At 62.9% G+C, this 56859-nt stretch carries 49 protein-coding genes and 2 pseudogenes; 27 read left to right on the top strand and 24 right to left on the bottom strand.

Annotation, left to right across the window (positions count from 1 at the left end):
* Positions 1-116 precede the first annotated feature (116 nt).
* Together CKW24_RS21695 and CKW24_RS21690 are read right to left on the bottom strand one after the other, a co-directional pair.
* Positions 117-851, bottom strand: coding sequence for a helix-turn-helix transcriptional regulator (locus CKW24_RS21695; protein ID WP_095170217.1), 735 nt, complete (start codon positions 849-851; stop codon positions 117-119).
* A 306-nt stretch (positions 852-1157) separates the two neighbouring features.
* Positions 1158-2087: a LysR family transcriptional regulator gene (locus CKW24_RS21690; RefSeq protein ID WP_095170216.1), complete on the bottom strand. Its 930-nt coding sequence runs from the start codon at positions 2085-2087 to the stop codon at positions 1158-1160.
* 116 nt (positions 2088-2203) lie between these two features.
* On the opposite strand from CKW24_RS21690, the gene CKW24_RS21685 reads away from it, so the two are divergent.
* The gene (locus tag CKW24_RS21685) at positions 2204-3217 is read left to right on the top strand and encodes a zinc-binding alcohol dehydrogenase family protein (protein WP_095170215.1); all 1014 of its coding nucleotides are present in this window, start codon (positions 2204-2206) and stop codon (positions 3215-3217) included.
* 146 nt (positions 3218-3363) lie between these two features.
* Positions 3364-3534 (top strand): hypothetical protein, encoded by a 171-nt coding sequence (locus tag CKW24_RS28270; protein ID WP_174244562.1) that lies wholly within the window; start codon positions 3364-3366, stop codon positions 3532-3534.
* Position 3535: 1 nt separating this feature from the next.
* Here CKW24_RS28270 and CKW24_RS21680 read toward each other — a convergent pair whose 3' ends face one another.
* The gene (locus CKW24_RS21680) at positions 3536-4729 is read right to left on the bottom strand and encodes a Bcr/CflA family multidrug efflux MFS transporter (protein WP_095170214.1); all 1194 of its coding nucleotides are present in this window, start codon (positions 4727-4729) and stop codon (positions 3536-3538) included.
* A gap of 90 nt (positions 4730-4819) precedes the next feature.
* Positions 4820-5020 (bottom strand): heavy-metal-associated domain-containing protein, encoded by a 201-nt coding sequence (locus CKW24_RS21675; protein WP_095170213.1) that lies wholly within the window; start codon positions 5018-5020, stop codon positions 4820-4822.
* A gap of 146 nt (positions 5021-5166) precedes the next feature.
* On the opposite strand from CKW24_RS21675, the gene CKW24_RS21670 reads away from it, so the two are divergent.
* From CKW24_RS21670 to cueR, 3 genes are all read left to right on the top strand, one after another.
* A complete protein-coding gene (locus CKW24_RS21670) occupies positions 5167-5544 on the top strand; it encodes a hypothetical protein (RefSeq protein ID WP_095170212.1) in 378 nt (125 codons plus the stop codon).
* 108 nt (positions 5545-5652) lie between these two features.
* The gene (locus tag CKW24_RS21665; RefSeq protein WP_095170211.1) at positions 5653-8049 is read left to right on the top strand and encodes a heavy metal translocating P-type ATPase; all 2397 of its coding nucleotides are present in this window, start codon (positions 5653-5655) and stop codon (positions 8047-8049) included.
* Positions 8046-8459, top strand: coding sequence for a Cu(I)-responsive transcriptional regulator (gene cueR / locus CKW24_RS21660; RefSeq protein WP_095170210.1), 414 nt, complete (start codon positions 8046-8048; stop codon positions 8457-8459). Before CKW24_RS21665 ends, cueR begins: the two co-directional genes overlap by 4 nt.
* Before the next feature lie 54 nt (positions 8460-8513).
* Here the strand turns inward: cueR and CKW24_RS21655 are convergent, their stop codons facing one another.
* Positions 8514-9407: a PA4780 family RIO1-like protein kinase gene (locus CKW24_RS21655; RefSeq protein ID WP_095170209.1), complete on the bottom strand. Its 894-nt coding sequence runs from the start codon at positions 9405-9407 to the stop codon at positions 8514-8516.
* Between the two features lie 346 nt (positions 9408-9753).
* Here CKW24_RS21655 and CKW24_RS28735 point away from each other — a divergent pair.
* Positions 9754-10842 (top strand): annotated as a pseudogene (locus CKW24_RS28735) (cache domain-containing protein); the annotation flags it as partial.
* Between the two features lie 90 nt (positions 10843-10932).
* On the top strand, positions 10933-11700 hold the full coding sequence (locus CKW24_RS28730; protein WP_371917605.1) for a methyl-accepting chemotaxis protein: 768 nt from the start codon (positions 10933-10935) through the stop codon (positions 11698-11700).
* Positions 11701-11718: 18 nt separating this feature from the next.
* Here CKW24_RS28730 and CKW24_RS21645 read toward each other — a convergent pair whose 3' ends face one another.
* Entirely contained in the window at positions 11719-12996 is a 1278-nt protein-coding gene (locus CKW24_RS21645) for an acetyl-CoA C-acetyltransferase (RefSeq protein ID WP_095170207.1), read from the bottom strand.
* Between the two features lie 118 nt (positions 12997-13114).
* On the opposite strand from CKW24_RS21645, the gene CKW24_RS21640 reads away from it, so the two are divergent.
* Both CKW24_RS21640 and CKW24_RS21635 read left to right on the top strand, forming a co-directional pair.
* Complete coding sequence (locus CKW24_RS21640) at positions 13115-14467, top strand: 3-oxoacyl-ACP reductase (protein WP_095170206.1); 1353 nt, start codon at positions 13115-13117, stop codon at positions 14465-14467.
* A 2-nt stretch (positions 14468-14469) separates the two neighbouring features.
* Entirely contained in the window at positions 14470-15324 is an 855-nt protein-coding gene (locus CKW24_RS21635) for a MaoC/PaaZ C-terminal domain-containing protein (RefSeq protein WP_095170205.1), read from the top strand.
* Positions 15325-15328: 4 nt separating this feature from the next.
* Here the strand turns inward: CKW24_RS21635 and CKW24_RS21630 are convergent, their stop codons facing one another.
* From CKW24_RS21630 to CKW24_RS21620, 3 genes are all read right to left on the bottom strand, one after another.
* Complete coding sequence (locus CKW24_RS21630; RefSeq protein WP_095170204.1) at positions 15329-15778, bottom strand: DMT family transporter; 450 nt, start codon at positions 15776-15778, stop codon at positions 15329-15331.
* A gap of 101 nt (positions 15779-15879) precedes the next feature.
* Positions 15880-16299, bottom strand: coding sequence for a response regulator (locus CKW24_RS21625; protein WP_095170203.1), 420 nt, complete (start codon positions 16297-16299; stop codon positions 15880-15882).
* 52 nt (positions 16300-16351) lie between these two features.
* A complete protein-coding gene (locus tag CKW24_RS21620; protein WP_095170202.1) occupies positions 16352-16573 on the bottom strand; it encodes a Flp family type IVb pilin in 222 nt (73 codons plus the stop codon).
* 328 nt (positions 16574-16901) lie between these two features.
* Here CKW24_RS21620 and cpaB point away from each other — a divergent pair, with 328 nt between their 5' ends.
* From cpaB to CKW24_RS21580, 8 genes are read left to right on the top strand one after another with little or no spacing between them, the layout of a single operon-like run.
* Complete coding sequence (gene cpaB / locus CKW24_RS21615) at positions 16902-17861, top strand: Flp pilus assembly protein CpaB (RefSeq protein WP_095170201.1); 960 nt, start codon at positions 16902-16904, stop codon at positions 17859-17861.
* Positions 17862-17881: 20 nt separating this feature from the next.
* On the top strand, positions 17882-19105 hold the full coding sequence (locus tag CKW24_RS21610; RefSeq protein ID WP_095170200.1) for a type II and III secretion system protein family protein: 1224 nt from the start codon (positions 17882-17884) through the stop codon (positions 19103-19105).
* Positions 19102-20298 (top strand): pilus assembly protein, encoded by a 1197-nt coding sequence (locus CKW24_RS21605; RefSeq protein WP_095170199.1) that lies wholly within the window; start codon positions 19102-19104, stop codon positions 20296-20298. The genes CKW24_RS21610 and CKW24_RS21605 overlap by 4 nt, the downstream gene beginning before the upstream one ends.
* Positions 20295-21569: a CpaF family protein gene (locus CKW24_RS21600; protein WP_095170198.1), complete on the top strand. Its 1275-nt coding sequence runs from the start codon at positions 20295-20297 to the stop codon at positions 21567-21569. The genes CKW24_RS21605 and CKW24_RS21600 overlap by 4 nt, the downstream gene beginning before the upstream one ends.
* 18 nt (positions 21570-21587) lie before the next feature.
* Complete coding sequence (locus CKW24_RS21595) at positions 21588-22472, top strand: type II secretion system F family protein (RefSeq protein ID WP_095170197.1); 885 nt, start codon at positions 21588-21590, stop codon at positions 22470-22472.
* A 1-nt stretch (position 22473) separates the two neighbouring features.
* Entirely contained in the window at positions 22474-23358 is an 885-nt protein-coding gene (locus tag CKW24_RS21590; protein WP_095170196.1) for a type II secretion system F family protein, read from the top strand.
* Between the two features lie 10 nt (positions 23359-23368).
* Positions 23369-24088: a lipopolysaccharide assembly protein LapB gene (locus CKW24_RS21585; RefSeq protein ID WP_095170195.1), complete on the top strand. Its 720-nt coding sequence runs from the start codon at positions 23369-23371 to the stop codon at positions 24086-24088.
* A gap of 18 nt (positions 24089-24106) precedes the next feature.
* Positions 24107-24376, top strand: a complete 270-nt coding sequence (locus tag CKW24_RS21580; protein WP_095170194.1) for a DUF3613 domain-containing protein — start codon at positions 24107-24109, stop codon at positions 24374-24376.
* Between the two features lie 18 nt (positions 24377-24394).
* On the opposite strand, the gene CKW24_RS21575 is transcribed toward CKW24_RS21580, so the two are convergent.
* Positions 24395-25186 carry a response regulator transcription factor gene (locus CKW24_RS21575; protein ID WP_095170193.1) on the bottom strand — a complete coding sequence of 264 codons (792 nt, stop codon included), beginning with the start codon at positions 25184-25186 and terminating at the stop codon, positions 24395-24397.
* Positions 25187-25311: 125 nt separating this feature from the next.
* Entirely contained in the window at positions 25312-25782 is a 471-nt protein-coding gene (locus CKW24_RS21570) for a prepilin peptidase (RefSeq protein ID WP_095170235.1), read from the bottom strand.
* A gap of 75 nt (positions 25783-25857) precedes the next feature.
* On the opposite strand from CKW24_RS21570, the gene CKW24_RS21565 reads away from it, so the two are divergent.
* Entirely contained in the window at positions 25858-26304 is a 447-nt protein-coding gene (locus tag CKW24_RS21565) for a TadE/TadG family type IV pilus assembly protein (RefSeq protein ID WP_095170192.1), read from the top strand.
* A complete protein-coding gene (locus CKW24_RS21560; RefSeq protein ID WP_371917603.1) occupies positions 26301-29045 on the top strand; it encodes an ATP-binding protein in 2745 nt (914 codons plus the stop codon). Before CKW24_RS21565 ends, CKW24_RS21560 begins: the two co-directional genes overlap by 4 nt.
* Here the strand turns inward: CKW24_RS21560 and CKW24_RS21555 are convergent.
* The 6 genes from CKW24_RS21555 to pbpC form a co-directional block, all read right to left on the bottom strand.
* A complete protein-coding gene (locus CKW24_RS21555) occupies positions 29042-30994 on the bottom strand; it encodes a pilus assembly protein TadG-related protein (RefSeq protein WP_095170191.1) in 1953 nt (650 codons plus the stop codon). The two genes, CKW24_RS21560 and CKW24_RS21555, sit on opposite strands and share 4 nt — an antisense overlap.
* Before the next feature lie 104 nt (positions 30995-31098).
* Positions 31099-31656 carry a DUF4136 domain-containing protein gene (locus tag CKW24_RS21550; protein ID WP_095170190.1) on the bottom strand — a complete coding sequence of 186 codons (558 nt, stop codon included), beginning with the start codon at positions 31654-31656 and terminating at the stop codon, positions 31099-31101.
* A gap of 40 nt (positions 31657-31696) precedes the next feature.
* A complete protein-coding gene (locus tag CKW24_RS21545; RefSeq protein ID WP_095170189.1) occupies positions 31697-32317 on the bottom strand; it encodes a DUF4136 domain-containing protein in 621 nt (206 codons plus the stop codon).
* Positions 32318-32340: 23 nt separating this feature from the next.
* Positions 32341-33090 (bottom strand): methyltransferase, encoded by a 750-nt coding sequence (locus CKW24_RS21540; RefSeq protein WP_095170188.1) that lies wholly within the window; start codon positions 33088-33090, stop codon positions 32341-32343.
* Positions 33090-33392 carry a MazG-like family protein gene (locus tag CKW24_RS21535; RefSeq protein WP_095170187.1) on the bottom strand — a complete coding sequence of 101 codons (303 nt, stop codon included), beginning with the start codon at positions 33390-33392 and terminating at the stop codon, positions 33090-33092. The genes CKW24_RS21540 and CKW24_RS21535 overlap by 1 nt, the downstream gene beginning before the upstream one ends.
* Positions 33393-33641: 249 nt before the next feature.
* Positions 33642-35978 carry a peptidoglycan glycosyltransferase PbpC gene (pbpC, locus tag CKW24_RS21530; RefSeq protein ID WP_095170233.1) on the bottom strand — a complete coding sequence of 779 codons (2337 nt, stop codon included), beginning with the start codon at positions 35976-35978 and terminating at the stop codon, positions 33642-33644.
* Positions 35979-36104: 126 nt separating this feature from the next.
* Here pbpC and CKW24_RS21525 point away from each other — a divergent pair, with 126 nt between their 5' ends.
* Complete coding sequence (locus CKW24_RS21525; protein ID WP_095170186.1) at positions 36105-36398, top strand: hypothetical protein; 294 nt, start codon at positions 36105-36107, stop codon at positions 36396-36398.
* A 34-nt stretch (positions 36399-36432) separates the two neighbouring features.
* Here the strand turns inward: CKW24_RS21525 and CKW24_RS21520 are convergent, their stop codons facing one another.
* Entirely contained in the window at positions 36433-41334 is a 4902-nt protein-coding gene (locus CKW24_RS21520; protein WP_095170185.1) for an alpha-2-macroglobulin, read from the bottom strand.
* A 178-nt stretch (positions 41335-41512) separates the two neighbouring features.
* On the opposite strand from CKW24_RS21520, the gene CKW24_RS21515 reads away from it, so the two are divergent.
* Positions 41513-42862 carry an MATE family efflux transporter gene (locus tag CKW24_RS21515; protein WP_095170184.1) on the top strand — a complete coding sequence of 450 codons (1350 nt, stop codon included), beginning with the start codon at positions 41513-41515 and terminating at the stop codon, positions 42860-42862.
* Between the two features lie 27 nt (positions 42863-42889).
* On the opposite strand, the gene CKW24_RS21510 is transcribed toward CKW24_RS21515, so the two are convergent.
* The 6 genes from CKW24_RS21510 to CKW24_RS21485 all read right to left on the bottom strand — a co-directional run bounded on the left by CKW24_RS21510 (position 42890) and on the right by CKW24_RS21485 (position 49882).
* A complete protein-coding gene (locus tag CKW24_RS21510; protein WP_095170183.1) occupies positions 42890-43675 on the bottom strand; it encodes a DUF4123 domain-containing protein in 786 nt (261 codons plus the stop codon).
* Positions 43672-45219: a type VI secretion system Vgr family protein gene (locus CKW24_RS21505; RefSeq protein ID WP_095170182.1), complete on the bottom strand. Its 1548-nt coding sequence runs from the start codon at positions 45217-45219 to the stop codon at positions 43672-43674. The genes CKW24_RS21510 and CKW24_RS21505 overlap by 4 nt, the downstream gene beginning before the upstream one ends.
* A 233-nt stretch (positions 45220-45452) precedes the next feature.
* Positions 45453-47366 carry an arginine decarboxylase gene (speA, locus tag CKW24_RS21500; protein WP_095170181.1) on the bottom strand — a complete coding sequence of 638 codons (1914 nt, stop codon included), beginning with the start codon at positions 47364-47366 and terminating at the stop codon, positions 45453-45455.
* 222 nt (positions 47367-47588) lie between these two features.
* Positions 47589-47960, bottom strand: coding sequence for a translation initiation factor Sui1 (locus CKW24_RS21495; RefSeq protein WP_095170180.1), 372 nt, complete (start codon positions 47958-47960; stop codon positions 47589-47591).
* Positions 47961-48253: 293 nt separating this feature from the next.
* Entirely contained in the window at positions 48254-48811 is a 558-nt protein-coding gene (locus CKW24_RS21490; protein ID WP_095170179.1) for an NUDIX hydrolase, read from the bottom strand.
* A gap of 3 nt (positions 48812-48814) precedes the next feature.
* Positions 48815-49882: a DUF2333 family protein gene (locus CKW24_RS21485; RefSeq protein WP_095170178.1), complete on the bottom strand. Its 1068-nt coding sequence runs from the start codon at positions 49880-49882 to the stop codon at positions 48815-48817.
* Positions 49883-50167: 285 nt separating this feature from the next.
* Here CKW24_RS21485 and CKW24_RS21480 point away from each other — a divergent pair, with 285 nt between their 5' ends.
* From CKW24_RS21480 to CKW24_RS28720, 6 genes and pseudogenes are all read left to right on the top strand, one after another.
* A complete protein-coding gene (locus CKW24_RS21480) occupies positions 50168-51838 on the top strand; it encodes a PleD family two-component system response regulator (protein WP_095170177.1) in 1671 nt (556 codons plus the stop codon).
* A 1465-nt stretch (positions 51839-53303) separates the two neighbouring features.
* On the top strand, positions 53304-53852 hold the full coding sequence (locus CKW24_RS28725; protein WP_371917604.1) for a methyl-accepting chemotaxis protein: 549 nt from the start codon (positions 53304-53306) through the stop codon (positions 53850-53852).
* Between the two features lie 206 nt (positions 53853-54058).
* The gene (gene aroQ / locus CKW24_RS21470; RefSeq protein WP_095170175.1) at positions 54059-54511 is read left to right on the top strand and encodes a type II 3-dehydroquinate dehydratase; all 453 of its coding nucleotides are present in this window, start codon (positions 54059-54061) and stop codon (positions 54509-54511) included.
* 48 nt (positions 54512-54559) lie between these two features.
* Positions 54560-55021 carry an acetyl-CoA carboxylase biotin carboxyl carrier protein gene (gene accB / locus CKW24_RS21465; RefSeq protein WP_095170174.1) on the top strand — a complete coding sequence of 154 codons (462 nt, stop codon included), beginning with the start codon at positions 54560-54562 and terminating at the stop codon, positions 55019-55021.
* A 17-nt stretch (positions 55022-55038) separates the two neighbouring features.
* The gene (gene accC, locus CKW24_RS21460; RefSeq protein ID WP_095170173.1) at positions 55039-56397 is read left to right on the top strand and encodes an acetyl-CoA carboxylase biotin carboxylase subunit; all 1359 of its coding nucleotides are present in this window, start codon (positions 55039-55041) and stop codon (positions 56395-56397) included.
* A gap of 359 nt (positions 56398-56756) precedes the next feature.
* Positions 56757-56859: pseudogene (locus CKW24_RS28720) on the top strand (helix-turn-helix domain-containing protein); the annotation flags it as partial.

The following is a 56859-nucleotide window of genomic DNA, read 5'->3' as shown; positions in this document are numbered from 1 at the left end:
ATAATCCGCGGATCGAGTGTGCGCGAACGCCGGGGTGGAAGATTGCTGGATACGACCTGGCAACAGCCCTGAGCGACGTCTGAACCGGCGGCTGCAGACGTCGATCGCAACGGCGATTAAAGGGCCATTTCCAGCTCAGGCACTTTGCCGAACAGTTCCAGCTCCCGGACACCGGTCGGGGACACCTGCAAGGCCCGTGAATCGCCGGACACACTCAGCCAGCCGGACTGGATGAACAACTGCAACAACGCGGCCCCCAATGTGCCCCCCAGGTGCGGTCGACGCTCGCTCCAGTCGGGGCAGGCACAGGCCACTTGCGAGTTGCTATGGGCCAATGCCTGGACGAATACCCCATGGCTGGCCAGTTGAATGGCGCCCTTGTGGGTCACCATGATGCGTTTGTCCAATTGCTCGATCCATCCCGCATCCAGCAGGCGCTGAAACAGATCAGCCGCCAGGGTACCGCCCAAGTGCTCCTCGCAGAGGCGGGCCCGCAGCAGCGACGACGGGGCTGCCTGGATCTTGGCCAGCGCGCTGGTACGCTTGAATACCTGGGCAATGTTGCCCGGCGAACTGGCGAGGGTGGCACTGGCCAATGCCTCGACCGCCGCCCCGACTTCGGGCGCGGCCAGTCGGTAGAACCGCTTGCGTCCACGCTCCTCGATCTTCAACAGTCCACCGCTGAACAAACGCCCGAGATGGGCGTTGGCCGAGGACGGCGACAAACCGGCCAGCAATGCCAGTTCCTCCGATTGCCGGGCAATCCCATCCATCAAGGCCCACATCATCGCGCTACGCTTCGGGTCAGCCAGTAGTGTGGCGATCTGACTGATGCAAGGTGCATGTTCCATGTATTCACTCCCTGTTGAATCATTTGTCTACTGCTCGGGGGACATCTTGATCAGTAATAGAATGCCGGCCAAGGCGTGATAACCGCCAAAAACCGGGCTAAAAAATCAGTTAACGCGACAAACTTCTTCGAAATCCTCAAGCCATCCCAGTGATTTTCTGCTGCGCAAACCGGGGGATCGAGCAAGGCTGCCTGGGTTCGCGACCCCAGGCGGGCGCTAGTATAAGCGTGATGAACGACGGTTCCTGCCCCGGGGAAACCGCCAAAGCTGATAGCTGCTGAGTGAAATTTCGCTATGTGAGTGCGATTAATGGCTCACGACAAATCTTGTCGAAAATTGACCACTCAAATGCTCACACCGACGCTTGAGCATTTCCCTTAGCAGGTTCACCGGCTTACTCAATTGGGCGCGATGAGCGCACAACAAATTCAGCGGTGCACGTTCTCCCTGCAGCTCCGGTAGCAACACCGTCAAGCGTCCGGCCAGCACATCGGCGGCCACGTCCAGCCAGGACTTGTAGGCAATCCCGGCCCCCGCCACCGCCCACAGGCGCACCACATCGGCGTCATCACTGAAACGATCGCCGCTGACCGTCAGGCTCACGTCCCGTTTGCCATCGTGAAAGCTCCAGTGGTCGTGTACCCGGCTGCCCAGCATGTACAGCAGGCAATTATGCTGGGCCAGTTGCTCCAACTGGCGCGGTACGCCGCACCTCGCCAGGTATTGCGGGGCGGCACACAACACCCGGCGATTGTCCGGGGCAATGGGCAGCGCCACCAGGCTGGAGTCTTCCGGCTCGCCATAACGCAGGGCGATGTCCACTGGCTGGCGGAACAGGTCGGCGATCCGGTCGCCCAGCAGCAGGCGTACCGTGAGCAGAGGATGCTCACGCTGGAACTCGTCCAGCCACGGCAACAACAGATTGCGTCCAAAGTCCGAGGGGGCCGACAGTTGCAGGACCCCGCTGACCTGGTCCTGGCCGCGCGCCAGCAAACGCCGCCCTTCATCCAACTGGCCCAACGCCGCACGGGCATACACCAGGAACCCTTCGCCTTCTGCCGTCAGGCGCAGGCTGCGGGTGGAGCGCGCCAACAGCCGCGCACCCAGTTGCTGCTCGATCCGCTTCAACGCCGCGCTGGCCACCGCCGGCGACATGTCCATACCCCGCGCCGCCGCCGACAGGCTGCCCAGGTCAGCCGCCCGTACAAACAGCAGCAAGTCATCGAAACGCAGCATCGGCGCCCTCGCATTATCAAAAAACTATTGAAAGAGACTGTGCTTTTAGCTGGTTTTATCTTGCAGATAAATAGCCAATCATCTGCTGCATCCCAAGACCACCGAGCCCACCGCCCATGAAAGCCATTGCCTACTACCACAGCCTGCCCATCAGCGACCCGAACGCCCTGCAGGACATCGAGCTGCCGGCACCCGTCGCCGGTCCCCGTGACTTGCTGGTGGAAGTCAAAGCCATTTCCGTCAACCCAGTGGACACCAAGGTCCGCCAGAACGTCGCACCTGAAGGTGGCGCCGCCAAAGTCCTGGGCTGGGATGTAGCCGGCGTGGTCAAGGCAGTCGGCACTGACGTGAGCCTGTTCAAGCCCGGTGACAAGGTCTACTACGCCGGCTCCATTGCCCGCGCCGGGGGCAACAGCGAGTTGCACGTGGTCGACGAACGGATTGTCGGGCACATGCCCAAGTCCCTGGGTTTTGCCGAAGCTGCGGCGCTGCCGCTGACGGCGATTACCGCCTGGGAACTGCTGTTCGAACGCCTGCAGGTGCGCGAGGGCAACACGGCCGAAGGACAAAGCCTGCTGATCGTCGGGGCTGCCGGTGGCGTGGGTTCGATCCTTACCCAACTCGCCAGCCGACTCACGGCCCTGAAGGTGATTGGCACCGCCTCACGCCCACAAACCCACGCCTGGGTAGAAAGCCTGGGCGCTGACCTGGTCATCGATCACCGCCTGCCGCTGAGCGAGGAACTCAAGCGCGTCGGCCAGCCCCAGGTCACGCATGTGGCGAGCCTGACCCAGACTGACCAGCACTTCGCCCAACTGGTGGAGGCCCTGGCTCCCCAAGGCAAGCTCGCGCTGATCGACGACCCCAAGGCGCTGGACATCACCCAGCTCAAGCGCAAGAGCCTGTCGCTGCACTGGGAGTTCATGTACACCCGGTCGCTGTTCGAGACCGCCGACATGCTGGAGCAGCATAAGCTGCTCAACCGGGTCGCCGCGTTGATCGACGACGGCACCTTGCAGACCACCGTCGGCGAGCACTTCGGCACCATCAATGCGACCAACCTGCGCCGGGGCCATGAGTTGCTGGAGAGCGGCACGGCCAAGGGCAAGATTGTCCTCGAAGGTTTCTGAATGTGAAGGACTGGGCCCCGCGCGCGCGAGAATTTGCGCGCGCGGCGCCGTCAGTCAGAGAGTTGATCCGTGTCACAATTTTGCGTGAGTTCGAGACTACAATCGACAGCTCACGCAATGCTCTCTTTTACGCACGGAGGTCAGCAATGAAGATCCTGATAAAAGAACTGGCAAAATCCCGCTGGCAAGTACGCCTGGACAATCAGACCGTGAACTTCCGCTCCGAAGCCGAAGCCCGGGCTTTTACCTCGACCCTCGAGGCCCGCTTGCACGCCCCCCATTACCTCCCTGAACCCCAGCAACGAGCGGCCGGCTGACTCAAGCCTGGGCCTGCGCCGCCCGGACGACTTGCAGGCGACGGGTGAGCATCGCGACGCTCACCACCAGTATCCCGCACAGGCTGATGACCATCGCCATCGGCATGGCCGTGCCGTCGTGCAACACCCCCACCAACGCCGCTGCCCCGGCGGCGACACTGAACTGCAGGCAGCCGAGCATGGCCGAGGCACTGCCGGCGCGCGCGCCCTGCCCGTTCATGGCGCAGGCCGCGGCGTTGGGAATGATGCAGCCAAGGCTGGCAATACAAATGAACAGCGGAATCAGCAAGGGCCAGAGCTGCTCGGTGTGCAGCGTGCTGACCGCCAGCAGGGTCAGGCCCGCCGCCAGATAGACCCACACCGCGCGCGCCAGCAGGAACGCCGGCCCACGCTTGGACAGTAAGCGTGCATTGAGTTGCGCCACCAGGATGAAACCCGCCGCGTTGAGGCCGAACAGCCAGCCGAAATGCTCCGGCGGTACGCCGTACAGCTTGATGAACACGAAGGGTGAGCCGGCGATGTAGGCAAACATCCCGGCGATCGCAACGCCCCCGGTCAGTGCGTGCCCAAGGAAGACCTTGTCTGCGAGCAACCGACCGTACTGGCGCAGCGCGCCGGACAATGGCTGGCGTGGTTGGTTGGCCGGCAGACTTTCCGGCAGGCCCATTGCCACCGCCAGGGCTGACAGGGCACTGAACGCGGTCAAGGCGATGAAGATCGACTGCCAGCCATGCAGGTTGACCAGCAGCCCCCCGAGCATCGGCGCGAGGATCGGGGCCAGGCCCATCACCAGCATCAATTGCGAAAAGACTTTCGCCGAGCCCACCGCATCACACTTGTCACTGACCACCGCACGGGAAATCACCATCCCGGCGCAACCGCCGAGGGCCTGCACGAAACGTGCGGCGATCAACCAATCCAGGCTCGGCGCGAAGGCACACGCCAGCGAAGCCAGGGTGAACAGGGTCACGCCCACCAGCAGCGGAATACGTCGGCCGAAACGATCGGCCACCGGCCCATAGGCCAACTGTCCCAGCGACAAGCCGAGGAAGTACGCGGCCAGGGTCATCTGCACGTGTTTTTCGTCGGTGCCGAACGCGGCGGCCATGGCCGGAAAGGCGGGCAGGTAGAAATCGATGGCCAGCGGCCCAAAAGCGCTCAAGGCGCCAAGAATCAGAATGGTACGGAAATTCATCAGGCGTCCAGCTCACATCAGTCGGCAGCCCGACAGTCTAGCCGCGCTTGGACGCCTTGAACATTCCGATAGGTCGCTAACTAATATTTTTCATCCTGCCAGTTTGACCGCGTACCCTTCCTCGCTGATCGCACTGATCACCTGCTCGGCCGACAAGCCGCTTTCCACACCCACTTCCTTCGCCGCCAGGTCGACCCGCACACTGGCCGCCGGATCCTTGGCCTGCAGGGCCTGGGTAATCGTGCGGACACAGTGACCGCACGACATACCTTGAACGTTGAATACTTGCATGGGGCATCTCCTTTGATGGGGTTGGCAGCAGTCTTGAGCTTGCCACCGTGGCAAGGTCAAGTTCCGCGATGAACGGCCGGGCTGGCATTGCACCGCATGGTCGGTCAAGCTTGGCCATCCATGACATACAAGCAGGAGACTCAGCCATGCGCTGGCACGCTTTCAGCCTACTGGGCATGCTCAGTCTTTGCGCCGCCGCCTCGCCGGCCAGTGCGCAAGACTACGGGGTACTGATCATTTCGCGCGAGCGCCTGGAAGTCGCGACCTCGTGCGAAATCGGTGTGTACATCCAGGACCAGCTGTCCGCGCGGCTGTTCCAGGAGCAAAGCACCTCGTTCAACCTGCCGCCCGGGACCTTCTCCCTGCGCCTGAAACTGCTGCCTGGCCAAGTGCCCGGCTGCAACCCCGGGATGCTCGCGCCCGGTTCGCAGAACATCACCCTGCGCGCCGGAGATATCCACAAGTACCGCGTCGCCATGAACGCCCAGGGCATGTACCTGAAGCCGGCGACATTGGGTTATTGACTCCCGCTACCCGCCGACCTGTGGGGTGTGGCGTTTTGCACATGGCGCTTGACCTTGCCAGCATGGCAAGGTTGAACCTGTAGGTCATTTCTACAGGGAGTAAGACCGATGTCCGATTCCACCACCTTCGATCTGCCGATTGCCGGCATGACCTGCGCCAGTTGCGCCGGGCGTGTCGAGCGGGCGCTCAGTAAAGTCGTGGGCGCCACCTCTGTCAGCGTCAACCTGGCGACCGAACAGGCGCGTGTCCAGGCCCCGCGCGACAGCTTGCCGGCCTTGATGCAGGCCGTGCAGCAAGCCGGCTACAGCGTTCCCGCCCAGAGCCTGGAACTGAGCATCGGCGGCATGACGTGCGCCTCGTGTGTCGGTCGCGTCGAGCGCGCGTTGAACAAGGTGGCCGGGGTCAAGAGCGTCAGCGTCAACCTGGCCAGCGAGCGGGCACACCTGGAGTTGCTCGGCCAGATCGACCCGCAGGTGCTGATCAATGCGGTGACCAAGGCCGGTTACAGCGCCAGCGTCTGGCAAGCCGAGCAACGCTCCAATGACGACCAGCAACAACGCCTGCAGCGTGAACGCTGGAGCGTCCTGCTGGCCGTGCTCCTGGCGTTGCCACTGGTGCTGCCGATGCTGGTGCAACCCTTCGGCCTGCACTGGATGCTCCCGGCCTGGGTGCAGTTCATCCTGGCCACTCCGGTGCAGTTCATCTTCGGTGCGCGTTTTTATGTCGCCGCCTGGAAAGCCGTGCGCGCCGGTGCCGGCAACATGGACTTGCTGGTCGCCCTGGGCACCAGCGCCGGGTATGGCTTGAGCATCTACCTGTGGGCGACCGCCAGCGCGGGCACCGAACCGCACCTGTACTTCGAGGCCTCAGCCGTAGTGATCGCCCTGGTCCTGCTCGGCAAGTACCTGGAAAGCCGCGCCAAACGCCAGACCGCCAGCGCCATTCGGGCCCTTGAAGCCTTGCGTCCGGAGCGGGCAATTCAGGTGATCGACGGCCGCGAGCAGGACGTTGCCATCAGTGCCTTGCGCCTCGGTGACCTGGTGCTGGTCAAGCCCGGCGAACGGTTCCCGGTGGACGGTGAGGTGGTCGAGGGCCAGAGCCACGCCGACGAAGCCCTGATCAGCGGTGAAAGCCTGCCGGTGCCCAAGCAGCCCGGCGACAGCGTCACCGGCGGCGCCATCAACGGCGAAGGCCGCCTGCTGGTACGGACCCTGGCCCTCGGGGCGGAAACCGTGCTGGCGCGGATCATCCGCCTGGTCGAAGACGCCCAAGCTGGCAAGGCGCCCATTCAAAAGCTGGTGGACAAGGTCAGCCAGGTGTTCGTGCCGGTGGTGCTGCTGCTGGCCCTGGCCACCCTGATCGGTTGGTGGTTGTACGGTGCACCTCTGGAAACCGCAGTCATCAACGCAGTGGCCGTGCTGGTGATCGCCTGTCCTTGTGCACTGGGCCTGGCCACACCTACCGCGATCATGGCCGGTACCGGCGTCGCTGCCCGCCACGGCATTCTGATCAAGGACGCCGAAGCCCTGGAGCGCGCCCACGAAGTCAGTGTGGTGGTATTCGACAAGACCGGCACGCTGACCTCCGGCACCCCGCGCATCGCCCACTTCAGCGCCGTCGACGGCAACGAAGCGACGCTGTTGCAACAAGCCGGCGCCCTGCAGCGCGGCAGTGAACACCCGCTGGCCAAGGCCGTGCTGGACGCCTGCGCCGAACGTGAGCTGGCCGTGGCCGACGTCACTGCCAGCCAGTCCCTGACCGGTCGCGGCATTGCCGGCACTCTGGACGGCCGGCAATTGGCCTTGGGCAATCGCCGCATGCTCGAGGAAAGCGGCTTGAACGCCGGGGCCCTGGCAGACTCGGCCACGGCCTGGGAAGCAGAAGGCCGGACCCTGTCCTGGCTGATCGAACAAAGCCCCGAGTTGCGGGTACTGGGCCTGTTCGCCTTTGGCGACACCCTCAAGCCCGGCGCCCTGCAAGCCATTGAGGAACTGAACAGCCAGCACATCGGCAGCCACCTGCTGACGGGCGACAACCGGGGTAGCGCCAAGGTGGTCGCCCAAGCCCTGGGCATCAGCAACGTGCACGCCGAAGTGCTCCCCGCGGAAAAAGCCTCGACCGTCACCGAACTGAAGAAAACCGGGGTGGTGGCGATGGTCGGCGACGGCATCAACGACGCTCCGGCACTGGCGGCGGCAGACATCGGCATAGCCATGGGCGGCGGCACCGACGTGGCCATGCACGCGGCCGGCATCACCCTGATGCGCGGCGACCCTCGGCTGGTGCCGGCAGCGCTGGAGATCAGCCGCAAGACCTATGCGAAGATCCGCCAGAACCTGTTCTGGGCCTTCGTCTATAACCTGATCGGGATCCCGCTGGCCGCATTCGGCTTGCTCAACCCGGTCATGGCCGGTGCGGCGATGGCCCTGTCCAGCGTCAGCGTGGTCAGCAACGCCCTGCTGCTCAAGACCTGGAAGCCGAAAAAACTGGAGGATCTGGAATGAACATTGGCCAAGCCGCCCGGCAAAGTGGCCTGAGCGCCAAGATGATTCGTTACTACGAGTCGATCGGCCTGCTCAAGCCGGCGCACCGCACCGACAGTGGCTACCGTCTGTATGGCGAGCAGGACCTGCACAGCCTGGCCTTCATCAAGCGCTCCCGTGACCTGGGCTTCTCGCTGGAGGAAGTCGGCAAGCTGTTGGCCCTGTGGCAGGATCGCCAACGGGCCAGCGCCGACGTCAAGGCCCTGGCCCGCCAGCACATCGACGAACTGAACCAGAAAATCCTTGAGCTGGGCCAGTTGCGCGACACCCTGCAGGACCTGGTGGAGCACTGCCAGGGCGATCACCGCCCGGACTGTCCGATCCTCAAGGAACTGGCGTCGGGCTGCTGCGCCAAACCCGCTCATAGCTGACCCTGTAGGCACCCACAAAAAACCCGGCCGAGGCCGGGTTTTTGCTGCACGCGGTTACTGCATCCAGGGCGGAGGCGGCTCTTCGGCTTTGCTCGGTGGCGCGTCGTCTGCGGCGCGGATCGCCTGGCGGCGCTCCTCGTCCAGGCGGGCGGCCTCGATCTCACGCATGATGCCGCCGACGTCCGCCAGCTCTTCCGGCTCGTCGAACTCGCCGGTCAGGATACTGGCCGGGTGCAAGGTCCCGGCTTCGTACAGGGCCCACATCTCCTTGGCGTAGCGGGTGCGCTTGAGCTCCGGGGCAAAGCGCCCGAAGTACGAGGCCATGTTGCCCACATCCCGCTCGAGCATGCTGAAGGCGTGGTTGTTGCCCGCCGCATCCACCGCTTGCGGCAGGTCGATGATCACCGGACCGTCCGGCGTCAGCAGCACGTTGAACTCCGACAGGTCACCGTGCACCAGACCGGTACACAACATCAGCACGATCTGGGAAATCAGGAAGGCGTGATATTCACGCGCCTGATCGGCATCCAGTACCACGTCGTTCAGGCGCGGAGCGGCATCGCCGAACTCGTCGGCCACCAGCTCCATCAGCAGCACGCCTTCCAGGAAGTCGAACGGCTTGGGCACCCGTACCCCGGCACCGGCCAGGCGGAACAACGCCGCCACTTCGGCGTTCTGCCAGGCATCCTCGGTTTCTTTTTTACCGAACTTGGAGCCCTTGGCCATGGCCCGGGCCTGTCGGCTGTTGCGCACCTTGCGGCCTTCCTGGTATTCGGCGGCCTGGCGGAAACTGCGTTTATTCGCCTCCTTGTAAACCTTGGCGCAACGTAATTCGTTGCCGCAGCGCACCACATAAACAGCTGCTTCTTTACCACTCATGAGTGGGCGCAGCACCTCGTCGACCAGACCGTCCTCGATCAGGGGTTCAATGCGTTTTGGAGTCTTCATCAGCTTTTATTGTGGGTCCTTTATTACCAAACACGCGAAAGTCATTCGTTATACGGCAATCCACTCACGGCGGGGAGGGGTTGCCGACCTATGAACCCTGTGGATGCACTCAATGTGCCAGATTTATCCACTCAATCCTGAGGACCGGGGCAGATCATAGCCCAGACTCTGACTCAGGTTAGCAGCCGGATTAGCAGGCATTTGCGACAGAGTGCGCAATCCAAAAGCCAGCACCATGTAGGTTTTTTTCCAATAAAACCTCAATTTCCCCCTCCAGCGGCCGAAGTCATCCATGACAAAAGGATTTGTCTGACAATCGGCCAATAAGAACAATTCTGGAGCGCGGATGAACATCAAACAAAAACTGACCTGGGCATTTGCAATCGTTGCCTGCTTGCCCGTGGTCCTGGTTGCCACACTGGTGGTGATGAACCTGCGCAGTGATGCCAAGGACAGCTTTGTCGACAGCAGCGGTCGCGAGATCCGCCAGGTCAGCAACGCCATGCAAATGTTCTTCGACGGCATCAGCCAGAACGTCGACTACCTGGCCTCGCTGCCGCTGATCAAGAACACCGACGCCAGCCTCAAGACCTACATGGCCGCCAACGCGGCGGACATCCCGCAGGGCGAGATGGACAAGCAAGTGTTCGCCCTCCTGCAGAACCTGGGCAACAGTCACCCGGCCTACGCCTATGCCATCGTCGGTACCAGCGCCGGCGGCTACGTGTCCTGGCCCGATGACGCCCAACTGACCAACTACGACCCGCGCCAGCGTCCCTGGTACAAGGCCGCCCAGGCCAACCCGGGCAAACCGCTGCGCACCGCGGCCTATTACTGGACCGATAACAACACCACCTACGTCAGCACCGTGCGCACCCTCGATAACCAGTTGGGGCCTAACGGTGGCGTGGTCAGTATCGACGTGACGCTGACCCAGCTCACCGAACTGGTCAAACAGATCAAGCTCGGCGAAACCGGCTACCTGATGCTGATGGAAAACAACGGCACCGTGCTGGTCGACCCGCAACGGCCCGAACACAACTTCAAGCCGTTGAACTCCCTGGGCGAGGGTTACGCGCAGCTGGCCAAGGCCGGCAAGGGCCTGGTGGAAGTCGAACTGAACGGCGAGCGCTACATGGCCAACGTCTGGCCGTCGGAGCAACTGGGCTGGACGTTCATCGGCCTGATCAAGCAAGCCGACGTCATGAGCGAGGCCACCCAGTTGACCTGGCTGATCGCAATCATCGCCGCAGTCCTGGCGGCGATCTTCGCCGTGGTCGGGGCCAGTTTCGCCAGCCTGATCGTACGGCCGATCCGCAGTGTCGCCAGTGGCCTGGAAGGCATCGCGCAAGGCGAAGGCGACCTGACCCAGAACCTGCAGGTCCGTGGCAGCGACGAAACCGCGCAACTGGCCAGTTGGTTCAACCAGTTCCTGGCAGCGATTCGCAGCCTGATCCAGCACATCGGCGGCGCCGCGACCAAGATCCTCGCCAACTCCCACAACGCCACCCAAGTGTCCGGCGAGATGGCCGAAGCCGCCGGGCGCCAGCGCGAAGCGGTGGACATGGTGTCCACGGCGTTCCATGAAATGGTCGCCACCGCCAACGAAGTCGCCCGCTCGTGCAGCCAGGCCGCCGATTCCGCGGACAACGGTCAACGCCAGGCCCACGAAGGCCAGCAACAGATCGACGCCGCCGTGAGCAGCGTCGACCGTTTGAGCCAGGAAATCGAGCAGTCGGCGTTATCGATGCAACAGCTGGAACGCGACAGCAATGACATCCAGTCGATTCTCGGCACCATTCGCTCCATCGCCGAGCAGACCAACCTGCTGGCCCTGAACGCGGCCATCGAAGCGGCACGCGCCGGTGAACAGGGTCGCGGCTTTGCCGTGGTGGCCGACGAAGTCCGCGCCCTGGCCAAACGCACCGCCGACTCCACGGCGGAAATCGACGGCTTGTTGGGCAACCTGGCCAAACGCACCAGCCAGGTGACCCAGCAAATGCACGCCAGCCTGCAAGTCTCGCAGCAGTCGGTGAGCCGCATTGGCGAGGCACGCAACAGCTTCGGGCAGATCCGCGAATCGGTGGACGTGATCCGCGACATGAACACCCAGATCGCCACCGCCGCCGAGGAACAACACCAGGTCGCCGAAGACATCAACCGGCACATCAGCCAGATCCATGGCGATGCGCAACTGGTGGCGGAACTGGCGAACTCGGCACGCCTGGACTCCCAGAGCCTGGCCGGGTTGTCCAATGAGCTGGATGGCTTGGTGCGACGGTTCCGCACCTGATCAAAGGGCTGGGGGTGCCTAACGCTCGATAATTGCCGTCACTCCCTGCCCCCCGGCGGCGCAGATCGAGATCAGTCCGCGCCCCTGCCCCGCCACGTCCAGCAACTTGGCCAGGTTGGCGACGATGCGCCCACCCGTCGCGGCAAACGGGTGGCCGGCGGCCAGGGAGCTGCCTTTGACGTTGAGGCGGCTGCGGTCGATCGAGCCCAATGCCCCGTCGAGTCCCAGGCGGCTCTTGCAGTAGTCCTCGTTTTCCCAGGCCTTCAAGGTGCACAGCACTTGCGCGGCGAAGGCTTCGTGGATTTCGTAGTAGTCGAAGTCCTGCAGAGTCAGGCCGTTGCGCGCCAGCAGACGCGGTACGGCGTACACAGGGGCCATCAACAGCCCCTCTGCGCCGTTGACGAAGTCCACCGCCGCCGCTTCGCCATCGCGCAAATACGCCAGGACTGGCAGGCCACGCTCTTGCGCCCAGGCTTCACTGCCCAGCAGCACCAGGGAGGCGCCATCGGTCAGTGGCGTCGAGTTACCCGCCGTGAGTGTGCCCTTGCCAGTCTTGTCGAAAGCCGGTTTGAGCGCCGCCAGTTTTTCCAGGGTCAGGTCCGCACGCAGGTTGTTGTCACGGGTCAGGCCGAGGAAAGGTGTCATCAGGTCGTTGTGCCAACCTTCGGCATAGGCGGCGGCCATTTTCTGATGACTTTCCAGCGCCAGTTGATCCTGTTCGGCCCGGGGAATATTCCAGGTTTGCGCCATCAACTCGCAGTGCTGGCCCATGGACAAGCCGGTGCGCGGTTCACCGTTGCGCGGCAGCTCGGGCAGCAAATGCCGGGGACGCAACTGCAGGAAGGTCTTGAGTTTATCGGCAGTGGTCTTGGCGCGATTGGCTTGCAGCAGAATCTTGCGCAAGCCTTCGTTGACCCCGATCGGCGCGTCCGACGTAGTGTCGACGCCGCCGGCAATACCGCAATCGATCTGCCCCAGGGCTATCTTGTTCGCCACCAGCAACGCCGCTTCCAGCCCCGTGCCGCAGGCCTGCTGAATGTCGTAGGCCGGGGTGGTCGGCGACAGCCGTGAGCCGAGTACGCACTCGCGGGTCAGGTTGAAGTCCCGGGAATGCTTGAGCACCGCCCCCGCCGCCACTTCGCCCAGGCGCAGGCCGTGCAGGTTGTAGCGCTCGATCAGACCCTCGAGCGCGGCCGTCAGCATCGCCTGGTTGCTGGCGGTGGCGTAGGGGCCATTGGAGCGGGCGAAGGGGATGCGATTTGCGCCTATGATCGCGACGCGGCGCAGCTGAGTCATGAAAAGCTCCTATTCTGTGAAAGCCATGACCCACAAGCGTAGGCCTTATCTCGCGGATCGAACGACTGATGACGATTCGTGGTCCACACTTTGAACCCCAACCGCTGGAGCGCGTTCCATGTCAGACCGCTATATCGACTTCGCCAACTCGTCCCTCGGCCACCGCGTGGTCGGCGCCCTTGGCCTGCCGTCGCCGGTCCGCCTGGAACGCTGGGAAGCCGGTCGGCTGCGGCCGGTGGACGGCGCACTGCTGATCGGCGGCGGCCCGCTGGCCAGTAAGGTCCAGGCCTTCGCCAACAAACTGACTGAGCAGATCTACAGCTACGGCGCCGAACCGCTGGTGGCCCAGGCATGGATTCCCGGGCATGGGCCCAAGCTCAAGGCCGTGCTGTTCGATGCCAGCGACCTGCTGCAAACCGGCCAGCTCAAGCAGTTGCGCGAGTTCTTCCAGCCACTGCTGAAAAACCTCGACCACAGCGCCCACGTGGTGATCCTCGGGCGTGCGCCGGAAAGCCTCAGCGACCCCTTCGCCGCCAGTGCGCAACGGGCCCTGGAAGGTTTCAGCCGCTCCCTCGCCAAAGAGTTGCGCAGCGGCGGCACCTTGCAATTGCTCTATGTCGGCAGCGGTGCCGAAGAACAACTCGAAGGCGCGTTGCGGTTTTTCCTCTCGCCAAAAAGTGCCTACGTCAGCGGCCAGGTAGTGCGGCTCAACGCCTGCGCCAGCCAAGTCCAGGACTGGACCCGGCCACTGGCGGGACGCCGGGCCCTGGTCACCGGTGCCGCACGCGGCATCGGCGCGGCGATTGCCGAAACCCTGGCCCGCGATGGCGCCGAGGTCGTGCTGCTCGACGTGCCCCCAGCCAAGAGCGATCTCGAAGCCCTCGCCGCCCGCCTGGGAGGCAACAGCATCACCCTGGACATCTGTGCCGAAGATGCCGCTGCACGCCTGATCGAACAGTTGCCCCAGGGCATCGACATCGTGGTGCACAACGCAGGCATCACCCGCGACAAGACCCTGGCCAACATGACCCCGGAATTCTGGGATGCGGTGCTGGCCGTCAACCTCAATGCCCCGCAAGTGCTGACCCAGGCCCTGCTCGACAGCGGCACTTTGCAGGACCACGGCCGGGTGATCCTGCTGGCCTCGATCAGTGGCATCGCCGGTAACCGTGGCCAAACCAACTACGCCGCCAGTAAAGCCGGGCTGATCGGCCTGGCCCAGGCATGGGCGCCGCTGCTCGGCGAGCGCGGGATCAGCATCAATGCCGTGGCGCCGGGGTTCATCGAAACCCAGATGACCGCACACATTCCCTTCGCCCTGCGCGAAGCCGGGCGGCGCATGAGTTCCCTGGGCCAGGGTGGCCTGCCCCAGGACGTCGCCGAAGCCGTGGCCTGGCTGGCCCAGCCCGGCAGTGGCGCGGTCAGCGGGCAAGCGCTGCGGGTTTGTGGCCAAAGTGTCCTGGGAGCCTGAGCATGACGACGAACTGGCAGGTTGTAGCGGGCGCACCGAAGTTGGCCGAGCTGTATTGGCGGGCCGCGACGCGACGCAAGATCACCGGCAGCGTCCTGCCCGATGACGGTCTGCGCGCCTGGCTCAACGTCGACCCCCAGGCAGTGGCGGCCTACCGCAAGGTCTGTGGATTTACCGAGAACGGCTTGCTGCCGCCGACCTATCCCCATGTGCTGGCGTTCGGTCTGCAATTGCAGTTGCTCACCGCCCAGGTCTTCCCCTTCCCGCTATTGGGACTGGTCCACCTGGCCAACCGCATTCGCCTGCTGCGACCGCTGGGCGGGCTCAGTCGAGTCCGGGCCAGCGTCCACGTGCAGAACCTGCAACCCCACGCCAAGGGCGCGACGTTCGACCTGATCACCCGCCTGGACGATGCCCTGGGACCGCTGTGGGAAGCCGAAAGCCGGATGCTGTGCAAAGGCGTGAAGCTTGCGGGCGAGTTGCCGGAACCGATCGCGCAGGACACCCAGGATATCGACGAGGTCAGCCGCTGGTGGGCACCGGCCGAAATTGGCCGGCAGTACGCCAAGGTCTCGGGAGACTACAACCCGATTCACCTGAGCGCACTGAGTGCCCGGCTCTTCGGCTTTCCCCAGGCGATCGCCCACGGGCTGTGGATCAAGGCGCGCACCCTGGCGGCGCTCAGTGGGCATCTGCCCAGCTCGAACCTGGAGATCGCGGTGCAGTTCAACAAACCGGTGCGCCTGCCCAGCGAGGTGATCCTGCTGGCCAGCGCGGCGGGCTCAAGTGGCGACTTGCAACTGAACGGCCACGGCGCGCTGCAGCATATGCACGGCCATTGGCAGCCGCTGGCCTGAGCGCTCAACCGCGTCGAATCAGGAACACCCCCGCCAGAATCAACACCAGCCCGGCAATCTTGCCGGCGCTGATGGGGGCCTCGCGAAACCCCGCCCAACCAAAATGATCCAGCGCCAGCGCCATGCCCAGTTGCCCGGCCAGGACCAGCGCCATGAACAGCATCGCGCCGATGCGCGGCCCGGCAAACGCGGCAGTGGTAATGAAGAACGCACCCAGCAAACCACCGCTCCAATGCCACCAGGTCAGGCTCTTGAGCGCTGCCAGGGTCGGGGTTTCACGCTGGATCAGCACCAGCATCAACAGCGCCATGGTGCCGACAAAAAACGAAATCAACGCGGCAGACAGCACACTGGAAACCTGCTTGGCCAACTGGCCGTTGATCCCGGCTTGCAGCGGCAGGAAGGCGCCTGCCACTAACGGCAGACAAAGTAACCACCAGACGGGGGCCGGCATGTAGATCTCCAAGGACTCGAATAGGTGCGCAGTATAGCGCCCCAAACAGCTGGCTTGAGTGTGTCTGGCAGTTAAGGGGCTGTCGCACTCTGGCGGCGGATTCAGCTAATGCGTGCTGTGCCGGCAGGAGCCGCTTGTGGGAACAGATTGTCCAGGGTATCCAGCAGGCGTTGGTGATAGATCGGTTTGCGGAACAGATCCAGCACTTGCAAGCGCAACAGGTCGCTGACATCGGCCATGTCGGCATGACCCGAGATGACGATCACCGGCAAGTGCTGACGGGCAGTGTGTTCGCGCAGGCGACGGATCAGCGACAGGCCGCTTTCGTCGGGCATGCGCAAGTCGGTGATGACCAGCGCGATATCGGGATGGCGAGTGAGCTGCTGCAAGGCAAGTTTGACCGTGGTTGCGGTAAAACAACAAAAGCCCTCGAGCTCCAGCAGTTCGGCAAGCTCCAAAAGCGCGTCCTGTTCATCGTCCACCAGAAGCAACTGTTGACGCAGGGAAGAAGACGCACTCATGGGTGATACCTGTTGACTGTATCAATAACTAAAAGAGGCTACTCCCGCTGTCTCAGCCACCGGCTGGAGGTGGTGTTGCTGCTGCAGGAAGCGAGTCGACCAACCCATCCTCCACCGCTTTAAACGTTGCCGTGATCGAACCGCTGATTCCCGGTACAAACACAATCACCACCAACGCCACCATCGCCACAATCAGCGCGTACTCAATCGCTGAAGCCCCCTCGGTTCTACGAAAAAAACGACGCGTTTTAACGATCAGTTTCTGAAGGAACATAAGACTTCTCCTTGGCGCTCGGGGCGCTGATGTAGCAGGGCTGCAACATGATTGCTCTCTGCCAGCAGAGCATTGTCAACAAGCTCCACCCCAACAAGTGTAAGAAGCAACTAATCAGAAAGTATTAACACTAACTTTGTTGGAAAAAAAGGCCGTATTTACAGGCACTTCCTCATTTTATGGGCTATTTAGTTATGCGTAATGGCATTTTGGATTAGCTGCACTACCTTCAAATAGCCAAATCGTTGAATGTTCATAGCTGCCTGATTGCGAAGTGATCTCGTTGACCTGAACGAGCCGGTATTGCAGCAGGAAAGGGAGAGCCGTCATGAACAGTCGTATCACTATGGGCCTGGCTGGGCTTCTCTTGGTCGCAGCCATCATCGTCGGATATTGGGGGCTGGTCTTGAGTCGCCAATCTGTCCCTGCTGCACCCGCGGCCAGTCCTGCCGTAGCTCTCGCCACACCCAGCGTCATGGAAAAAACCGTCGCCCAGGCCCAAGAGCAGACTCGCCACCCCGTAGTGGTGTTGGTGCGCGATGTGCCGCCTTTCACTGCGCTGACTGCCGCCGACCTCGCACTGGAACAATTGCGCAGCGCTCCCGCTGGCAGCTTGAACAGCCTCGACCAGGCCATTGGCCGAACCCCATGGCGCCCCTTGAGTGCGGGCACCTGGTTGAACCAGGAAAGCTTCGAGACCGGCGGCCCGCTGGCGCGCATGATCCACCCCGATGAACGTGCACTGGCCGTCGCCGTGGACGAAGTAGTCGGCGCTGCCGGGCAACTGCTACCTGGCGACTATGTCGACGTCCTGCTGTACCTGCGCCAGGACCAGAGCAACGCGCAACAGACAGCGCAGATCGTAATACCGGCGATGCGCGTACTGGGTGTCGGCGAACAGTTCGGCCTGACCAATGACGGCAAGCCTGCCACCCCCGTCGCCGGCCCCGAGGAGAAGCTCAAGCAAGATCAACGTCGGCTTGGCGCACGCACAATTGTGCTGGCGGTCCCTGAACAATTACTGAGCCGCCTGATGCTGGCGACGCAGGCCGGCACCCTGCGCCTGGCCGTACGCAGCAACGAAGAACAGCGCTTGGCCAAGTATTGGGCCGGCGAAACCGATTCGGCCGCCAACCTGCAGACCAGCAACCGCCAGCTATTCCAGTTCAACCAACTGGCACTGGGCGAAGCCCCGGTAAACCTCCCTGCCGGCAATAAACAAACGCCGATGCCTCGGCGCGCGATCGAGGTCATCCGTGGCAACCAGGTGACCCAACAAAACCCCTGATCGAGCAAGGATGCATCTTTATGCAAAGTCGTTCCGTGCTGCTCTCCCACCGCTTGATCTGTGCCCTGCTCCTGGTGGGCATGCCGGTCGATGTCGCCCTGGCAACGTCGGGCAATTGCAGTGCACTGGACCAACTGCCCGCAGTGTTGGAAGTGGGGGAAGGATTGCAACAGGTCCTGCAATCCCCCGTGGCGATTACTCGCCTGGCCATCGGTGATCCGAAAATTGCCGACGTTCACCCCAGCGGCAGCAATGCCTTCCTGCTCACCGGGATGGCCCCTGGCGCCACCAGCCTGATGGTCTGGACCGCCTGTTCGACTGCGCCGCGCCAAAGCATGGTGTTCGTCCAGGGCAAGGCCACGGCGGCCATGACCCGCGCCGCCGCGCAGCCTACCGAAGACCCGCTGCTGCCCAGCCAGGTACAGACCGACATTCGTTTTGTGGAAGTCAGCCGCACCAAGCTCAAGGAGGCTTCCGCCTCGATCTTCGGCACCCGTGGCAACTTCCTGTTCGGCTCCCCCAGAACCCTGCCCACCATCGATGGCGTGGTCCAGGGACGCTTGCCGGTGAACAACGACCAGTTCAACTTCTCCTGGATCGGCGGCAAGACCATGGTGATGATCAATGCCCTGGAAGGCAGCGGGTTTGCCTACACCTTGGCCCGCCCCAGCCTGGTGGCGCTGAGTGGCCAGAGCGCGAGTTTCCTGGCTGGCGGCGAAGTACCGATTCCGGTCCCCAGCTCCGGCAGCGACAACGTGTCCATCGAGTACAAGGAGTTCGGGATCCGCCTGACCCTCACACCGACCATCGTCGGGCGCAATCGGATTTCCCTCAAGGTGGCACCGGAAGTCAGCGAGCTGGATTTCAGCAATGCCGTGAACATCGCCGGCACCCTGGTTCCAGCGCTGACCATCCGGCGTACCGACACCAGCATCTCCCTGGCCGACGGTGAAAGCTTCGTCATCAGCGGCCTGATCAGCACCCGCAACAGTTCCCAGGTCAACAAGTTTCCCGGGCTGGGGGACATCCCGATCCTCGGCGCGTTCTTTCGCGACTCGACCATCAACCGCGAGGAGCGCGAGCTGCTGATGATCGTCACCCCGCACCTGGTTCAACCGCTGGCTGCCGATGCCCAACTGCCGTCCCTGCCGGGTGAAAAGCTGCGCAACTACGACCCGAACTTCTACCGCATGTTCTTCCTGGAAAACGGCAATTTCGACAAGCGCAGCGGGTTATCGCAATGAGCCAGAGCCAAAGCCTGAGCCAGACCTTTGTTGCCATCACGCGCAACAGCACCGACCTTGAGTGGCTGCAAGGAGCACTGGCGCCCCTGGGCCAGGTAGTCAGCGCTGGCGTCGGCAGCCTTGACGAGTTGCTGGCACTGGTCGACGTGACCTTCGCCAGCCTGGTGTTTGTCGGCCTGGACCGCGAACACGTGGTGGCCCAGAGCGCCCTGATCGAAGGCGCCCTGGAAGCCAAGCCGATGCTGGCGATCGTCGCCCTGGGCGACGGCATGGACAATCAACTGGTGCTCAACGCGATGCGCGCCGGAGCACGGGATTTTGTCGCCTACGGCTCACGCTCCAGCGAAGTCGCCGGGCTGGTTCGGCGCTTGAGCAAGCGACTGCCGCCGGTGGTGCCAAACACCCAACTGGGAGGGTTGAGCGTGTTGTTCGGCACCCAAAGCGACGCCGACGGTGCGCTGTTATCCAGTCACCTGGCGCTGGTCGTGCAAAAGAGTGGCCAGCAGACCCTGCTGCTGGACCTGGGCTTACCCCGCGGCGACAGCCTGGCCTTGCTCGGTCTGGAAAGCTCGTTCCACTTCGGTGACGCGCTACGCCACCTGCGGCGTATCGATGCAACCTTGATCGACAGCGCCTTTACCTGCACACCCAGCGGCATGCGCATCCTCGCCTACGCCAGCAACGACGAACCGCTGGAGCACACCAGCGCCGCCGAGCTGTACATGTTGCTCAGCGCCTTGCGCCAACACTTCCAGCACATCGTGGTGAACCTCACCGGTCAGCCCGACAGCGAAGCGGTGCGCACCTTCGTCAGCCACTGCGACAAGTTGCTGTGGTACACCGACCAAAGCGTGCTCGACTGTCGACGCAACCTGGCCGTGCTCAACCTGTGGCGAGAAAAAGGCATGAAGCTCGAACATGCCCAACTGCTGGTGGATCGCTACCTGCGCAACGTTGCCCCCGACTCGCAAACCCTGGGTAAAAGCTTTGGCCTGGAAGTCATGGCCACGCTGGCCTTCAGCCCAGAGGTACGCCTCAACGCAAAAAACCAAGGGGTAACCCTGTTCGAACTGGCTCCCCGCGAAGGCCTGACCCAAGCCCTGCGCAGCCTGGGAGAACGGCTCGCCCGGCGCTCCGAACACCCGGACAAACCCAAGGCCAGTTGGCTGAACCGTCTGCGAGGCAGCAAATGAGCAGCGAAAAACTGTTTGGCGCCACGGCCCGGCCAACGGTCGGCAACAGTGACCACGAAGGCCTGAAACTGGCCCTGCACCGCTACATCATCGACGCCATCGAGGAGTCCGGGAAAAACCTCCTGGAAGGCTCGCGCCAACTGCTGGCGCAGTTTGTCATCGACAAGGTCGCCGACTACATCGCCCGCCTGCACCTGGCCGTTTCCCGCTATGAAATGGAGCGCCTGGCCGAAGAAATCGTCGATGAGCTGACCGGTTTCGGCCCCCTCGAAGTGCTGCTGCGCGACCCCGCCGTGACCGAGATCCTGGTCAACGGCCCGCACCGGGTGTTCATCGAGCGCGATGGGGTGCTGCACCAGAGTGACCTGCGCTTCATCGATGCACACCATGTCGAACGGGTCATGCAACGCATTCTCGCACCCTTGGGCCGGCGCCTGGACGAGTCCTCGCCGATGGTCGATGCGCGCATGCCCGACGGCAGCCGGGTCAATGCGATCATCCCGCCGATTGCCCTGGACGGCCCCTGCCTGTCGATTCGCAAATTCCGCAAGGACATGCTCAAGAGCAGCGACCTGATGGCCATGCAAACCATCGACCAGGCTATCTTCGAATTCATCCAGGAAGCCGTCGGCCGCCGCTGCAACATCCTCATCAGTGGTGGTACCGGCACCGGCAAGACCACCTTGCTGAACATCCTCAGCCAGTTGATCAACCCCCACGAACGCCTGGTCACCATTGAAGACGTCGCCGAACTGCAACTGGGCCATCCCCATGTGGTACGCCTGGAAACCCGCCCGCCGAATGCCGAGGGCCATGGTGAGGTCAAGGCCAGCGACTTGATCCGCAACGCCCTGCGGATGCGCCCGGACCGCATCATCCTCGGGGAAATTCGCGGCGTCGAAGTGCTCGACGTGCTAACCGCGATGAATACCGGCCACGACGGTTCGATGAGCACCGTGCACGCCAACAACGCCCAGGACGCTTTGTTGCGCCTGGAGACCCTGGTGGGCCTGACCGGCCGCCAGATCGCCGAGCGGACGCTGCGCCAGATGATCTGCGCCGCGCTCGATGTGGTGATCCAGTTGACGCGCATGCCCGACGGTCGACGCTGCGTCAGCGAGGTGGTGGAAGTGGTGGGCATTCGCGATGACATCTACGTCACCAACACCCTGTTCCGCCTCGACCGCCGCACCGGCTTCGGCTTCCTGCGCGAGGCGCTCAATCCCGCTGGCGACAAGCTGCGCCGGGAAGCAGGTCTGACACTCAACTGACCCGGCGAGGCCACCACAATGCTTGCACCGCTATTGCTGAGCCTGATTTGCCTGCTGTTGCTCGGGTTGTCGATCCGCCTGTTCTTTCAGGGTGTGCGCCAAACCGGCATTGAGCGTGTGATGAACCGCCTGGCCCAAGGGCAGCCTCAGCTTGAGTTGCAAAAGACCCGCTGGAGCGGCCTGGAGCGCGCGTTCCTGCGGGCAGGCCTGGGGCGCCCGACCGAGCGCCTGGGCCTGTGGCTGATGCTCTGGAGCCTGTCGATGCTGATCGGTTTCGCCGTGGCTGGCTGGTCGGGCCTGCTGGCATTGTTGCTGCTGCCGCCGCTGGTGCTACGACTGTACATCGCCTGGCGCTATCAACGCCGTTTGCGACGGATGATCGAGCAACTGCCGCAACTGCTTGACCATACCGTGCGCAGCCTCAAGTCCGGAAGAACCCTGGCGGACGCGGTAATGGGCAGTATCGAAGCCAGCGCCGACCCACTGAAAAACGCCTTGGGCCGCGTGCAGCGCAACGTGCAACTCGGGGTAAATCTACCCGATGCCGTCCACGACTTTGCCGAACTCTACGACCAGGACGTACTCCGCATGTTCGCCCTGGGGCTGAAGGTCAACCATCGTTATGGCGGCAATGCCAGTGAACTGTTGGAGAACCTGATCAAGCTGATTCGCGAGCGCGAACAGGGGGCACGGCAACTGCGTGCGATGACTGGCGAAACTCGCTTGACCGCCTGGGTCCTGGGGCTGCTGCCGATTGGCCTGGCATGCTACTTCCTGATTACCAACCCCAACTACATGCTCGGTATGTGGCACGACCCCAGCGGCCAGCACATGTTGATCAGCGCGGTACTGCTGCAGATTTGCGGCTCCCTGGCGCTGTGGCGCATGTTGCGGAGTATTTGAGATGGTGATCCTGATCAGCGCCTTTTTGTTGCTTGCCGCCGCACTCCTGGCGCTGGGCAGCGTACTGGCGCAACGACGGCGCGAGCGTCAGGTAGCGCAACGCCTGCAAGGCCAGATGGTGCGCGACAACCGTCTGAGCAGTTACCTGCGCGTACTGGGCGACAACAGGCTCAGCCAGCGCTCGGTAAGCACCGACAACGAGACCCTGGCCTTGCTCGCCCGCCTGGGTTGGCGTCGCGCCAGTGACCGCTCGTTGTTTGCCGCGATCCAGGTAGGCACGCCCTTGCTGGTGCTGGGGCTGGCGGCATTTTTGCGCGAGGTTTTTTTCCCCGCCGCCAGTCATCCCTGGTTAGTGCCGCTGTTGCTGATGGGGGTTGGCTACCTGCTGCCAAAACGGGTATTGGCTTTCGCGGCCAAACGCCGGCAACGGATCATTGCCAAAGAAATCTCTACCTTCATCCCCTTGCTGCGCATCCTCTTCGAGTCAGGCATGGCCGTGGAACAGGCCCTTCGGGTGTTGAGCACGCAAGCGCAAAAACTGCTGCCGGAACTGACCAGCGAACTGCGCCTGGTCCTGGCCCGGGTCGACTCGGGCCTGGAACTGGGGCAGGAGTTGAACCAGAGTGCAAACGTGTTGGCCGTGGATGAATTCAACGACACCTGCGTGATCCTCCAGCAACTGATCCAGCAAGGTGGCGGGGCAATGAAATCGCTGCTGGCGCTCAAGCAACTGCTCGATGATCGACGCCTGACCCACCAGCAGGAATACATCTCGAAAATGTCCGCGAAAATGTCGGTGGTGATGATGCTGTTTCTGTTTCCGGCCTTGCTGATCGTTCTGGGTGGCCCAGGGTTCACCGCCATTGCCCGCGCGTTCGGCTCTTAGGGAGAAGCTGATGAGAATATTGATGCTTGCAACAAGTCTGTTGATGCTCACGGGTTGCGCTACGGGGGGACCAACCCCCTGGTCGGCGCTGACGGCATCGGGCAGTTGCGCCCGGCTCAATTCCGAGCAGGAACTGGCGGTGAACCTGGCCGACGACATGGCCAGCGACGGCAAGCTGCACGCCAGCCTGGCCAACCTGGAAAAGCTCCCCGACAACCTCAACGAAGTGCGTTTGCGCAAAGCCCGGGCCTATCGCCTGCTGGGGCGCAGCGAAGCCGAGCCGCTGTATCGCAGCCTGGTCGGCAGCTGTGTGTCGGCTGAAGCGGAACACGGCCTGGGCCAGTTGTATGCGGCTCGCGGTGATAACGGCCAGGCCCAGGCGCACCTGCAACGAGCTGTGCGCCTGGCGCCTACCAACGAGAAAATCCGCAATGATCTGGGGGTGGTCTACCTCAACCAGTTACGCCTGGACGAGGCCCGTTTCGAATTTCTCACCGCCATTGAACTGAAGCAGAGTGACCCCTTGCCGGCGGTCAATCTGGTGACGCTGCTGATCTATCAGGACAACTGGAAGCAAGCCGCCGAAGTGCTCAGCAGTGCCGGCCTGAGCCCGGAACAATTCACCGACGCCCGGGCCCACGCGGAACGACTCAAGGCACCGGCCACCGTCAGGGCGACAGCCAGCGACCGGGTGGCTGCGGCCGACACCACAGCGATCAGCCTCAAATAACCCGCAGGAGAACCGCAGATGAAACGAGCGACTATTGGCTGCCTGGTCCTGCTGGGCCTGCCCCTGAACGCCGGGGCGATTGAATCGGGACCAGCTTCGGCACAACAACAGGAAACCGAAGGCTGGCTGGTGCTGCAAAGCAGCAACCAGGCTGCCTCCGCCACACCCCAGACCGCCACCGCCACCGAGCGCGAATTGGCTCTGCAGCGTTGGCTGAAGAAGTACAGCTATAGCATTCCGGATTTCTACGATCAGGACAGTGCCGGCGAGATGTCGTCCGGCAACTGAACGGCGGACCGCCCTCGACTAATGCGCGGTCACTTGCTGGCGCATTCCCGAATTGCTCGGCGACAACGCCAACGCCAACTGCGTGCGGTTATGCATGTGGGTCAAGCGCAGGACCTGGGACACATACAGCTTCACCGTGTTCTCGGTGATGCCCAGCTCACAGGCGATCTGATAGTTGGTCTGGCCCTTGCCGACCAGGCGCGCGACGTCCAGTTGACGGGGTGAAAGCTGGTTGAACAGGGCCGGGATCTGAGCTTGCCCTGCGGCACTTGCGGCGTCGGCTGCGAGGCTATGCGAGGCGTCGGCCGACGGTGCCCGGCGGGCTTTGTCGATGTCCTGGTAGAGGTCGTTGATGGTTTCGGAAAGGTGCTGCAGCTTCTGGTTCAAATGCCCCAGCTGCAACTCCTTCTGCCGCTCCTGCAGGGCTGCCTCCTGGCGCTGCAGACCCTCCAGCAGTTCATTGAGGTTGATCGGTTTCTGGTAGTAGTCCGCAATCCCGGCCCGCAGCGCCTTGATCACATCCTGCTTGTCGGCTCGCCCAGTGAGCATGATCGCTTCGAACGCTCGGTGCTTGCCCGCCACACGCTGGAGCGCATGCACCAACTCGATGCCATCGAGGTCTGGCATGCGCAAGTCACAGAGCACCAGGCCGATATCGGTGTCCTGGCAAAAGAGCTCGATGGCCTGTTGGCCGGACTCACAGGGAATGCAGGAGTAACCGCTGTTTTCGAGGAATTCGCAGAGCTCTTCAACAATCAACGGTTCATCGTCGACCACTAATACTTTTACTGCCGATGGGGACTTGTTCACGCGCCACTCCATGCTCAGGCCGAAGGTTGATGATTGCTGTACCTACAGCCGGGAACTGTACAACTTGTGATCTGAAAATAGACGTACTTCCTGACTATGTACATAGCGATATAGCTGCACGGAGCCTATTGAATCCAGGCCATCGTCAGAAACATGCCGAGGAAAACGAACGGGGCAAAAGGTGGGTTTTTTGACAGCTCAGGTGCAAGAAACACAACACGCTTCCTAAGTCCTTGAGCCATAAGTGGCCAGACCGTTGGCGCAAATAACAGCCAGAGGGCACTCAGGACCCCGGCACCGATAAAACTGCCCAGCAAATGGACCGGCTCGGTGGCCAAGCCGATCGTCGCCATCATCTTCACGTCGCCGGCTCCCATCCGTCCCAGCGCATAACCGGGCAAAGTGAACGCCACTGCCAGAAGGAAAGCCCAGCCCCCCTGCTCGGCCGGTGCACCCAGCCAGGTGGTGCCGCTCCAGAGCAAATAGGCCAATGCCGCAGCCCCCGCTCCCAAGGTCAGGCGATTGGCAATGTGGCGTTGCTGGACATCCTGGACCGCGCACAGCGCCAGCCAGATCATCAGGACAAGACTGTGCATCAGGGAATAATCGTCCATGTTGGCGGAATGATTCTATGCTCAAGGCACGTCGTAGTAGTCAGGGTAGACGCACTCATGAAAACAGACCTGCCACACACACAAAAAGGCGCTGTCGCCATTGAGTTCGCCTTGGTGTTCGTGATTTTTTTTGCGGTGTTCTACGCCATCGTAAGTTACAGCGTGCCGCTGTTGCTGATGCAGTCCTTCAATGAAGCCACGGCCGAGGCGGTGCGGCGCAGCGTCGCCCTGGACCCCAATACCAGCGACTACCCAACCGCGGTGGTCAATCTCGCCAACTCCGTCCTGCAGCAACAACTGTCCTGGGTGCCCAAGGCCTTCAACCTCACCTACGGCACTGGCGGCGATGCCAAGGCGGTCTACAGCGCCGGCCAATTGACCGCCAGCGTGAGCTACCCCACCAGCAAGCTCAACCAGGTGATTCCGTTTTTGGTGTTGCCGGGATTGGGCACGGTTCCCAGCCTGCCAACCAGCCTGAGTGCGCAGTCGAGCATTCAATTTTGAGTCCTGCCGGCAAGCTGTTCGGGCGACTGTTGCAGCGTTCCCCTACCCTGCCACTCGACACCCTTGCGCGCCCGGTGGTGCCCAGCGTGGGGCTGCAATTGCACCTGGACTCGCAAGGCCGGGTGCTACAGATCAGCGGCCCCATGCGCCATTTGCTCGCCCATCGATTATCGGGCAGCACCGCCCTGCACCTGAGCGACTACCTCCTGCCCGGCAGCCGGCTGGCCGTCGAAGGCCCGCCCAGCGAATGGCACGGACACAGCCTGGACCTGGACTTCACAGGTCTTGGTGCAACCACCCTGCACCTGCGCGGCTGGGCACAACCGGCTGAGGATGGCTGGCTCCTGCAATTGCTCGATATCGGTGATTTGCTGCAAGAGCGGCAACAGGCCCAGGCCCGGGACACCTGCCAGGCGCTGGCCGCACGCTGCAGTGAACACCTGCGCCTGTGCAGCCTGTCGCGCTTGCCACAGGTTCTGCGTGAGCAATTGCAGGACCTGGCCCAGCAGTGGCGAATCCCCTGTGTGGCGATTGTCCTGCTCGATGAGGCGCAACAGGACTGGCGGATCCACAGCCATTACCACGCCCACGATGCTCCCCGGCTCTGGCACACCGATCAGTCGCTGGGCAGCGCCCTGGACAGCCTGGACGGCAGTCGTCCCCACGCGCTGCATGGCGCTGCGGGTGTCAGTCTTGCGCCGCGTCTGCGGGACATTTTTGCCGATGCCGAAGGCTTGCTGGTGCCGTATCGCGACGCCCACGGGATCGGCGCCTGGCTGCTCTGTGGTTTTTATCCGGCAGTGCAGCCTGCGCCAGCCCTCGGTGAGCGTGACTGGTTGCTGCTGCTCGCCGCCCTGGCCGCGCCGCTACTGGGGCGCTTGCGTGAGCAGCAACAACAGCAGCAACTGCAACGCCTCGATGCCCTGCAAGGGCTGCTCGGCAGCGGCTGGTGGGAACTGCACGAGGGGGTGCAACTGGCCCCGCAACTGGCCCGCAACCTGCACCTGGAACACGCGCGATTGTCCCTCGGCGAATGGCTGGCGGTGTTCCATCCGGTCGACCGCGCCGAGCTGCAGAGCCGCCTGCAGGACCTGCTGCAGGGCGACCGCCCGCTGCTACTCAGTGTGCGCCTGCAAGCTCGCGACGAGTTCCAGGCGCCGATCTGGTATCGCCTGCAAGGCCAGCTGTTGCAGTTGGGCGAGCAACGTCGGCCAGTGGGTTTCATGCTCGACATCAGCGACATCAAGAACCAGCAGCAACAGGCCGCCGCCGCCCATGCCCGGCTGGACAATCTGATCGCCAGTTCGCCCGCGGTGATCTACGTACAGCGGTATGAGGAAGGTGCACTGCAACCATGCTTTTTCAGTGACAGCCTGCTGCCGCTGCTCGGCTGGCAACTGAGCGAACTGACGGAAACCAGCCTGATCGAGCGGATTCACCCTGACGATCGCGACCTGTATTTCGCCCGCACGCGCCAGCTGTTGCGCGAAGGCAATGTGCGTGCACGCTACCGCATGCGTGACCGGGCCGGCGATTACCACTGGCTGTTGGATGAGGCCCGGTTGCTGCGCAATGACCTGGGTTTGCCAGTCGAGGCGGTCGGCCTGTGGCTGGACGATACCGAAGCCACCCTGGCCACCGAGCAGGTCCGCCAGAGCGAGGAGCGCTACCGGATCCTGGTGGAGGATTCGCCGGCGATGATCTGCCGTTATCGTCCCGACTTGACGCTGACCTTCGCCAACCGTCCGCTGGCCAAGTACCTGGAATGCCCGCCGGAGCAATTGCCGGGGGTCGACCTGGGCAGTTGGTTGTCAGCCGAGCAGCGCGTTGCCTTCCTGCTGCGCATCCAGCAACTGACGCCGGAGTTCCCGGTCAGCACCGCAGAAATCAGCCTGCAACTGCCCGGTCGCGAACACGCCTGGTGGGTGTGGTCGGACCGCGGCGTGTTCGATGAACAGGGGCAACTGCTGGAAGTCCAGGCGGTGGGCCGCGACAACACTGAAGTGCGGCGCTCCCAGCAACAGCTGATGCAAAGCGCCAAAATGGCCACCCTCGGGGAAATGGCCACGGGCCTGGCTCATGAAATCAACCAGCCACTCAACGTCATGCGCATGGCCATCGTCAATGTGCTCAAGCGCTTGAGCAACGGCGAGGTACCGGTCGACTACCTGCAAGACAAGCTCAGCCGGATCGACACCCAGGTCCAGCGCGCGGCGCGGGTGGTCGATCACATGCGGGTGTTTGGCCGGCGTTCGGAGATCGAGCAGCAACCGTTCAATCCGGCGCAGGCAGTGGAAGGCACCTTGGCCCTGCTGGCCGAAGGCATGCGCGGCAAAGGCGTGGAGTTGCGCATCCCCTCCCTCGACTTCGAGGTACAGGTCCGCGGCCATGTCGATCAACTGGAGCAAGTGTTGATCAACCTGCTGGTCAATGCCCGCGATGCCCTGTTGAGCAAGCGTGAAGTGCAGCGCGAATTCGAACCCTGGATCAGCCTGCGCGCCGAAGCCGATGCGCGCGTGGTGCGCCTGTGGGTCGAAGACAACGGCGGCGGCATCGACCCGCGCCTGCTGGAGCGCATCTTCGAACCGTTCTTCACCACCAAGCCGGTGGGTGTCGGCACCGGCCTGGGGTTGTCGGTGAGCTATGGCATCGTGCAGAACATGGGCGGCCAGTTGAGCGTGCGCAATGCCGAGCAGGGTGCATGTTTCTGCATTGAGTTGCCGATTGCCGGGGCGCGTTAGATTGCCAATTGCGCTCCACCGCCTGAATGACAACTGAGGTTGGCACCAATCTCCGCGTTCCCCAGGCTGACCCCCAGGGCCTTGAGCAAGGTGTTGACGAGCGGGTCCAGCAACGGCCCGATGAATCCCCGTACGGCGTTGACCAGTATGCCGCTGATTTGATTCAACAACCCCGCCACCTGCGCCAGTGCATTGCCGGTGATATTGCCGCTGGGCGGAACATAGGAGGTCACCTGCAGACCGCTCAACGTGTTGCCCAGACTCGTAAGGATGTTGATCGAGTCTATCGCTTGATACTGCGCAGGCAGGCCGATATTGGGGGGCAACGGATAGACCAGGCTTTGCGTGCGCTGGCCGATAGTGGTTTGCGCCTTGAGCCCCAGTCCTCCGCCCTTACCCAGCGTGACCGGGCCACAGCCCAGAATTCCAGCGCAGGTTCTGATGCCGATATCAATCAGTCGCACAGGTTCAACGGCGATGGCTGCGGATGAGGCAAAGGCCTGGACCGGGTCAATCTTGCCGATGCCCAGGTTCGCGATGGAGGTGGTTGCCTGGACCGTCACGCTCTTGCTGGCCTCGCTGGCGCAGTTGTAATCGGCAAGGTAACTTTCGGCACTGCCGGCTTCCAGACTGATATCCAGCCTGGAAGCAATCGACAGGACGGTGTTATCGCAAGGCGCTATGACCAGGCATAAAAGCGAATTCACCACGCCCACCAGATTAAGATGCAACAGGTTGTTCACGACCCCCGAAACCGGCGTCAACAGGTCGGGAAGCGCCGATACCAACTGGGAAATGGTCTTGAGTATCGGCAACTCGATGGAAACCAGGGCCCTGACCTGGGCCGTCCGGACAAAAATCTGATCCTTGCCGGTGGCCAGGCCAGCCTTGGCCAGCGCCGGATTGCCGATCGTCGACAGCTGTGGCGGCTCGATCACCTTGAGCTTCACCCCCACTTTGCCGATCAACGGAATGCTCACCTCAGTCGAGACCGCAGCGGCACTTTTACTATTGGCCAGTTGGGCGACCGCCTGGACCAGCTGAAAAACCTGCACATTGGAATCCAGACCCGTCGTGGAAGCCCCCGTCTGCACGTTCAACACCTCCCCCAGCTTGAGTGTCTGCGCCGCGCTGGAAATGTTGCTGATGGACTGCAGCGCCTGCACGGCAACCTGGGCCGTTGCGCCGCCTTTGCTCAGGACCTTGATCGCCGCGTTGATCAATTGCGTAGGCGACACCGCCGTACTGAGCAGCGTTTCGTAGTCACCGGCGTTCAGGAGCAAATCCACCGCCAGCTGATCCAGGTAGCTGAGAAGCTTGATCTCGGTTTTGACCAACCCGTCCCAACCGCCGGCGGTCAGCTTCAGATTGCCACCCAGCATGCCGCCGATCAGCGCATCGAGCAGGTCCGACTTGGTGCTGTCGATGGTGCCCAGGATGGTGCGGATAGTCAGCATCGCCAGGGGTGAGGGTGACGCGGCAACGGCGGTGGCGGCCAGCCCGGTGCGCAATGGCAGCGGTCCCTTGGAAAACAATGCCGCCACCCCGGAAGCGATGCTCCTGGGCACGGAATTATGGGCGACGACTCGAATGGCGTCTGACTTGCTGGGATCGACGCTGAACCGCCGCAGGTTATCGCTACCGGTGGCGAGGGTGCCGCATTCAATCGCAAGAGTTTGCTCTGCGTTGACACTGAACCCGTTGCGCGCTGCACTTTGCGTCGCGTAGGTCAGTGCTGTATTGGCCGCCTGACAATGCCCACCGCGGGTCACTGCTTCCAGCGCGGCGGTGTCGACCACCCGCTGCAACTTGCGCTGCTCCAGATACAGCCGACCACTGTCGACCACCAACAGCGCAAACAATAGCGCCAGGCCCAGGGTCATCGCCGCAACCAGGCCGATGGCCCCACGCTGGCGACTTCGACCGCGAAAGCATGAACGAGGAGACATCGAGCACTCCTTGCTACCTCCAGTAGTGCTCGCAGTGTAGTCAACGCACGCGCGCAGCGCTGGCAAGTTGCCAGTGCCGCTGCCAGATAGTCCGTCAGGCGTGCTTATCTTGGCGGATAGTTACTCAGGATCCGCGTCACGGTCTCACGAATCGCATTGCTGCGATCGCTGGGATTGGGAGAGCTGCTGAGCATCTGTTCGTCACTGCCGCGCCATACCAACTTGCCGTCCTTGCCGTCCAGCAGGTCGATCTGGATGGTCGCGACCTTGTAGCTGACATTGCGGGTTTCGTTGTACATCGGTGCGCCCCAGTAACCGTTCCAGGGGTTGCCCCAGGCGCCGCCGTAGTTGGTGGTGACCTGTTGCTGGCGCTCTTCGATGATCAGGTAGGTCTGCACATTAAGGTCACCCTTGCTGCTCCCGGCTGCCGGGCGCAAGCCGCGCTGGTCGAGCTGATCGGCCACCGACTGGCGAATACGTTGCTCGGTGAGGTCGCTCTGGATCCGTGGATCATCCGGGCGATATTGCAGGGCGGGCTCCTTCCAGGTCCAACTGTGGTAGGCGGCGAAGTCGCGGCTGGCGTCAAAGTCGTGATTGATCTGGTTGGACTGGCAAGCACTGAGCAACACAGCACATGCCACGAATGCGAGACGGCGGAACATGGTTTTTCTCCGGTGCAGGCCCGCACACGAATGCGAGTCATTAAGAAGGAGGATACGCCGCTACGGCCTTTTGAACAGCTTCTCTTAATGCATCACCGCGTTCGCGTTGCGTTCCATCGACGCTGGTTTCAGCACTGGCACTCCACACCGGTTGGCCGGTGCCCGCGTCGTACAGATCGACCCGCACCACCAGCACCTGGATCTGGTAGGTGCGCACAACGGGCACCGTGTTGTACATGCCGACGCCACTGCCATAACCGTTGCCATAACGGTTGTAACCACCGTAGGCGCCATAGCCGTAATCGTCCTGCACTTGCTGCAAGCGGGTTTCCTGGTGCAGGTCGGCACTCACCAGCAGGTCTGCCGTGCGCTGGTCATGCAAGGGGCGCAGGCCTCGCTGGTCGAGGGCGTTGCTCACGGTTTCGGCGATCTGAGCCGAGTCCGCCCAGGCCGAGCCATTGGGCATCTGGCCGTCGAGCCAGGCCCAACTGCGGTAGCGACTGAAGTCTCGCGGAGCCGCAGGGTAGGCGCTGCGATCAAACGTCTGGGCCGCTTGCGGTGGCGCCGGTGGCAAGGGCCTGGAGCTGGCGACATACGGGTTGCTGCCCTGGCAGGCGCCAAGCCCCAGGCACACGGCAATCAATCCAAGGCGGCGTTTCATGATGCCCTCCACGGGTATTGGGGTCAGGCCGGGCGGCAGATCCAGTGCAGGTAACGTCCCAGCCCGGCAAATGTCGGGTGCCGACGGTGCGCCAGTTCCATCTCCAGCAAGTCGAGCAGTTCGGCACGGGCCTGGAATTCCACGGGCATGTAGTCATGGAAAACCCGCACCCCACTCTGGGTTTCGACCGTCCACAGGCCCTGCAGTTGCGTCGCCAGTTCACGCGGATCCAGGGGCATCTGTGGGGTCAGGCTCTGCTTTTCGCCCGCCATGTCGTTCTTGCGCATTTTGCGGAAGTGACCCTTGAGCAGATTGCGGTAAATCAGCGCGTCGCGGTTGTAGAACGCCAGCGACAACCAACCGCCCTGCGCGGTCAGTTGATGCAGCACCGGCAGAATCGCATGGGGTTCTGCCAGCCACTCCAGCACCGCGTGGCACAGCACCAGGTCATAGGGCTCGGTGAGTTGGCCGAGCAGTTCCTGCCAGGGCGCCTGGATGAAGGTCGCAGTTTGTCCGGCCTCGGCGAAACGCTGGCGCGCCCCTTCGAGCATCGGTGCGGCCGGCTCGGCCAGGGTCACCTGGTGGCCGCGCTCGGCCAGCCACAGCGACATGTGGCCCAGGCCCGCGCCGATGTCCAGCACCCGCAGCGGGCGGTCCGGCAAGGTTTCCGCCAGGTCCGCCTGCAACACCGCGAGGCGGATCGCGCCTTTGGCACCGCCGTAGATTTTTTCCGCGAAACGGGTCGCCAACTGATCGAAATGACGGTCGCTCATCAGCTGAACCGCCGTTCGCTGTCGGCCAGCTTGCTGCGCACCACCTGCTCCATATCCAACCCCAGCTCGCTGCACAGCAGCAGCAGATAAAGCACGATGTCCCCCACTTCCTGCCCGGCGTGGGCCAGGGTGTCGGGTGGCAACTGGCGCGACTGGTCTTCGCTCAGCCACTGGAATATTTCCACCAGCTCGGCCATTTCCACACTGGCGGCCATGGCGAGGTTTTTCGGGCTGTGAAATTGCCGCCAGTCATTGCGGTCGCGGATGCTGTGCAGGCGTTCGGTCAGTTCAACAAGGTTCATCGGGCTCTCCTGAAGGCGTATAGCTTCGGGCGGATGACCACAGGAAGCAAGCTGTCGCTACGCGACAGATTGCGAGCAGTCGCAGCACTGCCGACTCGCCCCTGTGGGAGCTTGCAAATTTTGTATACACCGTCCAAACCCGTAGCAGCTGCCAAGATCTGTGGTGTGGCGCAGATCGTCATCGCGGGCAAGCCCGCTCCCACAGGCTCCGCCGTATTCAGCACAGCTCCGTCTGCTCACGCTGGCGCTCTAATCGACGACATTGAACTCGACCCGCGCCGTCTGCCCGCCCTCATCCAGCACGCTCAATTCAACCCGTCCAAGCTGTTCGAAAGTCGCGTTGATGCTGTCCTGGTTTGCGCTGTCACCCAGCGGTGCGCCGTTGACAAACCACCAACGCCGACCGCTGCCCCCCAATGCCGACAACTTCAGGCGCAGCAACTCCTGGCTGGCGGCCGGGCGCCGTAGTTGATCACCCTCGCGCACGCCGACGATCGACAACGGTGAGGATGCCGCCAGCAGCGGACCCGGGCAATCCGGATCGTTGGCCGGCAAGCGCGCTTCGCGCCGTTCGACCCGCGGCAACCAAGGCTCCAGCGGTGCCGGCCACAAGGCGATATCCCGGGCCACCGCCCCCGGACACTTGGCGTCGACTCGCAGCCCACGCTCGTTAACCCAGATTTTTTCCACCAGGCCCACGCCCAGGGGCTGGTCCATGGCTTGCAAGGTCGGCGGCGTGGTGCCGTCCAGGGTCCAGGCGAAGCGCTGGCGGCGGCAGTTGGGGTCGGTACGGCTCATGGGCTGTCCCAGGGGCCAGCAGATCGCAGCCACCCCGACGTTCAAGGGCACCGGCTGCACCGGGGCGCTGATGCCACGCTGACTGTCACGGTTGATCAGCACATCGTGTACCTGCAGCATCAGCGGTGCCGCCGAGGCCAGGCCAAACTGCCCGGGCACCGGGGTGCCGTCCGGGCGGCCGATCCAGATGCCGATCAGGTAACGCGGGCCGACGCCAATCGCCCAGGCATCACGAAAGCCATAGCTGGTGCCGGTTTTCCAGGCCAGCACCGGGCGCTGCACCAACTCGGCTCGCGGGTCACGGTCGGGGCGCGCCTGCCCACTGAGAATGCGCCGCACGATCCACGCCGAACCCGGCGACAGCAGCGGCCGTTCGCGCAGTTCGTCGTCGGGCTGCAGGCGGATAGTGGCGCTCTTGCCGCCACGGGCAAAGGCGCTGTAGCCGCTGACCAAGTCCTCCAGCCGGCTCCCGGCACCGCCGAGGATCAGCGACAGATTGGGCTCGGCCAGCGGCGGCAAGGCCAATGGCATGCCGCCGATGCGCATTTCGGCGGCAAAGCGTTTCGGGCCGTAGGCTTCGAGCAACTGCACCGCCGGCAGGTTCAGGGAAGTCGACAGCGCACTGCTGGCCGGCACCGGGCCGCTGAAGCCCATGGAGAAGTTGCCCGGGCGGTAATCGCCATAACGCCGGGGCACGTCCTGCAGCAGCGACTCGGAATGGATCAGCCCGGCGTCCATGGCCATGCCATAGAGGAACGGCTTGAGCGTCGACCCCGGCGAGCGCAGGGCGCTGATCATGTCGACATGGCCGAAGCGCCGGGTGTCGTTGATGTCCACCGAGCCCAGGTAGGCACGCACTGCCATGCTTTGTGCCTCGACTACCAGAATCGCCGCCGAGGTGTGCTCAGGCAGGCGCGCGCGCCAGCCCAGCAACAGGTCCTCGAGACGCCGCTGCAAATTGGCGTCGAGGGTGGTGCGAATCAGCGGCGGGCTGTGCGGGCGGTTCAAGCGGCGCGCCAACAAGGGCGCCAGGCTGGGCTCCAGGCGGGGCGCCAGCAGCAAGGGTTCCTCCAGGGCCTCGTCGACCGCCGACTGCGGCCACACGGCAAATTCACCGAGCCGGCGCAGCACCTTGTCCCGCGCTACTTGTGCGCGGGCCGGATGGCGGTCAGGGCGCAAGCGACTGGGCGCTTGTGGCAACACCGCAAGCAACGCCGCTTCGGCGTGGGTCAGGTGCTGCGGTGACTTGCCCAGATACGCCCAACTGGCGGCGGCCACGCCTTGCAAGGTGCCGCCGAACGGTGCGCGGTTGAGGTACAGGTTGAGAATCTGCTCCTTGGACAAATGCCATTCCAGCTGGGCCGTGCGCCACAGTTGCCGCGACTTGCCCAGCAGCGTCCGCGGATGGGGATCGAGCAGACGCGCCACCTGCATCGACAGCGTGCTACCGCCGGACAACACCCGACCGCCGCTCAGGTTCTGCCACGCCGCCCGGCCCAGCGCCAGCGGGTTGACCCCGGGATGCTGGTAAAACCAACGGTCTTCGTAGGTCAGCAAGGCGTCGAGGTAATAGGGCGAAACTTCGCTCGTCTGCACCGGGTAACGCCACACGCCGTTGGCATCGGCGAAGCGCCACAGCGGCGTGCCGTCTTCGGCCAGCACCACCCGCGCCAGATCGTCCTTGGGCAGGGGCAACGGCCAGAGCCGGTCGGCCAGCCACACCAGGACCACCAGCAACACCACGCTGCCCAGCAGCCAACGCCACGCCCGCTTGCACCACGAACCCAGGCGCCGCGTTAGTATTGGAAAAATCAAACCCGCAAACCTCTATGCTTCAAGGGAACTCACCCACAGATTCAACAGCCAAAGACTCAGCTCTGGCACCCACGCCCACTCTTTCATCAGGATGCACACATGCAGGTAGAAAGCTTTTTCGAATGGCTCGGCCAGGCGCTGGGGTCGGTCATCCGCTTCATCGTCGACATACTCAGCGGGTTGTTCAACACCTTGAGCCACGCTGGCGGCAACTTTGTCGAAGGGCTGTCACAGGCGCTGGGCATGGACACTTCGATCGTCAGCATCCTTGCGCTGGTGGTCGGCCTGTTGCTGCTGTACTCGGCCATCCGCGCCTTCATGCGCGCCTCGATCATCGGCGGGATCATCTGGCTGGTATTGGGGTTGTGGGTGTTGAGTTGGGTGATTCACTGAACCACCCAACCCCTCGTAGATAAAGCCGCAGCATTCAACGGCCCTTGATTACCATCTCTGGCACCGTCTCACCCACCGCCTGCCAGTTCGGCCGGTACATCGACTCCACCTGCGGCGGCGGTACACGATAGGTGCCGGGCGTGACCGCCCGTGCCAGATACAGCAGGTGCGTGGTGCCATAGCCGTCGAGGTTCAACGCTGCGACGTAACGATCGTCACGGAACTCCTGGTGCTTGAGGCTGGCGTTCTGCATCGACTCACGCCACTCCTTGACCTTGCTGCTGGCGTTTTCCAGGCTCGCAGCGCTTTGGGCCAGGTTCTGGTTTTCCAGCTCCAGGCCGGCCGGCAACAAGTCCACCACCAAGGCATCCGGCACGCGCTGCTTGGCGCTGACGGCGATATGCACCAGTACCAGGTCGCCGCTGGCCAACGCCTTGAGATCCAGCGGCTGGCCGTTCATGCCCAGGTACTCACGGCGAATGTTCAGGTTCTCGCCACCCGGTGCCGGCGCCTGCAGTGGATAACCGGAGATGGTCAGCTGTTGATAGACCGGCTCGCTGCCGGCATTGCTCAGCGTCAGCGGCGAGGCCAGCAACGGCCCTTGCAACTTGAGCCCGGGCTGGGCGTTGTTCAGCTCACGGGTTTGCGTGCCACTGCTCAACTGCGCAGTCCAGTTGGCTTCAGGCTTGCCCAGCAAACTACGGCCGGCGAGGAACAGCGAGTTGCGCTCCTGGGTCGACAGGTACGGGCTGGCAGCCAACTGGTCGGACAGCTCGAACAAGCGCTCTTCGCGCTTGCCCTTGTCCAGGTCGTATTCCTGCAGCAACGCCAGAATCAGCGCCTGGTCCCGCAGCGGGCTGCCGTAGTCGGCCAGCCAGTCGTTGGCCTTGCGTGTCGCCGCAAGCCCCGCGACCAGCGCCTGCGCGGCGCGTGGTTGATCGCCCATGAGCTGCAGGGCCACCGACAATTGCACCAGTGGCAACCCGGAACGGGCATCGCTGCGCCGCTCGAACAGACTGCGCAGCGCGCCCAAAGGTGCCTGTTGGCTGCGGGCCAATACCAGGCCGGCATAGGCCTGCACCGCAAACCGCGTGTGCTCGGCGTTTTCGCTGTAGTCGACTTCGATCAGGTTGCGCTCCTGCAGGTAACGCAGCAGGCGCTCGTTGGCTTTTTTCAGGGCATCGGCCGGCACGCCGAAACCCTGGTCGCGGGCGCGCAGCAGGAAGTCGGTGACGTAGGCTGTCAGCCAGTACTCCTCCTCCCCATCGGCGCCCCACAGGCCGAAGCTACCGTTGTAACGCTGCATGCCCAGCAAACGTTCGATGCCCAGTTCGATCTTGCGCTTGCGCGCAGCTTCCGGCTCGCCTTCCAGGCCCAGGCGTTTCAGGCTCGCCGCGTCGGCATACAGCGACGGGTACAGGCCGCTGGTGGTTTGTTCGGAACAACCGTAGGGGTAGGCCTTGAGTGCACGGATCTGCTCGCCCAGGTTCAGCGGTGGCCGGCTCGACAGGCTGAGCAAGGCTTCGCGCCCGGCCGGTTCGAACAGTGCCAGTTCACTGTCAGGCAGGCTCCAGGGTTGCTCCTTGAGTACCGCGCGATAGTGCTTGAGCAGCGCCGGATAGGCCGGCCGCACGCCCAGGGTCCACTCCCGGGTAAACGGCGGCAGGCTCTCGCCCGGCAAGTCGAGGCCGTTGACCAGCACCTTGACCTTGCCCTGGCCAAAACCACCGAGGGCGCGCAGGGGAATGCGCAAGGTGGTGCGCTGGCCCGGGGTCAACGCCACACTGTGGGCCGCCGTGTCCACCAGGGCCAGTTGGCCCTCGGTGCTCAGTTGCACCTGCAGCGTCTGCGCCTTGCCCGAGAGGTTCGACAGGTCCAGCGCCAGGCTGGTCTGGTCGCCGCCAGCGAGGAAGCGTGGCGCCGAGAGTTCGGCGATCAAGGGCGCGGCGATCACCGTCTTGGCTTCGGCCATACCGTAGCGATCGTCGGTCCAGGCCTGGGCCATCAAGCGCAGTTCACCGTTGAAGTCCGGAATATCGACACTGACCTGACCTTCACCCTGCTCGTTGAGGGTAACCGGCGCACTCTGCAGGGCGACGATGGTCACGCTGGTGTCCGGGCGTTTGCCGCCCTTGGCCAGCGCCGCATCACCACCAAAGGCCAGGCTGGCCAGACGGCCTTGGCCGGCTTCGATCAATTGCCCGTAGACGTCCAATTGGTCAGCGCCGTAGGCCTTGCGTCCAAACAGGCTGGAGTAGGGATCCGGGGTCGGGTACTCGGTGATATTGAGGATGCCGACATCGACCGCAGCCAACAGCACGTGCACTTGTTTTGGCACGCTGCCGTCGGCATTCCTGGCCTGGATCTTCACGCTCAGCGGCTGTTTGGGGCGCATTTTTTCCGGCGCACTCAGGCTCAGGCCAAGCTTGCGCTGGGTCCGATCCAGCGGCAAGTGCAGCACGCCGACCGCACGTTTGGGGGTGACGTTGGCCTTGCGCTCACCGGGACGAATCACCAGCGCGCTGACATACAGATCGTGCCGCGACCATTTCGGATCGAGCTTCACGGCAAAGCTCTTGCCCTCGGCCGGCACTTCGATTTCCTGCCACCACAGCGGGCCATCGGCCGATTCCACCAGCAGGTAGCCTTTGCCGGCCGCCGGTGGCGTTACCGTGACCGTGGCCGTGTCGCCATCGGCATAGGCCGGTTTATCCAGCGCCAGTTTCACTTGGTCCGGACGCACTGCTCCGCCTTCGGCGTTGTCCTGGGCGCGGTAGCCGGCCCAGAAGCGCAGGCTGCTGGTCACCCCGGTCTGTGGGTCTTCGACTTCCACCCGATAAGGGCCCCACTCCACCGGGAAGCTGACCTTGGCCGTGTCACCGGCCTTGATGCTCAGGGTCTCTTCGGCAAGGTTGAGGAACTTCTCGTTGAAGTGATAGCTCCAGCCATCGTTGTCCGAGTAGTTCCAGTAGTAGTCGCGGCGCTCGCGAATCAAGCGCACCTTGAGGTTGTCGGCGGCCAGCTTCTGGCCCTGGTTGTTGGCCATCAACAGTTCGAACTCGACCGGACCATCGCCGTCGGTTTCCTCGCCATCGAACAAGGCGCGCAGCCCCGGCATGCGCTCGGCCGGCCACACCGGTTGCACCACGCGCCGGGTAATCGGCCGGCCACCGGACTCCTGCAGGCTGGCCTGGACGATCAGTTGCAGCGGTGACTTGGCTTCGGCCCATTTGCTGTCGAGGGAGATCAGCACTTCGCCGTCTTCGTCCAGCGCGGTTTCCTCCAGCTCCAGGTCCTGGCTCAGTTCCTCTTCGGTCACCGAGCCGAATTGATAACCCGGCAGGCTCTTGACCGCCTCACGCAGCGGTCGCACGTAAACTTGGCCACTCAAGCGATTGCCGGCGGCCGGCGCGCCGTAGAGATAACGACCATTGACGCTGATTTGCGCGGTGTCGCCCGGTTTGATCGGTTGCTCGCTGCCTTTGAGTTCGAGGGCCAGGCGTTCGGGCAGGAAGTCTTCGACGAGAAACTCGTAGAGTTGTGGCTTGCCGTCGCCCAGGTCGAACACCAACTGCCAACGCCCGGTCGGCGCTTCGCCGGCCAGTTGCAACTGATACTGATACAGACCGGAGGCATCGGCGTCCCAGACGAACTTGCGACTGACCTGCTCGTCCGGGCGCCGCACTTCGACACTCACCGGCTGCGGCTTGACCGCGTTGCCGTCGGCGTCGCGCAGCAGGGCGTTGAGCAGCACGGTTTCGCCGGGGCGGTAGAGGTCACGCGGGCCGAACACGAAGAACTGCAATGGATGGGACTGGGGGCCGCCGATGTTGAACTCGGCCAGGTCCAACGCTGCACTGTTGAGTCGCAGCAGGCTGGTCTGCTGGCCCTGGTGGGCGAGGAGCACTTCGGCTTTTTTCGGCAGCGGCAACTGAGCGTGGCCGCCCTGCCCAGTCTTGCCCTGGCCGACCACGCGGCCGTCGCTGTCGAGCAACTCCAGGCTGACATCGTCCAGCGCCTTGCCGCCCTCCAGGGCTTGGGTGAACACATCCAGGCGGTTCTGATAGCGGTGCACCGAGAGGCCGATGTCACTGAGGGTAAACAGGGTCGCCGGTTGCGAATAGTTGTACGTGCCCGAGGCGCGCATGACCGCCAGGTAGACGCCCGGTTGCTGCAGGGGCTTGAGGCCGGCGATCGGCAACAGCAGGGTTTCACGGGTGTTACGCGCCGGGTTCAGGTCAAAGCGGCCGCCATACACCAACTCGGCCATGGGCAGCAGTTCACGGGATTCATAGCTTTGCAGGCTGTTGTTGCGCCCCCATTGGGCGAGGAACGCTGGCAGCGATTCGGATTTGATCCGGAAAAATTCGACGTCGACCTTGTCGACATTCAGGGCAATCACCGGCAGGCCTTCGGCCAGGCGCGTCGGCAGCAGACTGCCACGGCTGGCAAACCCTACGGTCGGTTGCAGGTCGCGGGTTTCCAGGCGGCTGACATATTCGCCGGTCAGCTTGGCGTCGTTGACCGCCAGCAATCCGGCATCCACCGTCAGCACCAGCTTGCGCTGCGGCTCAAGGTGACGCAGGCGCAGCTCCATCAGGTTGTCGGAAAGCTCCCACGCACCATCGACCTTGCCGCTTTTGCTGTCGACCAGGTGCAGCTTGTCGGCGAATTTCTGCTGGGGGTCCAGCGGCACCGAAAAGCTCACCGACAGGGTGCTGGCACCGTCGAGCTGGATTTCCGAGACATCCACCACGCTCAACTCACGGCCGGCGTAGCGCTGCTTCAGCGCCGCCAGGTCTTGCCCGGTGTGCGTCTTGGCGGCGCTGACCGTGGCCGCCGGTGCGGAGCTGGCCGGGGGTTGGCCGGGAGTCGATGAATCGCAGGCACTGAGCAAGGTCAGCGCAGCGGCCAGAAACAATCCTTTGTTAAGCATGGGGCACTCGTGGGCAGGAGTATCGAAGGGTTGAACTATAGCCCAAGCGCTTGCCGGGCTGGAGTGATTGACCGACGGTTGGGTGTTTGGTTCTGCGCCCGGGAGCAGATCGCCGCTGATCCCGAACCACCGCCCCTGCGGATCTGCCGCTACAATGCCGCTCGCCCAAGGAGCCTGCATGTCCACCCTGATCAACGACTGGCGCGACCGCCCGACCCATCGCCGTGTCTGGGCGCTCGCCGCGCCGATGATTCTCTCCAACCTCTCGGTGCCGTTGGTGGCGCTGGTCGACAGTACCGTGATCGGCCACCTGCCCCACGCCCACCAACTGGGCGCCGTGGCGATCGGTGCCAGCCTGTACACCTTCCTGGCCTGGGCCATGGGTTTCCTGCGCATGGGCTCCACCGGGTTCGCGGCCCAGGCCGCCGGACGCGGGGACGGCGCGGCCTTGCGCCAGATCTTGCTGCAGGGCCTGCTGCTGGCGCTGGGGCTGGCCGTGCTGCTGGGCAGCCTGGGCGTGCCACTGAGTGGCGTGGCGCTGCACTTCATGCAGCCGTCGGCGGAGCTCGAACACCTGACTCGGGAGTTTTTCCACACCCGGCTGTTTGGCTTGCCTGCGGCCCTGGCCAGCTATGCGCTGGTCGGCTGGTTCCTCGGCACCCAGAACGCCCGCGCGCCACTGGCGATCCTGCTGACCACCAACCTGGTGAACATTGCCCTCAACCTGTGGTTCGTCATTGGCCTGGAGTGGGGTGTGGTCGGCTCGGCCCGGGCGTCGGTGATCGCCGAATGGACTGGCGCCCTGCTCGGCCTGGCCATGACCCGCAGCGCCCTGCGCGCTTTTCCCGGGCATATGGCCTGGGCGGCCCTGGCGATCTGGCAAAGCTGGCGGCCGCTGCTGGCGGTCAACCGGGATATCTTCATCCGCAGCCTGGCGCTGCAGTCGGTATTTTTCATGATCACGGTGCAGGGCGCCCGACTCGGTGATGCGACGGTGGCAGCCAATGCCCTGTTGCTCAACGGCCTGCTGTTGACAGCCCACGCCCTCGATGGCCTGGCGCATGCCGTGGAGGCGCTGTGCGGCCACGCCATCGGCGCCCGTGATCGCCAGGCCCTGCGCCGTTCGCTGGTGGTGGCTTGCGGTTGGTCGTTGATCGCCAGCACTGGCTTCGCCCTGTTGTTTCTGTGTGCCGGACACCTGTTCATTGAAATGCAGACGGATATCCAGAGCGTGCGCGACACCGCTTTCAGCTACTTGCCTTACCTGGCCGCCCTGCCCCTGATTGCGGTCTGGAGCTACCTGCTCGACGGCCTGTTCATCGGCGCCACCCGTGCGCGGGAAATGCGCAACGGCATGCTGTTGACCGTGGTCATCGTCCTGCCGTTCGCCTGGGCCCTGCAAGGCCTGGGCAACCATGGCCTGTGGCTGACATTCCTGCTGTTCATGTTGCTGCGCAGCCTGACCCTGGGCGTATTCGCCTGGCACCTGCGCAACAAGGACCAATGGTTCACCGGCCACACGCAGTGAACCACCGTACTGGCGCAGACGCCGGCTTCAAGTCGGATCGTTGCGCCAGTGCTGACGCAGGCTGTCCAGGCGCTCCTGCTGAGTGCCTCCCGGCAGAACCACCTGCAATGTGGCGGATGGGTATTGCAGGCGCAGGCGCAACCAGCCGTCCAGCACCGCGTGCTCGGTGAAGCCCTGTTCCAAGCCTTCCTCGAGGCAGCACCAGATCACCCCATAATCATGTCCAGTGGCCCGGCACCACGACCAGGCATGGCGCTCCAGCAAACACGTCTGCAACTTATCCTGCTGGTGCTGGCTGAGGTTGTCTTCGATCGCCAGCTCACTTACAGCCCGGCGCGGATTGACCATCTGCTGCCAACCCAGGCTGCCCATGGCCCGATCCGCCCAGGTGCCGCCGTACCAGTACAACCGGTCGATCGGCCCCAACCAGCGGCTTAACTCACTGGCGTCGCGGGCATCGAAGAAGTAGCTGGCGGTCCAGGGGTTGTAGTAGCTCAACAGGCCCTTGTGATGCAGGCCGAAGGTCACCGTGAGCATGCGCCGCAAGTGCTCGAGCAACGGACCTGCCGACACCGAGGTCTGCAACAGGAGCCCAGGCCAGTCTTCCGGCTGATCATGGACACAATCGGCCAGCCTCGCGTGGCTCGCCAATTCGATCACCTGCGGCCCCTGCTCGCGCAACCCATGCAGGTCGGTGTTGGCAAACAACGCGTGCCGCACCGCGCCGGCAAAGCCGTGCTGCAACCGGCTGCAGGCCTGCGGTGCGGCGGGTATGTCGAGCAACAGCCATTGCGCTGTGCGAGTCAGGCTCATGCTGCACCACTCAGGCCATCACCTGTCGCCGTGCGACACACGCAGATGAACTGGCGGCAATGGCTGTAGCTGCCACCACCGGGCAGCAGGCACAGCAACACCAGCGGCTGACTGGTGCGCAGCAGGGTCAGCAAGTCCTGGGCCGCGATCGCGGGCACTTCCTCCATGGTTGCACTCGGGGTCTCGACCGTGGGCGGTTCCATGGCCTTGAGATGAATGTTCGGGCTGGACAGGCGCAAGGTTTCACCGTCGAAACTCACTTCGCTGCAACCGACCTTGAACTGCCGTTCAACGCTGGGGCCAACGGCCTGTGCCGGCCCGGGCGACACTTGCAGCTGTTGCTCGCTCCCCATGAATGCTGCCGCACTGATCTGCAGTTGCAAGCGTGCCGCAGGCGAGCCGGTAGCAGCCAGGTTATCCCCGGTCTGCAGTGGCGTGACGAGCACGCCACAGATCAAGGGCTGATCCGGATCACCCTCGGTATAGCTGACGTACACCTCCGCACCTGCCCTGAGTCCATTTATCGCCTGGACAGATAAATGCGCAGCCACCGGCAACCAGCAATGACTAGGGCGACCGCCCTCGCCCTGGTACAACCACTCCAGTTGCACCGCGATCCGCTGCTGCGCATCACGGTGTTGGCCGTCCACGTTCACCACCCAGCCGAGTTGCAGGCTGCTCATGCGCGGTTTCGCCGGCGATTCGGCTGGCACGTACGGCACGCCCCACGGAATGGCCCGCAGTCGATTGTGATAGTGCGGCACGTCGTGCTGGCTCGCGCAATGTTCGACCCGGGTGATCAACCACTGGCCAGTGCCCTCGGTGCTGGCGTGTCCGGAGCAGGATAAAAGCCGCCCCGCGCGCACTGTGGGCCGCTCGGTTGCTGCCTGCACATGGATGCCGTCCGCTTGCGCATGCACTGCAAATCGCCTGACACCGGCGGCACCTTCAACCCCGAAGCTCAGCGTCTCGGCCACGCAGTGGTGCTGCCCGCAATCGCTAAACACCAGGCAATGGCCTGCTCGGCGGTGCCGGAAGTGGTAGTCAATCGACTGCTGGCCACACAGGCGCTGGACAAACGCCAGGTCGGATTCACGGTACTGAGTGCAGAACTCCAGTGCCGGATACTCACCGCGCAATTCGAATCGGCAAGCCTGCCCGTCAATGCCGTGCTCACTCAACACCTGGGCGAGGATCTGCGGCACCGACAATCCGCTGAATACACGCTGGGTGAAGCGACGTGCCAGACAGGCCAGTCGCGGGCCCAGGGTCACACGCCAGAGGCCAGGTTGTGCTTCATCGTGAAGCGGCACCAGGCCCTGGATCTGTCCATGAGTGCCGCTGACCGCCGTGCCGAAACACAGATAGGCCGCGCGAAACATCAGGCTGGACAGGTCCAACTGGCGCTCGTCCAGGTGCAGGTCCAGCAAGAATGCATAGGGTTGGCTGATGGCTTCGCTGCCGCTTAACGCGACCACGACCAGGGGCTGGGGTTGACCCGCTATCTCCAGACGAAATGACGGCTCGTAAAGGGAATCGAACATCGGCTTTTCTCTACAGGAGGGGCGGCCGGGGATTCTCGCTGAGAGACATGGCCGAGTAGAGTGCCGAAATACAACTTGGGAAATGGACTACATGAAATGAGGAAGCACCATCGTTGATAGTGCTACACCATTAAAAATCGCTGAAAAAACTAGGAATCGCCTTACCAGACCATCCGAATTTTCCGTAAGACGCGGAACATTTTCAGACAGCCTGGTTTCAGCGGTTCGTTACCTCAGGAAGACAGGTACGAAGAACGAGTCAGGCCCAGGCGCAGTGCGTCGAGGAACTGGGTACGCTCGGCAGCGGTGATCCGCGCACTGGCGACTTTGTCGCGGTAGTGAGTCATCAGCTCTTCCGGCGACAAGTGCACGTAGCGCAGCATGTCCTCGATGGTGTCGTGGGTCTCGATCCCAGCGTGATAAACACTGCCGTCGGCATTCTGGTAGATGTTCACCGAGTCGGTGTCACCAAACAGGTTGTGCATATCGCCGAGGATTTCCTGGTAGGCACCCACCAGGAAGATCCCCAGCAGGTAGTCTTCACCGTCCTTGAGGGCATGCACCGGCAGGCTGGTCTCGATGCTCTGCTCGTCGACGTACTGCTTGATCTTGCCGTCGGAGTCGCAGGTCAGGTCTTGCAGCACGGCGCGGCGCAGCGGCTCTTCGTCGAGACGGTGCAGCGGCAGGATCGGCAGGACCTGGCCGATGGCCCAGGTGTCTGGCAGGCTCTGGAATACCGAGAAGTTGCAGATGTACTTGTCGGCCAGCTTGTCGTTGAGTTCGTCGAGCACCTGGCGGTGCGAGCGCTGACGGGCCTTCAACGAGTTGTGCAGGCGACGGCAGACGGCGAAGTAGCATTGCTCGGCCAGGGCTTTCTCGGCCAGGGTCAGCTTGCCATCGGCGTACTGGGCCGCCACGTCGCTCATGTAGTGGGTGGCGCGCCAGTAGGTTTCGGTGACCATCTCGATGTCGGTCGGACCCAGCAGGTCCACCAGCCATTGCACGGTTTCCGGCAGTGCTTCCTTGTTCTCGATCTGCGGTACGTCGTCGTTGTGTTTCTCGACGTCGGTCACCTGCACCACCAGCATGGCGTGGTGGGCGGTCAGGGAACGGCCGCTTTCGGAGAAGATGTTCGGGTGTGGCAGGCTCTGCGCGTCGCAGAATTCCTTGAGCATCCCGACCACGACACCGGCGTAATCGTCCATGTCGTAGTTGATCGAACTGGCGTTACGCGAATGCGTACCGTCGTAGTCCACACCCAGGCCGCCGCCGACGTCGATGTGGTCGACCGGCAGGCCGAGGTTGCGCAACTCGCCGTAGTAACGGATTGCTTCCTTGAAACCGTGCTGGTAGTCCGCCAGGTTGGCGATCTGCGAACCCATGTGGAAGTGCAGCAGGCGGATGCCCTGGTCCAGGCCAGCGGCGCGGAAGCGCTCGACCACCGACAGCAGTTGCGCCGCCGACAGGCCGAACTTGGATTTCTCACCACCGGTGTCCGCCCACTTGGACGAAGCCAGGGACGACAGGCGCACCCGCAGGCCGACCTGTGGCTTGACCTTGAGCGAGGCGGCTTCTTCGATCACCAGGCCGACTTCGGATTCTTTCTCGATCACGATGAATACATTGTGGCCAAGCTTCTGGCCCATCAGCGCCAGGCGGATGAACTCACGGTCCTTGTAACCGTTGCAGACGATGGTGCCGCCCTTCGGCGCCAGGGCCAGCACGGCCAGCAGCTCAGGCTTGGAACCGGCTTCAAGGCCGATGGACACATCCTGGGTAGCGATGATGTTCTCGATCACCGCTTCTTGCTGGTTAACCTTGATCGGGTACAGGGCGGTGTATTTGCTCTGGTATTCCAGGCGCTCGATGTTCGCATCGAAGGCGCCGGTCAACTGACGCACGCGGTCTTGCAGAATGTCCGGAAAACGGACCAGCAACGGCAAGGACAGGCCACTTTTGCGCAACTGGTCGACTTGCTCGAACAGGTCGATAGGCGAGCTGTTCGGACCGTTCGGACGAACTTCGACGCGACCGGCGTCATTGATCGCGAAATACCCGGCCCCCCAATGGCGAATCCCGTAAACACTGCGGCTGTCCGCAACTGTCCATTGGCTGCCATCGTCTTTGCGTGTGCGTCGTACGGACATCGAAGTCCCCTATAAATGAAGTCAAAGAGCGCCACCCGGGTTGAGGGCTGGCGCAGCTTAAAGAATGAAAATGACGATTAGCCTGCAACGAGGGGATAGACCTCGAATGCAGCCCTGAGTTTAGAAACCGGTCAGAACAGGCTCTGTGAAAACCATGGAGACGCTGCCGACGCTGATCGGGATCAGGCCTGCGTCAAGTCGGAGTGGTCTTCACAGAGGCTGCTAGCCGCCGGATTTCTTCGCTTTGAAACCGTGCTTGATCAGCTCTGCCAAGAGTAGCTCGACATGATCGCCCTGGATTTCGATGACCCCGTCCTTCAACGCGCCGCCGGTACCACAGCGTTTCTTCAACGTCGTGGCCAGGTCCTTGAGCGCGTCTTCGGCCAGCGGTACGCCGCTGATGGTGGTCACCGTCTTGCCGCCACGGCCCTTGCTTTCGCGGCGCACGCGCGCGATGCCATCACCGGCCGGGATAACGGTTTGTTGGCAGATACAGGCTGCCACGGGCTGACTACAGTCCGGGCAATGTCGACCTGCGTCGGTGGAAAATACCAGGCCACCAAGGGCGGCGAAGGATGCGGCTTTTTTGGCCACCGGCAATCCTCTTGGGAGGACAAAGACTGGTCGCAGCCACGTTGGCACGGGCTATCGACCGCGAAGCCCCACTCAGGCAGGGGCAGCGCTACTGGAACGGTACAACCCTGTAGGAGCGAGCTTGCTCGCGATGGACGTCAACGATAACGCGCGGCATCAGGCAGCACGTGTCGTCCATGCATTTTTCGCGAGCAGGCCGCAAGCGGGCACTCGCAAGCGGGCACTCGCTCCTACAAAAGGTCGCGCAGTGTAACGACAAAAAGCTCACTTGCTAAGAGCCAATCGGCGCCAATTTATGCATCTTTTGCGACGTCGATGCCGCGCGCCCGCAGATAGCGTTTCAAGGCCGCCAAAGAGTCCGGGCAGTAAGGCTTATCGCTGATTTCCTGCATGACCTGGGCAAGGGGGATAAAACGCGCCTGCAGCACCTCTTCCGGCTGCAGTATCAAGGGCCCGTCCCAGACCGCCGAAAACGCCGCACACCACAGGCGGCTGTCGGTGTCCTCGAAGAAAAAATGGTCGTGGGCGGTCAGTTCCACCCCGCTCACCCCCAATTCCTCCGCAAGCTCCCGGGCCGCCGACTCGGCGTAGCTTTCATCGGCACCGACCATGCCGCCGGCCGCCACATCCCAGAATCCGGGATAGAGCGCCTTGCTGAAGGTGCGCTGATGCACGCACAACTCACCGCTGGAGTTGAACAGCATAATGTAGGTGCCGCGCCCGATCAGCCCGCGCTCGCGCAACTCTGAGCGCACCAGTGAGCCGAGCAGGTGGTCCTGCTCGTCGACCCAGGCGATCTGCTCGGCATCCGAGGCCGCACGGTGCGCGGCCTCCCGGGCTTGATCAACCATGACTCAGCCCTGGTTGAGCAGCTGACGCAGGTCGATCACCGCTGCGTTGGCCCGCGAAATGTAGTTGGCCATGACCAGCGAGTGGTTGGCCAATGGACCAAAACCGCTGCCGTTGAGGATCATCGGGCTCCAGACTGGCTCCTGCGAGGCTTCCAGCTCACGAATGATCTGGCGCACGCTGACGGTGGCGTTCTTCTTGGCCAGGACATCGGCAAAGTCGACTTCGATCGCCCGCAGCAAGTGCGACAGGGCCCACGCCTGGCCGCGCGCCTCATAGAACACGTTGTCGATCTGCATCCACGGGGTTTCCACCACTTCCTCGTCGACCTGCGGCACCTGGCCTGGGGCCACGACTTCGGTTTTCAGCGAGGTGTTCAGCTTGACCCGGCCGACACTGGCCGACAGGCGTTGCGACAGCGAACCCAGGCGGGTGCCGACATCGCCCAGCCAGTTGTTCAGGTTGTCGGCGCGGGCATAGAACAGCGCGTTCTTTTGCGAAGGGTCCGACAGGCGCGCCTGATAGCGGGTCAGGGAGTTGATGCCTTCCTGGTATTCCGACTCACTGGAAGGCAGCACCCAGCTCTTGTTGTCGAAGTTGAAGCGCGGCTCGGCCTTGGCCAGGTCGGCGTCTTCAGCCGACTGCGATTGCGAGCGGGCAAAGTCTTTGCGCAGGGCCCGGGTCAGGTCGCGGACCTGTACCAGCACTCCGTATTCCCAGCTCGGCATGTTGTCCATCCACAGGCCCGGCGGGAACCGGTCGTTGGAAATGTAGCCGCCTGGCTTGTTCAGCAAGGTACCGGCCACCGACTTCAGGGTTTCCACCGTGGTGTAGCCGACGACCATCTGCTTGCCGTCTTTCTCGGCGGCGATCTGGGCGTTCTGCTGGACCGGGAACAGCGCAGGCTCCTCGCTCCAGTACCAGCCCAGGCCGATGGTCACCAGCAGATACAGACCGATCAGCGTAGCCAGCGCACGGCTGAACAGCAGGCCACCCAGATAGCTGCGGGTGTCCGACTTGGGTTCGGCGGCGCGCTCGGGCGCGCTGCCTGCACGGTTCTTCCAGTCCAGCATGGCGATATCCTTTCAATCACTTGAGTTCATCGGTTCGACCACAACCCTACTCCATCGTGCCTCGCCAGCAGCGGATTAATCCTGCCCTGGCACGGCGCCGCATGTGTGGCGGTCGAGCGAGCACTATAGATGAAGCAGAGCCACGAGCCTACGAGACCGGTCGGTCATAAACTGAATGGAGTCGCTTTGCACAATATTGACTAGCGACACTCATGCAACTGGAAAGTGGTGCTAGCATAGAGCCACCACTCGACCTCAGCATGCACCCTCACTAGTAGTCAGGATATGACCGAGCCAGAAGACCCCAGCCGTGAGCGCCTCAAGCAGCACTTTGCCCAGCGGGTAATTCATCAGGCACGTCAGATTCTTGAGATTTGGCAGCGCCTGCAAGGCAGTGAGTGGTCGACAACCGACCTGGCGGAGCTCAGCGAAGCCAACCTGCGCCTGCTACGTTTCGCCGAGCGCTTCGAACAGCCCGAACATACCCAGTTGGCCCACGGCATCAACCAGTCCCTGCAGGCCGTCGACGCCAATCGTGGACGCTTGAGCAGTGGCCTGATCAGCGACCTCAACCGCTTGATGCAACGCTTGTCGCGCACCGGCCTGCGCCAGGGCGACCAGCTTGAGCAAACCTATCTGCCACCCTTGCGCAAGCCGGTGTATGTGCTGCTGCAGGATCACGACCGTGCCGAACGCCTGGCCAAGCAGCTGGAGTTTTTTGGCCTGAGTGCCCAGTCCCTGGATAGCGTGGCGGCGTTTCGCGCGGCGATGGTCGAGCGCCTACCGAGTGCGATTGTCATGGACGTCGATTTCGAGGGCCCGGGCTTGGGCCTGCAACTGGCGGCCCAAGCCCAGGAAGGCCTGGAGCACAAGCTGCCGCTGCTGTTTTTCAGCCTGCTGGAAACCGACACGCCGACGCGCCTGGCCGCGGTCCGGGCCGGCGGCCAGGAGTTCCTCACCGGCACCCTCGAGGCCTCGAGCCTGCTGGAAAAGATCGAAGTGCTGACCTGCATCGCCCAGTACGAACCCTACAAAGTGCTGATCATCGACGACTCCCGCGCCCAGGCCATGTACACCGAGCGCCTGCTCAACAGTGCCGGGATCATTACCCGCACCTTGATCGAGCCGATCCAGGCCATGGCCGAGTTGGCGGACTTCCAGCCCGACCTGATCATTCTCGACATGTACATGCCGGCCTGCACCGGTACCGAACTGGCCAAGGTGATCCGACACAACGACCGTTATGTCAGCGTGCCGATCATCTACCTGTCGGCCGAGGATGACCTGGACAAGCAACTGGACGCCATGAGCGAAGGGGGCGACGACTTCCTGACCAAGCCGATCAAGCCGCGCCACCTGATCACCACCGTGCGCAATCGCGCGGCCCGGGCCCGCAACCTCAAGGCGCGCATGGTCCGCGACAGCCTGACTGGCCTGTATAACCACACCCATATCCTGCAACTGCTCGAAGACTGCAGCTTCCGCGCCCGCCGCGAGAACAAGCCCTTGAGTTTTGCCATGCTCGACATCGACCACTTCAAGCGGGTCAACGACAGCCACGGCCACCCCATGGGCGACCGGGTGATCAAGAGCCTGGCGCTGTTTCTCAAGCAACGCCTGCGCAAGACCGACTTCATTGGTCGTTATGGCGGCGAAGAGTTCGCCATCGTCATGCCCGACACCGATATCGAATCGGCCTACAAAGTACTCGAGCAGATCCGTCGACGCTTTGCCGAGATTCACTACCCAGCCCAACCGCAAGACCTGTGGTGCACCTTTAGCGCCGGCGTGGTCGACCTGAGTGAAGACAGCGACAGCCTGATGATGGCCAGCCAGGCAGACGAAGCCCTGTATCGCGCCAAGGCGGCAGGTCGCAATCGGGTGCAGGCTGCGCAGCAATCAAGGCAAAGTGCCACTTTTTCCACGGAAACCACCGATTTGGTCATAACGCTGTAATACGAACGCAATAACTTCGGGCGCTTACCATTCTGTCGTCGGTAGAAACCTGATGCGCCTGAAGTGGCTGACCAATCTCAATACCCTGCTGTTAGTGGCGGTGTGCCTCGCACTCGGCACCACTTTGTGGTGGTCGCAAAAAGCCCTGGAACGTCCTTATCTGTTGATGGAGCGTTACCTGGGACTCTCCCAGCAGTTCCAGAACCAAGTGGCACGCAAGATCGAAGACTACCTGCAAAGCGGCGACGCCTTGCGCCTGAGCAGCGCCACCCAGGCGATTACCACGCTGCAACAAGGCCTGGATGAAATGCCCCCCGAGCTGGCGCAAAGCCTGCGCCCAAGCCTGGCCAGCCTCGAGGTGTTCAGCAGCACCGAACTGCTAGCGGCGGGCAAGCTGGCTGGCGATCCACAAGCGCTGCTGCTGCAAGCGGAACGCGAACTGGGGGCCAGCCTGGAGCAACTCGGCCAGTACGCCACCGCCAGCCCCGGCCCGGAATCCGCCGCTTACTTGCCGGCGTTGCTGGCGGCGGCCCAACACCTGAGCAAGCTGTCCCTGGCCCGGGACAAATTGGTGAGCAGTGGCCGCAGTGAGTTGGCGGTCGATGTCGAGCGTGAAGTGACCAACATCCGCAGCCAGGCCGGCCTGATCGACGCCTTGCCATTGCTCGGCGTGGCGAGCAGCCAGGCGTCGAACAGCGACGACTTCGCCTCGATGATGGGCCTGCAAGGCAACGAACAAACGGTCGCCGAAGATGCCGGCACCGGCTACAAGCGCGAATTGGCCAGCCTGCTCGCCCGCTACCCGGCTGAACTGGCCCGAACCCGCGAACAGATCCGCCAACGCAGCGAACTGAGCGCCGCCACCCACCTGAAAATCGACGCAGTGCAGCAGGCCATCGCCGGGCTGGAGCCCGCGGTGCGCGCTCAGCATGGGCAGATTCAAGGCGAAGTGCGCTTGATCCAGGGCGCGATGATCGGCCTGATTCTGTTGATCGCCCTGCTGATCGACACTCTGCAAAGACGCCTGGCACGAGTCCTGAGCAACCTGGCACCGGCCTTGTCGACCTGGGCCGAAGGGGATTTCAGCGCCGACATCCACTTGGGGGCGACCAACCGTGAACTGCACGACATCGAGGAATCGCTCAATCGCCTGCGCGCCTACCTGGTGGATCTGGTGGGCACCATCCGGCGCAACGCCGAACAAGTCGCCGGCAGCAGCCGTGTGCTGGCCGAACTGAGCAACGAACTGCACAGCGGTGCCGAGCATCAGGCTGGCGACACCGCGCTGATCCGCGACTCCCTGGGCGAGCTGGAAGCCACTATCGTGCAAGTGGCCGGCGATGCCAGCCAGGCGGCCGACGCCAGTCGCCATGCGGGCCTGGCAGTCGCCCACGGGCAGCAGGTGATCGGCATGAGCCTGACCGGGCTACACGCGCTGGTCGACGAGGTCCAGGGCAATGCCCAGATGATCGAGCACCTGGCCGAGGAGTCAGCGACCATCGGCGGCGTGCTGACAGTAATTCGCTCGATTGCCGACCAGACCAACCTGCTGGCCCTGAACGCCGCCATCGAAGCCGCCCGCGCCGGGGAAATGGGCCGTGGTTTTGCAGTGGTCGCCGAGGAAGTTCGCTCCCTGGCCCAACGCACCGCCGGCGCCACCGCCGAAATCCAGACCCTGATTGCCGGCTTGCAACAGGCGGCGCGCTTGTCGGTGGACGGCATGCGCGCCCAGGTCGAGCACGCCGAGGCCACCGCCAGCCAGGCGCAGGCGGCTGACGGCGCCCTGGATAAAATCGTCGATGCGATCCAGACCATCGCCGACACCGCCGTGCGCATCGCCGATGTCACGGCCCAGCAAAGTGGCGCGGTCAGCGAAATCCGTGATCACAGCGAACGCATTCATCAACTGGGCGGGGACAATCTGCTGCGCATTGGCCAAGGGCGCAGCCAGGGCGAGAACCTGTTGGTGCTGGGCGGGCAACTGCATACGGCAGTGCAGGCCTTTCGTGTTTGAGCGACCTGTTGCAGGCGCTTCGCCTGTCGCCGGGACTTCGCCGAACGTGCAGCCAACTTGAATGACCAGATTTAATCAGTTGGTCATATACTTCGCGCAATCATCGGTAATCGTGCTGGCTATTGCAGAGAACTGGACAGTCACATTTGCTTTGCGGCATAGTCGCCGGGTTCTGATAACTACGCATAGATCACAAGGAACAGCAGATGGCGACCCTACTGGTGCTGCACGGCCCCAACCTGAACCTGCTCGGCACCCGCGAACCGGGCGTCTACGGGGCTATCACCCTGGCCCAGATCAATCAGGACCTGGAACAGCGGGCACGTAACGCCGGCCATCATTTGCTCTACCTGCAAAGCAACGCCGAGTATGAATTGATCGATCGTATTCACGCAGCTCGTGTCGAGGGCGTGGACTTCATCCTGATCAATCCAGCAGCTTTTACGCATACAAGTGTCGCATTACGTGACGCGCTGCTGGCGGTGAGCATCCCATTCATCGAAGTGCATTTGTCTAACGTGCACAAACGCGAACCTTTCCGCCATCACTCTTACTTCTCCGACGTAGCGGTGGGAGTGATCTGCGGCCTTGGCGCCAGCGGTTATCGACTGGCCCTGGAGGCCGCCCTGGAACAGCTTGAAAGACCGGCAACGGCTTGAACAACAAGCGTTAAACGCCCCTGACCGACCCTTGGGAGTTGATGATTCATGGATATCCGTAAAGTTAAGAAACTGATCGAACTGCTGGAAGAGTCCGGCATCGACGAGCTCGAGATCAAGGAAGGCGAAGAGTCCGTACGTATCAGCCGCCACAGCAAGACTCCAGCCCAGCAGTACTACGCTCCGGCGCCAATGGCTGCACCTGTTGCCGCCCCGGTTGCTGCAGCGCCTGCTGCTGCCGCTGCACCTGCCGCTCCGGCCGCACCCGTGCTCAACGGCACCGTGGCCCGCTCGCCAATGGTAGGTACCTTCTATCGCAAGTCTTCGCCGACTTCGCCGTCCTTCGTTGAAGTAGGCCAAAGCGTGAAGAAAGGCGACACCCTGTGCATCGTCGAAGCCATGAAGATGATGAACCACATCGAAGCTGAAACCAGCGGTGTGATCGAATCCATCCTCGTTGAAGACGGCCAGCCGGTTGAGTACGACCAACCGCTGTTCACCATCGTTTGAACCGCGGAGTGCCTTTGATGACTGCGAAGTTGGAAAAAGTCCTGATCGCCAACCGCGGTGAAATTGCCCTGCGGATCCTGCGCGCCTGCAAAGAGATGGGTATCAAGACCGTCGCCGTTTACTCCAAGGCCGACAAGGAGCTGATGCACCTGGGCCTGGCAGACGAATCCGTTTGCATCGGTCCGGCATCGGCCGCGCACTCTTACCTGCACATCCCGGCAATCATCGCCGCAGCCGAAGTGACCGGCGCTACCGCCATTCACCCAGGCTACGGGTTCCTCGCGGAAAACGCCGACTTCGCCGAACAGGTGGAGAACTCCGGTTTTGCCTTCATCGGCCCGAAAGCTGAAACCATCCGCCTGATGGGCGACAAGGTTTCGGCCAAGCACGCCATGATCGCTGCCGGCGTACCCACCGTTCCAGGCTCCGACGGCCCGCTGCCCGAAGACGAAGAAACCGCTCTGCGCATCGGTCGCGAAGTGGGCTACCCGGTGATCATCAAGGCCGCTGGCGGCGGCGGTGGTCGCGGCATGCGCGTGGTGCATAAAGAAGAAGACCTGATCTCCTCGGCACAACTGACCCGCTCCGAAGCAGGCGCGGCGTTCGGTAACCCGATGGTCTATCTGGAAAAATTCCTGACCAACCCACGTCACGTGGAAGTCCAGGTGCTTTCCGATGGCCAGGGCCACGCCATCCACCTGGGTGACCGCGATTGCTCGCTGCAACGTCGCCACCAGAAAGTTCTCGAAGAAGCGCCGGCACCGGGCATCGACGAGAAGGCTCGCCAGGAAGTCTTCGCCCGCTGCGTCAAGGCGTGCATCGACATCGGCTACCGTGGCGCCGGCACCTTCGAGTTCCTGTACGAGAATGGCGCGTTCTATTTCATCGAAATGAACACCCGCGTTCAGGTTGAGCATCCGGTTTCGGAAATGGTCACCGGTATCGACATCGTCAAGGAGATGCTGAGCATCGCCGCTGGCAACAAGCTGTCGTTCACCCAGGATGACGTGGTCATCCGCGGTCACGCGCTGGAGTGCCGGATCAACGCTGAAGACCCGAAAACCTTCATGCCGAGCCCGGGCACGGTCAAGCATTTCCACGCGCCAGGCGGCAACGGCGTTCGCGTCGATTCGCACCTGTACAGTGGTTATGCCGTTCCGCCGAACTACGACTCGCTGATTGGCAAGCTGATCACTTACGGGGCAACCCGTGACGAAGCCATGGCGCGCATGCGCAATGCGCTGGACGAAATCGTGGTTGACGGGATCAAGACCAACATCCCGCTGCACCGCGACCTGGTCCGCGATGAAGGCTTCTGCAAAGGGGGCGTGAACATTCACTACCTCGAGCACAAGCTGGCGGGCGAGAAGCACTAAGCTTCGAAGCTGCACCTGACAAAGCCGCCTTTGGGCGGCTTTGTTGTTTCTGCACCATCCACCTTGTGGGAGCGGGCCGGGCGGCGCTCCGCTTGCCCGCGATGAGCATAGGTATCTACACAACTGTGGTGCGACGTTGCACCTGTGGGCCGACCGGGGTGTTGGATTAGACCGAGTGCATATCCATTTTTGCGGTAACGGCCTCCTATGGTTCCGCCTGACGGCGGCTCACTTTTGAACAGCGCAAAAGTAAGCAAAACGCTTTTACCGGTATGACTCACCCTCATGGGTTACAAATCAGTTCACGCACATAGGTAACAGTTTTTAACTAGCAGGGTCGATTTCGCGAGGATCTGACCATGCCCTGGAGAGAGCTGAAACCTATGGATCGAAAAGTGATGTTCATCGCTGCCTATCTGGCGGACAAACACACCTTCAGCAAGCTGTGCAGTGACTACGAGA

The sequence above is a fragment of the Pseudomonas sp. Irchel 3H3 genome, assembly GCF_900187635.1.
In the GTDB taxonomy this organism is placed as follows: domain Bacteria; phylum Pseudomonadota; class Gammaproteobacteria; order Pseudomonadales; family Pseudomonadaceae; genus Aquipseudomonas.
The sequence above is the reverse complement of the archived record's forward strand: the minus strand, read 5'-3'. Positions and strand labels throughout refer to the sequence as shown.

What these genes read in the sequence shown, in the direction of transcription:
- CKW24_RS21595 (WP_095170197.1), top strand. Translation starts at nt 21,588, where the DNA reads ATGCTTGCACCGCTATTGCTGAGCCTGATTTGCCTGCTGTTGCTCGGG.
- CKW24_RS28725 (WP_371917604.1), top strand. Translation starts at nt 53,304, where the DNA reads ATGATCGAGCACCTGGCCGAGGAGTCAGCGACCATCGGCGGCGTGCTG.
- CKW24_RS21610 (WP_095170200.1), top strand. Translation starts at nt 17,882, where the DNA reads ATGCAAAGTCGTTCCGTGCTGCTCTCCCACCGCTTGATCTGTGCCCTG.
- CKW24_RS21515 (WP_095170184.1), top strand. Translation starts at nt 41,513, where the DNA reads ATGTCCACCCTGATCAACGACTGGCGCGACCGCCCGACCCATCGCCGT.
- CKW24_RS21685 (WP_095170215.1), top strand. Translation starts at nt 2,204, where the DNA reads ATGAAAGCCATTGCCTACTACCACAGCCTGCCCATCAGCGACCCGAAC.
- speA (WP_095170181.1), bottom strand. Translation starts at nt 47,366, where the DNA reads ATGTCCGTACGACGCACACGCAAAGACGATGGCAGCCAATGGACAGTT.
- CKW24_RS21510 (WP_095170183.1), bottom strand. Translation starts at nt 43,675, where the DNA reads ATGAGCCTGACTCGCACAGCGCAATGGCTGTTGCTCGACATACCCGCC.
- CKW24_RS21655 (WP_095170209.1), bottom strand. Translation starts at nt 9,407, where the DNA reads ATGAAGACTCCAAAACGCATTGAACCCCTGATCGAGGACGGTCTGGTC.
- CKW24_RS21540 (WP_095170188.1), bottom strand. Translation starts at nt 33,090, where the DNA reads ATGAGCGACCGTCATTTCGATCAGTTGGCGACCCGTTTCGCGGAAAAA.
- cpaB (WP_095170201.1), top strand. Translation starts at nt 16,902, where the DNA reads ATGAACAGTCGTATCACTATGGGCCTGGCTGGGCTTCTCTTGGTCGCA.
- cueR (WP_095170210.1), top strand. Translation starts at nt 8,046, where the DNA reads ATGAACATTGGCCAAGCCGCCCGGCAAAGTGGCCTGAGCGCCAAGATG.
- CKW24_RS21565 (WP_095170192.1), top strand. Translation starts at nt 25,858, where the DNA reads ATGAAAACAGACCTGCCACACACACAAAAAGGCGCTGTCGCCATTGAG.
- CKW24_RS21490 (WP_095170179.1), bottom strand. Translation starts at nt 48,811, where the DNA reads ATGGTTGATCAAGCCCGGGAGGCCGCGCACCGTGCGGCCTCGGATGCC.
- CKW24_RS21640 (WP_095170206.1), top strand. Translation starts at nt 13,115, where the DNA reads ATGTCAGACCGCTATATCGACTTCGCCAACTCGTCCCTCGGCCACCGC.
- CKW24_RS21690 (WP_095170216.1), bottom strand. Translation starts at nt 2,087, where the DNA reads ATGCTGCGTTTCGATGACTTGCTGCTGTTTGTACGGGCGGCTGACCTG.
- CKW24_RS21480 (WP_095170177.1), top strand. Translation starts at nt 50,168, where the DNA reads ATGACCGAGCCAGAAGACCCCAGCCGTGAGCGCCTCAAGCAGCACTTT.
- accB (WP_095170174.1), top strand. Translation starts at nt 54,560, where the DNA reads ATGGATATCCGTAAAGTTAAGAAACTGATCGAACTGCTGGAAGAGTCC.
- CKW24_RS21630 (WP_095170204.1), bottom strand. Translation starts at nt 15,778, where the DNA reads ATGCCGGCCCCCGTCTGGTGGTTACTTTGTCTGCCGTTAGTGGCAGGC.
- CKW24_RS21635 (WP_095170205.1), top strand. Translation starts at nt 14,470, where the DNA reads ATGACGACGAACTGGCAGGTTGTAGCGGGCGCACCGAAGTTGGCCGAG.
- CKW24_RS21670 (WP_095170212.1), top strand. Translation starts at nt 5,167, where the DNA reads ATGCGCTGGCACGCTTTCAGCCTACTGGGCATGCTCAGTCTTTGCGCC.
- CKW24_RS21695 (WP_095170217.1), bottom strand. Translation starts at nt 851, where the DNA reads ATGGAACATGCACCTTGCATCAGTCAGATCGCCACACTACTGGCTGAC.
- CKW24_RS21665 (WP_095170211.1), top strand. Translation starts at nt 5,653, where the DNA reads ATGTCCGATTCCACCACCTTCGATCTGCCGATTGCCGGCATGACCTGC.
- CKW24_RS21675 (WP_095170213.1), bottom strand. Translation starts at nt 5,020, where the DNA reads ATGCAAGTATTCAACGTTCAAGGTATGTCGTGCGGTCACTGTGTCCGC.
- CKW24_RS21550 (WP_095170190.1), bottom strand. Translation starts at nt 31,656, where the DNA reads ATGTTCCGCCGTCTCGCATTCGTGGCATGTGCTGTGTTGCTCAGTGCT.
- CKW24_RS21570 (WP_095170235.1), bottom strand. Translation starts at nt 25,782, where the DNA reads ATGCACAGTCTTGTCCTGATGATCTGGCTGGCGCTGTGCGCGGTCCAG.
- CKW24_RS21525 (WP_095170186.1), top strand. Translation starts at nt 36,105, where the DNA reads ATGCAGGTAGAAAGCTTTTTCGAATGGCTCGGCCAGGCGCTGGGGTCG.
- accC (WP_095170173.1), top strand. Translation starts at nt 55,039, where the DNA reads ATGACTGCGAAGTTGGAAAAAGTCCTGATCGCCAACCGCGGTGAAATT.
- CKW24_RS21625 (WP_095170203.1), bottom strand. Translation starts at nt 16,299, where the DNA reads ATGAGTGCGTCTTCTTCCCTGCGTCAACAGTTGCTTCTGGTGGACGAT.
- CKW24_RS21585 (WP_095170195.1), top strand. Translation starts at nt 23,369, where the DNA reads ATGAGAATATTGATGCTTGCAACAAGTCTGTTGATGCTCACGGGTTGC.
- CKW24_RS21505 (WP_095170182.1), bottom strand. Translation starts at nt 45,219, where the DNA reads ATGTTCGATTCCCTTTACGAGCCGTCATTTCGTCTGGAGATAGCGGGT.
- CKW24_RS28270 (WP_174244562.1), top strand. Translation starts at nt 3,364, where the DNA reads ATGAAGATCCTGATAAAAGAACTGGCAAAATCCCGCTGGCAAGTACGC.
- CKW24_RS21605 (WP_095170199.1), top strand. Translation starts at nt 19,102, where the DNA reads ATGAGCCAGAGCCAAAGCCTGAGCCAGACCTTTGTTGCCATCACGCGC.
- CKW24_RS28730 (WP_371917605.1), top strand. Translation starts at nt 10,933, where the DNA reads ATGGCCGAAGCCGCCGGGCGCCAGCGCGAAGCGGTGGACATGGTGTCC.
- CKW24_RS21535 (WP_095170187.1), bottom strand. Translation starts at nt 33,392, where the DNA reads ATGAACCTTGTTGAACTGACCGAACGCCTGCACAGCATCCGCGACCGC.
- CKW24_RS21600 (WP_095170198.1), top strand. Translation starts at nt 20,295, where the DNA reads ATGAGCAGCGAAAAACTGTTTGGCGCCACGGCCCGGCCAACGGTCGGC.
- CKW24_RS21620 (WP_095170202.1), bottom strand. Translation starts at nt 16,573, where the DNA reads ATGTTCCTTCAGAAACTGATCGTTAAAACGCGTCGTTTTTTTCGTAGA.
- CKW24_RS21580 (WP_095170194.1), top strand. Translation starts at nt 24,107, where the DNA reads ATGAAACGAGCGACTATTGGCTGCCTGGTCCTGCTGGGCCTGCCCCTG.
- CKW24_RS21680 (WP_095170214.1), bottom strand. Translation starts at nt 4,729, where the DNA reads ATGAATTTCCGTACCATTCTGATTCTTGGCGCCTTGAGCGCTTTTGGG.
- CKW24_RS21545 (WP_095170189.1), bottom strand. Translation starts at nt 32,317, where the DNA reads ATGAAACGCCGCCTTGGATTGATTGCCGTGTGCCTGGGGCTTGGCGCC.
- CKW24_RS21645 (WP_095170207.1), bottom strand. Translation starts at nt 12,996, where the DNA reads ATGACTCAGCTGCGCCGCGTCGCGATCATAGGCGCAAATCGCATCCCC.
- CKW24_RS21485 (WP_095170178.1), bottom strand. Translation starts at nt 49,882, where the DNA reads ATGCTGGACTGGAAGAACCGTGCAGGCAGCGCGCCCGAGCGCGCCGCC.
- CKW24_RS21520 (WP_095170185.1), bottom strand. Translation starts at nt 41,334, where the DNA reads ATGCTTAACAAAGGATTGTTTCTGGCCGCTGCGCTGACCTTGCTCAGT.
- CKW24_RS21555 (WP_095170191.1), bottom strand. Translation starts at nt 30,994, where the DNA reads ATGTCTCCTCGTTCATGCTTTCGCGGTCGAAGTCGCCAGCGTGGGGCC.
- aroQ (WP_095170175.1), top strand. Translation starts at nt 54,059, where the DNA reads ATGGCGACCCTACTGGTGCTGCACGGCCCCAACCTGAACCTGCTCGGC.
- CKW24_RS21590 (WP_095170196.1), top strand. Translation starts at nt 22,474, where the DNA reads ATGGTGATCCTGATCAGCGCCTTTTTGTTGCTTGCCGCCGCACTCCTG.